Raw genomic sequence first — 56,035 nt, forward strand, 5'->3', positions numbered from 1 at the left:
AACCGTCGGTCCTGATGTCGCCCGTGCTGTCGACGGACTTGGCGCAGTCGCCCTCGGTGTAGGCGTCGCCGCCCGCGGCGACGGCGTTGCCGCACACGCCGACCGGCACGACGACGTCGGCGTCGGCGGTGTTGCCGCGGGTGATGCCCGCGGTCTCGACGCCCTGGACGCGCTCCTGCACGTCCTGGACGCGCTCCTGCACGGCGCGGAGCAGCGGGTTGGCGGGCGCCGCGATGCGGCCCGCCGGGGTGCCCGACACGCTCGGCGTGCCGATCTCGCGGTGCACGGTCGGCAGGTCGCGGTTGCCGACCGGGGTGCCCAGGTTGTTGTGGTCGACGTCGACCGGGACGCGGACCTTCGCGTCGAGGGGGTTCGGGGGAGCGTCGGGGTTGACGTTCTCCTGGGCTGAAGCGATGCCGGTACCGAGCATCAGCAAACCACCAGTGACAAGTGCGGTCTGAAGACCGCGCTTGGCCCAGGTTTGCATGGTTTCTCCTTCTTTCGGTGTCCCTTGCGGGAGGTGAAGGGTGGTCGGACGCGGCGAGCGCGTCGGAGTGGACGACCACCCGGTTCAGGGGGGTGGGGTGCGCGGCGTCTCGACCTGTCGCGGGAGCGCGCACGACTGTGGCGCGACGGTCGATTACCGGGGTCAGCTCGACGGGGGGAGCTGCCGCGGACCGCGCGCTTCGGTCAGTCGGGGGTGATGCCGGGCTGCTTGCCCGGCGTCACGGTGTTCCGCTCGGTGGCGGGGAACAGCGCCCTGGCCACGGCGGGGTCGAGGACGGCGGTGGAGAAGGCCGCGAACGGACCGCTGCCACCACCGGCGGAACCGGCGCCGTCGCCACCGCAGGCGCAGTGCGCCGGCACGCCCGCGGGGGGCGCGAACGGCAGCGACGGGAGGCCGGACGGGTCGCCCGGGAGCGGGGACCCGTTCGTGGCCGGCACGACCGGGGCGGTGTGCCGGAACGCGTCGAGCCACGTGCGGCTCGACTGCGCGAACACCCCGTGCACCACCGGGGTGCCGGCGGTGACCGGCACGGCGGTGGTGGTCGGGGTGGTCTCGGTGACGGGCCGCGGCGCGGCGGCGGGGGCCTCGACCAGGGGGTCGGTCGGCACCGGCCGGGACGGTCGCGGCTCGTGGAACAGGGTGCCCACCTGGCCGACGGCGCCGCGGATCTCCTCCGCGACGCGGCCCAGGTCGGGCGGCTGCGGTTCCCGCACCTGCGGGCTGCGCAGCGCGGCGTCCAGGTCCTGCACGGCCTGGCCGACCCCGGTCTGCTCGACCGGGGTCAGCCCGAACCCGGGCAGGGAGCCGCCGAGCGGGCTCGTCGCCCGCGAGATCCCGGTGACCGCGTCTGCGTGGTCGACCGGGGTCTCGGCGGAGGCGGGCGCCGCGGACAGCACCCAGGCGGCGGCGGTGCCGGCGAGCGCGCCGCCCGCGACCAGCAGGGCGCGGGAGAGCAGCCGCCGAACGCGGCTCGCCCCCGTTCCCGTTCGCTGGTCTGCGGCCGACATCGCTGGTCCTTCCACCGGAAAGCACTGGGGTTTCTGCGGAATCGCGTCGGCGATGCGATCGAGCCGATCAAGCCGACGCCGAGAGACTGCCAGTTGCCGAGCCGGACGCGCACGCCTTCCGGGCCGGGTTCCCCGGATCGTGTGACGGCCACGGTGTGTTGCGCCACGTGACGACGGGTAGTCACCCTCGCTTGAGGACGCGCGTCGCGCCGGCCGCCGCGGTGGACGCGAGGATCCAGCCGACCGCGATCAGCGTGCTGGAGATCCACTGCGAGGCGCCGCTGAACTTCCACTTGCCGTCCTGGCCGAGGTCCACGATCGGGATCAGCAGGTCGATCGCCAGCAGCCAGGCGTTCCAGGTCGGCGACTCGTCGTCGTTGAGCTTCGGCATCTCGTGGCCCAGGAACCACAGCGCGCCGGACAGCCAGAACGCGGCGAGCCAGCCGATCGCGAGCCACGGCCGGTAGCCGTAGCCGACCGTCCAGCGCTGGAGCGCGCCCCAGACCCGGCCGGCCAGGTGCAGCTCCGAGTAGCGCCGGTGCTGCTTCTCCAGCTGCACCCGCTGCGCCAGCTCCTCCTCGCCGCCCTCCCGGTACACCGCGGCGAGCTGCTCGTACGGCCCCGGCGCGAAGTCCGGCTGCACCTCGCGCAGCCACCGCAGGCGGGTGCGCACGTCCACGTGCGGGGTGGACGAGATCGACGAGAACGTGAAGTCCTCGACGTCCACGCCGCCGGTCGCCGCCCACAGGCCCGGCCCGTCGAGCACGGTGGCGGCGGCGACCCTGGTGAGGATCACCCGGCCGACCGGCGCCTGCTCGCCGGGCAGCCGCAGCACGAGCTGCCGCACGGTCAGGCCGTAGGCGTTGAGCGCGATGGCGGACCCGGGCCCGCCGAGCCGGGCGCCCGCGAACGTGGCCATCTTGCCGACCTCGGCCAGCCGGACGCGCACGCCGCCCGCGGCGGTGAAGCCGTGGCTGCACAGGAGGTCCTTGCCGATGGTGGCGACGCGCGCGTCCAGGGAGGGCTTGACCGTGCCGTCGGGGCGGCGGCGCGGCGAGAGCAGGGACGCGCCGGAGCAGTCGAGGGTCGAGCCGATCTCCGCGTTCTGGAGGCGCAGCGAGCCGAGGGCGGACAGGTCGCGCAGGAACAGCGTGCCGCCGACCCGCAGCCGGTCGGCGAACAGCACGTCGATGCCCGGTCCGTGCAGCCGCACGCCGGACAGCGAGGCGCTGCCCCGGATCTGCGCGTCGACCAGCCGCACCTGGCCGTGGGCGCGGAAGGCCGAGCCGCGACCGCCCCGGCCGTCGGCGGAGCCCCTGGCCTCCAGGTCGCCGCGCACCTGGACGCCGTCGGCGTGCAGCGCGACCGGGATGCGCTGGACCGCCTCGCCGGTGTCGGGGTCGGTATCGGGGTCGGTGGTTCCCGCGGTGGTCCCCGAGGTGGCTCCCGCGGGCTCGGCGGGACCGGTGAGGTCGTCCACCGCGTCGCGCCGGCCGATCACCGCGCCGGACAGCCGCAGGTAGCCGCCGATCTGGGCGTTGGGCAGGCGGACCGTGCCGGACGAGGTGAACCCGTCGTCCAGCTCCACGTTGCCGTCGACGCGGGCGCGGTCGGCGACCAGGGTGGCGGCCTCGTCGGCGGTGCCGCGCGGGATGACCAGCACCGGGCGGTCGACGACGCCGGCGTGCAACCGCGCCCCGGAGAACACGACGCTGCCGCCGACCCGGGCCCCGTCGAGCAGGACGCGGCCCTCGGCGGTGAACCGGCCGCCCTCGGCGTCGCAGAACAGGGTGCCCGCGATGGTGATGCCGGTGGCGTCCAGCGCGTTCTGCCCGACGTTGAGCAGCCGCGCGCCGCCCAGGTGCACGTTGCCGCCGACGTTCGCGCCGCGCAGCCGCACCTCGCCGCCCGCGCGCACGGCGATGGCCTGCAACGAGCCGGACAGCCGGATGCGCGCGGCCAGCAGGGCGTGGTCGCCCCTGGCCCGCAGCACCGCGCCGGCCAGCCGGAACGTGCCCTCGACCGAGGCGTCGGTCAGGTCGACCACGCCGTCGCTGGTGAACCCGGCCTCCAGCACCAGGTCGCTGCCGACGCGCAGGTTGCGCCCGCGCAGGCCGGGCACCCCGCAGCCGCGCATCCGCAGCCCGACCAGGCGGGCCATGCGCAGGTCGGGCGGCTGCTCGAAGGTGCAGTCGAGGAAGTCGACGACGTGGTCGACGCGCCTGCCCTCCAGCGCGAACGGGCCGACCACGTGCGCGCCGGTCAGCCGCAGGGCGGCGGTGCGCGGGCCGTCGGCGAGCAGGTCGGTCAGCAGCTCGCCGCGCACGGTCCGCTGCCGCCGGGGCGCCCTCGCGTCGAACGCCAGGCGACGACCGGCGGCGAACGCCTCGCGCACCGCCTCCTCCACGCTTCCGCTCACGGTGCCGATCCGATCACCCGCGGTGCCCGTCCCGCCAGGTTTTGCGTGGTTTGCGTCGCAGGTGCGCGGTCTACCCCCAACCGCCACCTACCGGGGATACGGTGATCGAGTGACGCGCAGCAAGAGGGATGACCGGTCCGAAGACAGCAGGGTTCCGGGGTTGCTGCGCGTGAGCGCGGCGCTGAGCTGGCGGTTCGTGGCCGTCGTGGCCGCCCTCTACGTCGTGTTCCACGTGATCGGCTTCCTGGCGAGCATCGTCATCCCGGTCGGGATCGCACTGCTGCTGGCCGCGCTGCTCTCGCCCGCGGTGACGCAGCTGAACCGCTCGGGCGTGCCGCGCGGCGTGGCCACCGGCCTGGTGCTGGTGGGCGGGCTGGCGCTGGTGGGCGGCGTGCTCACGTTCGTCATCAACGAGTTCTCCAAGGGCCTGCCGGACCTCCAGAAGCAGGTCGGCGCGAGCCTCGACCAGATCCGCGTCTGGCTGCGCGACGGGCCGCTGCACCTGAGCGACGTCCAGTTCCAGGAGTACGTGGACGAGGTCGTCAAGACCATCCAGGACAACCAGGCCGACATCACCTCGGGCGCGCTGACCACCGCGGCGACCCTGGGCGAGATCCTGACCGGCCTGGTCCTGGCGCTGTTCACGCTCATCTTCTTCCTGCACGACGGCGACGGGATCTGGCGGTTCATGGTCCGGATCGTGCCGCGCGACGTGCGGGACCGGGCCGACGTGGCCGGGCGGCGCGGGTTCGCCTCGCTGGTGTCCTACGTGCGGGCGACGGCGCTGGTGGCCGTGGTGGACGCGGTCGGCGTGGGCATCGGCCTGTGGATCGTGGACGTGCCGCTGGTGGTGCCGCTGTCGGCGCTGGTGTTCCTCGGCGCGTTCATCCCGATCGTCGGCGCGGTGATCACCGGCGCGGTGGCGGTCCTGGTGGCGCTGGTGGCGGTGAGCCCGGTGGCGGCGCTGGTGGTGCTGGCCATCCTGATCGGCGTGATGCAGCTGGAGAGCCACGTGCTCCAGCCGCTGCTGCTGGGCCGCGCGGTGAAGCTGCACCCGCTGTCGGTGGTGCTGGCGATCGCGGCCGGGTTGGTGGTCAGCGGCATCGCGGGCGCGCTGCTGGCGGTGCCGCTGCTGGCGGTGCTGAACTCGGGCATCCGGTCGCTGCTGTCGGAGTCGGACCGGGACGTGGAGCCGCGCGAGGTGGACGTGCACGAGCCGCAGGAGAGCGGTTCGGTGGACATGGTGGGCGACCGGGTCGAGGACATCGGGGGCGAGGAGCGCCCGGGTCCCGGCCACAGCGGCCGGCGGTGACCCGGTCACCCGGTCGGCTTCCGGGTCGGGCCGCCCTCGCCGCTCAGGCCATCTCGACGAGGTTGCGGCCGTAGCCCTTGGCGGCGAGCAGCGCGGCGTCGGCGGCCACCAGCAGGTCGGGCAGCTCGTAGCCGAACCGCTGGGTGGTGGCCACGCCGATGCTCACGGTCAGGCCGGTGAGCAGGTGGTCGCGGCCGTGGGTGTCGACCGTCGGCACGGCCAGGTCGGCCACGGCGTGCCGCACGCGCTGGGCGACCGAGCGGGCCACGGCGGGCTCGGCGTCGGGCAGCAGCACGACGAACTCCTCGCCGCCGAACCGGCCGACCAGGTCGCCGCCGCGGACCATGCTGGTCAGCAGCAGCGCGACGGCGCTGAGCGCCGAGTCGCCCGCGAGGTGCCCGACCTCGTCGTTGACCCGCTTGAAGTGGTCGAGGTCGAGCAGCAGCACGGCCATCGGCCGATCGGCCGTGCGGGCCTTGCCCAGCTCGTAGCGGGCCCGGCCGTCCCAGTGCACGGCGTTCGCCAGGCCGGTCTTGAGGTCGCGCTGCGCGGACCGGCGCCAGTGCGGCAGCTGCGCGGCGCGTTCGAGCAGGGCCAGCGGCGGGCCGGCCATCAGGGCGTGCACGGCGGTGGCGACGGCGGCGAACCCCATCAGGCCGCCGATGCTGACCGCGACGACACCGAGCGTGACGTCGATGGGCTCGCCGACGACCTCCTCGCCGGACGCGCGCGGGTTGCGCAGCTTCAGGCCGACGGCGATGAGGCCGGCGCGCAGCACGAGCAGCACGGTCGCGCCGACGACCATCACCAGGAGGTCGGTGGCGGGATCGGCCCAGCCGATGACGAACCGGGTGCCGAACACGGCCAGCGCGGTCGCGGACAGCGTGAACACCCAGCGGTGCGACTCCGGGCGCTGCGACAGCACGCCGTGCAGCGCCGGCCCGAACAGCAGCAGGACGAGCAGGTTGCACGGCAGCGCGACCAGGCCCGCGGTGAGGTAGCACAGGTGGGCGGCCCACGGGTTGCGCTCGGTCTCGCCCATCCGGTGGCTGTGGATCGAGCTGCCGATGATGACCGCGCCCGCGGTGGCCGCGATGGCCGCGAACCGGCCGATCTCGACCGACCCGGGCTGCGGCGTCGCCGCGATGACGTACACGACCACGGCGAACGCGCACAGGTCGACGAGCAGCCAGTAGGCCAGGGCGGGGCGCGGCAGCGTCCACAGTGGCCAGTGGCGCACGATCGACCCTCCCTCGCCACAGGAGCGGCGCCCTCCCGCCCCCTGCGGGGCGGACGCCGGTAGATCACGCTCGGTGATCCCGGCCAGCCTTTCACAGATGACGGTGGTGGAACAGACGGCCACCTGGGGGTTAGCCAGACCACCCCGGCACGGCAAGATTAGGGGTGAAGGGAGCACACCGTGCACACAAAGCCATCCGATCAGGTGCCCTCGGCGCTGGAAGACCCGGTCGGGCACCTCTGGCGGGGAACGGTAGCGCTACGCGTAGTGACATTCCTGTTCGCGTTGGGCAACGCGGTGCGCCACCACTCGGAGTACGAGCGGACGTGGCTCGCCTGGCTGGCGATCGCGGTGATGGCCGGCTGGTCGGTGTTCACCATCCGCGCCTACAGCCGCGAGAGCGGCAGGCGGCCGTGGGTCGTGGTCGCGGACCTCGTCGTCACGTGCGGCCTGATGTCCCTGTCGCCGCTGATCATGACCGACCAGCAGTTCCTGTTCAACGTCCCGCTGATCACCACCATCTGGGCGTGCGGCCCCGCGGTGGCGGCCGGCGCGCTCGGCGGGCAGGTCGCGGGCGCCGCGTCCGGGTTCGCCATCGGCTTCTTCACCTACCTCAACCGCGGCGGGATGAGCGTCGACCTGGTGCGGGACCTGGTGCTGCTCAGCGGCGCGGGCTTCGTGATCGGCATGGCGTCGTCCACGGCGCGGCGCACGTCGGTGCGGCTCGCGCAGGCGCTGCGCACCGAGGCCGCGACCGCCGAGCGCGAACGGCTGGCCCGCTCCATCCACGACGGCGTGCTCCAGGTGCTCGCCCGGGTGCGCAAGCGCGGGCTCGAACTCGGCGGCGAGGCCCGCGAGCTGGCCGAGCTGGCCGGCGAGCAGGAGGTCGCGCTGCGCTCCCTGGTCGCCGCCGCGCCCCGCGAGTCCACAGTGGATGGCGACGCGGACGTGCGGCCCGGGCTCCAGCTCCTGGCGTCGCCCCGCGTGCAGGTGTCCACCCCCGCCACCCGGGTCATGCTGCCCGCCGCCACCGCGCACGAGCTGACCGCCGTGGTGCGCGAGGCGCTGTCCAACGTGGACAAGCACGCCGGGCCGGGCGCGCGGGCGTGGGTGCTGCTGGAGGACCTCGGCGACGAGGTCGTGCTGAGCGTCCGCGACGACGGGCCGGGCATCGCCGAGGGCAGGCTCGCCTCCGCCGAGGCCGAGGGGCGGATGGGTGTCGCCCAGTCCATCCGGGGCCGCGTGGAGGCGTTGCGTGGGACCCTTGAGCTGCAAACGGGGCCGGGGGAGGGCACCGAGTGGGAGGTGCGGGTTTACCGATGAACGTGTCCGTGATGGTGGTGGACGACCACCCGCTGTGGCGCGACGGCGTCGCGCGCGACCTGACCGAGCGCGGTTTCGAGGTGGTCGCGACCGCGGGCGACGCCGCGTCGGCGGTGCGCATCGCCCGCGCCGTGCGCCCCGACGTGGTGCTGATGGACCTCAACCTGGGGGAGACGACCGGCGTCGAGGCCACGACGATGATCACGGGCGCGCTGGCCGGCACCCGGGTGCTGGTGCTGTCGGCGTCCGGCGAGCACAGCGACGTGCTGGAGGCCGTGAAGGCCGGCGCGTCGGGCTACCTGGTGAAGTCGGCGTCCGCCGAGGAGCTGGTGGAGGCCGTCACCCGCACCGCGGCCGGCGACGCGGTGTTCACGGCGGGGCTCGCGGGCCTGGTGCTCGGCGAGTACCGGCGGATGGCCGCGAACCCCGACGAGGAGGACAAGCCGCAGCTCACCGAACGGGAGACCGAGGTGCTGCGGCTGGTGGCGAAGGGCCTGACCGCGCGGCAGATCGCGAACCGGCTCGTCATCTCCCACCGCACCGTGGAGAACCACGTGCAGTCCACCCTGCGCAAGCTCCAGCTGCACAACCGCGTCGAACTGGCGCGGTACGCGATCGAGCACGGGCTCGACGTCGAACCGGAGGGCTGAGCCATGACCGAGGGTGCCGTGACCGGGAGTCCCGACCCGAGGAACTTCCGCGTGTCCGACGCGGAGCGCGAACACGTGATCGGCCTGCTCCAGAAGGCCATCGGCCTGGGGCTGCTCACGCTCGACGAGTTCACCGAGCGCACCGACATCGCGCTGGCGTCGAAGACGAGGGGTGAGCTGAACGCCGTGCTGCTCGACCTGCCGGGCATCGTGCACAACGCGCAGGTGCCGCCGGCCTCGGCGGCCTCGGCGGCCACGCCGGTCGCGCTGGTCGAGCGGCAGGAGCTGAAGGCGACCATGTCCTCGGTCAACCGCAAGGGCAGCTGGACCGTGCCGCGGCGGTTGGTCGTGCACAGCCGGATGGGGTCGACCCAGCTGGACTTCCGGAAGGCGAGCATCCCGCACGCCGTGGTCGACATCGAGCTGGACGTGACGGCGGGGTCGGTGAAGCTGGTGCTGCCGGACGGGGCGACGGTGAACGCGGAGAACGTCGAGCTGGCGGCGAGCAACATGAGGGACAAGGTGGGGACGGGCGCGGACGGGCGGCCGCACTTCGTGGTGCACGGCTCGGTGCGGGCGGGCTCGGTGGAGATCAAGAAGAAGCGGAACTGGCTCAAGCACGCCTGACCCCGCACGAACGAGCGACCGCGCGGGTTGCCGGCCGGTTCGACCGGGCGACGACCGTAGGGTGGGGCGTGGTCCGGGCAGACGCGCCCGGCCCATCCCTGCCCTGCCCACCCCTGCCGGGGATCACCCGATCGAGGCACGAAGATCGGGTATTAATGGTAAGGGGGATGTTGTTGCCGGAAATGTGGAGGCGGCGGCGCACCGGACCTGTGCCCTGTGACGCCTGCTCCACCTGACCGCGCCCCGTGAGGCCGACCACCCAGGTCGCTGTTCTCCGCTTGAGCGCTTCAAGCGCGGAGCACCGAACGCGGTGACCCGCGAGGCAGCCGAGCGGGACCGGGCACCCGGCGCGCGTCCCGGCCCTGCGCCCCCCGTCGTGCGGAACACGGCTGTTCCGCCCAGGATCGGGGTATGCGCTGCCTCGTCACCGGAGCGACCGGCTACCTCGGCGGACGGCTCGTGCCCCGCCTCCTCGCCGAGGGCTACGACGTCCGCTGCCTCGTGCGCTCCCCGGAGAAGTTGCGGGACGTGCCGTGGGCCGACCGGGTCGAGGTGGTGAAGGGGGACGTGCTCGACCCCGCCTCGCTGGACGACGCGATGCGGGACGTGGACGTCGTGCACTACCTGGTGCACTCGCTGAGCGTGGCCGACTTCGCCGACGCCGACCGGCGGGCCGCGGAGAACACGGCGCGCGCCGCCGAGGACGCGGGGGTGCAGCGGATCGTCTACCTGGGCGGGCTGCACCCGCCGGGGGTCGCGCTGTCGCCGCACCTGTCGTCGCGCAAGGAGGTCGGGGACGTCTTCCTGCGCTCCGCCGTGCCCGCGGTGGTGCTCCAGGCCGCCGTGATCATCGGGTCCGGGTCGGCGAGCTTCGAGATGCTGCGCTACCTGACCGAGCGGCTGCCGGTGATGGTCACGCCCCGGTGGGTGCACAACCGCGTCCAGCCGATCGCGGTGCGGGACGTGCTGCGGTACCTGGTGGGCGTGGTGCGCGCGCCCGCGGAGGTGAACCGGACGTTCGACATCGGCGGCCCGGACGTGCTGACCTACCTCGACATGATGCTGCGGTACGCGCGGGTCGCCGGGTTGCGGCCTCGCCGCGTGCTGCCGGTGCCGCTGCTCACGCCGGGCCTGTCGTCGCACTGGGTCAACGTGGTCACGCCGGTGCCGAAGTCGATCGCGAAGCCGCTGATCGAGTCGCTGGTGCACGAGGTGGTGTGCCGGGAGCACGACATCGACGACCTGGTGCCCGGCGAGACGACCGGGTACGACCGGGCCGTGGAGCTGGCGCTGGCCAGGGTCCGCGACGCGGACGTGGAGACCCGCTGGTCGGGCGCGTCGGTGCCGGGCGCGCCGTCGGACCCGTTGCCGAGCGACCCGGACTGGTCGGGCGGCTCGTCGTACTGCGACGTGCGGGAGAAGGAGACGCACGCCTCGCCCGAGCGGCTGTGGGAGGTGGTCGAGGGCATCGGCGGCGAGCACGGCTGGTACTCGTTCCCGCTGGCCTGGGCGGTGCGGGGGTGGTTGGACCGGCTGGTCGGCGGGGTGGGGCTGCGGCGGGGGCGGCGCGACCCGAGGCGGTTGCACGTGGGCGAGGCGCTGGACTGGTGGCGGGTGGAGGCGCTGGACCGGGGCAGGTTGCTGCGGTTGCGGGCGGAGATGCGGGTTCCCGGTCTGGCCTGGTTGGAGCTCCAGGTCGTGCCGCGCGGGACGGGGTCGACGTACCGGCAGCGGGCGGTGTTCGTGCCGCGCGGGTTGGCCGGGCACGTGTACTGGTGGCTGGTGTGGCCGTTCCACGGGCTGGTGTTCGGCGGCATGGTCGGCAACATCGCCTCTGAAGCTGAACTTACGAGTGAATTCAGAAAGTCCTGATGGACTGCACAACCGCCCGGCGGCAGACTGCGCGCCATGAAGGCACTGGTCAAGGCGACCGCCGGGCCGGGACTGTCCCTGACCGACGTCCCCGACCCCACCCCCGGTCCCGGTGACGTCGTCGTCCGCGTGCTGCGCACCGGTATCTGCGGCACCGACCTGCACATCGACTCGTGGGACGAGTGGGCCGCGCAGAACGTCCGCGCGCCGCTGGTCCTGGGTCACGAGTTCGTCGGCGAGGTGGTGGAAACCGGTGCGTCGGTGACGGGTGTGCGGGTCGGCGACCTGGTCAGCGGCGAGGGCCACCTGGTGTGCGGCACGTGCCGCAACTGCAAGGCGGGCCGGCGTCACCTGTGCGCCCGCACCCGAGGTCTCGGCGTGCACAGCGACGGCGCGTTCGCGCAGTACGTGGTGCTGCCCGAGCAGAACGCGTGGGTGCACCGGGCGCCGGTGGACCTGGACGTGGCGGCGATCTTCGACCCGTTCGGGAACGCCGTGCACACGGCGCTGTCGTTCCCCGTGATCGGCGAGGACGTGCTGATCACCGGCGCGGGCCCGATCGGCATCATGGCCGCCGCCGTCGCCAAGCACGCGGGGGCGCGCAACGTCGTCATCACCGACGTCAGCGAGCACCGGTTGGAGCTGGCCCGGGAGGTGGGCGTGGACCTGGCGCTCAACGTCGCCGAGCGGACGATCTCGGAGGCGCAGGCGGAGCTGGGCATGACGGAGGGCTTCGACGTCGGCATGGAGATGTCCGGCAGGCCGGTCGCGCTCCAGGAGATGATCGGCAACATGGCCCACGGCGGCCGGGTGGCGATGCTGGGCCTGCCCGCGGGGGAGTTCGCCGTGGACTGGAGCAGCGTGGTGCTGAAGATGCTCCACATCAAGGGCATCTACGGCCGCGAGATGTTCGAGACGTGGTACTCGATGTCGGTGCTGCTCCAGGGCGGTCTGGACCTGACGCCGGTGATCACGCACCGGTTCGACCACACCGAGTTCGACAAGGCGTTCGCGACGGCCCGCGAGGGCAAGTGCGGCAAGGTCATCCTCGACTGGACGGGAGCTCACTGATGTACGGCGCGATGCGCGACGACCTGCGGGCGGGCCTGGACGAGATCCGCGCGGCGGGTCTCCACAAGGCGGAGCGCGTGATCGGCACGCCGCAGAACGCGGTCGTGCGGGTGGGTTCCGGCGACGAGGTGCTGAACTTCTGCGCGAACAACTACCTGGGCCTGGCCGACCACCCGGTGGTGGTCGGGGCGGCGCGCGACGCGCTGGACCGGTGGGGTTTCGGCATGGCGTCGGTGCGGTTCATCTGCGGCACGCAGGAGCCGCACAAGGAGCTGGAGCGGCGGCTGTCGGAGTTCCTGGGCACGGAGGACACCATCCTCTACAGCTCGTGCTTCGACGCCAACGGCGGCCTGTTCGAGACGCTGCTCGGCGCGGAGGACGCGATCGTCTCGGACGAGCTGAACCACGCGTCGATCATCGACGGCGTGCGGCTGTCGAAGGCGCGGCGGTTCCGCTACAAGAACCGGGACATGGACGACCTGGAGCGGCAGCTCAAGGACGCGGCCGACGCCCGGTACCGGCTGATCGCCACCGACGGCGTGTTCTCGATGGACGGCTACCTGGCCCCGCTGGACGAGATCTGCGACCTGGCGGAGCGGTACGACGCGCTGGTCATGGTGGACGACTCGCACGCGGTGGGCTTCACCGGGCCGAACGGGCGGGGCACGCCCGAGCTGTTCGGCGTGCAGGACCGGGTGGACATCGTCACGGGCACGCTCGGCAAGGCGCTGGGCGGCGCGAGCGGCGGGTACACGTCGGGGCGGGCGGAGATCGTGGAGATGCTGCGGCAGCGGTCGCGGCCGTACCTGTTCTCGAACTCGCTGGCCCCGTCGATCACGGCCGCCGCGATCGCCGCGCTGGACCTGCTCAGCACGTCCGGCGAGCTGCTGACCAGGCTGCGCGAGAACACCGCGCTGTTCCGGTCGCGGATGACCGAGGCGGGCTTCGACCTGCTGCCCGGCGAGCACCCGATCATCCCGGTGATGATCGGGGACGCGGCGGAGGCGGGCCGGATGGCCGACCTGCTGCTGGAGCGGGGCGTCTACGTGATCGGCTTCTCCTACCCGGTGGTGCCGCACGGCAAGGCCCGCATCCGCACGCAGATGTCGGCGGCCCACTCGACCGACGACGTGAACCGCGCGGTGGACGCGTTCGTCTCGGCGCGCGAGGCCATGTGACCGGGCGACGCGGCGCGTGACCTAGGGTTTCTTCGCGCCCCAGATGCCGGCGAACACCAGCAGGATCGCGGGCACGACGATCGACAGCAGCACGACGGTGCCGTTCACCTCGAACGAGCCGGCGCGCAGGCTGGGGACGAGGACGCCGAACACGACCAGGACGAGGAGGCCCAGGGCGGCGATCACCTTGCTCGGGAGGTGGTTCGCCTTGGGCCGGTTCGGTGCGCTCTCTGTGCTCATGTCCTCTTGGTACACCGGCTGACCAGGGCTCGCACGACCAGGTGCCACCGACGAGGATGGTCGCGTGATCGACCCACGACGGCTGCGGGTGCTGCGCGCGCTCGCCGACCACGGCACGGTGACGGCCGCCGCACAGGCGCTGCACCTCACGCCGTCGGCGGTGTCGCAGCAGCTCGCGGCCCTGGAGTCGGAGGTCGGGCACGACCTGCTGCGGCGGCGCGGGCGGCGGGTGTCGCTGACCCCGGCGGGCGAGCTGCTGGTGCGGCACGCCAACGCGGTCGCGGCCGAGCTGGAACGGGCGCAGGCGACGTTGGCGGCGTTCGACGCGGGCGAGACGGGTCGGGTCGAGGTGGGCAGCTTCGCGTCGGCGATCACGCAGGTGGTGGCGCCGGCGCTGGCCGCGCTGCGGGTACGCGCGCCGGGTGTGGCGCTGCGCGTGCGGGACGTGGAGGGGCACGCCAGCGTGCCGCTGCTGCTGGACGGGGAGATCGACCTCGCCATCACCGAGGAGTACCGGCCGCGCACCGGTGACCGGCGGTTGACCAGGTTCCCGCTCTACACCGAGCCGTTCGACGTGGTGCTGCCGCCCGCGCACCCGCTGTCCGGGTCCGCCGGGGTGGACCTGGCGGACCTGGCCGACGAGGACTGGGTCGTGACGCTGCCCGGCAACCCGGTGCGCGACGTGGTCGAGCTGGCCTGCGAGCAGGCGGGGTTCGCGCCGCGCATCGCGCACGCGTCCGACGACTTCTCGGCGATCGGCGCGCTGGTGCGGGCCGGTGCGGGGGTCGCCCTGGTGCCGCGCGGCGCGGTGCGGGGCGTGCCGGTGCGCGGCACGGCCCCGTTGCGGCGGGTGGTGGCGGCCGTGCGGGCGGGCAGCGAGGACCACCCGTTGATCAAGCTGGTCCGGGAGGCCCTGCGTCAGCCCGCCGGGACGTACTCCGACTCGTAGAGCCAGACGACGTCCTCGACGTGGATCGAGTCGTAGGTGTCGAAGTCGCCGTCCTCGTCCGGTTCGACCTGGAACGCCTGGTAGAAACCGTCCGGGAGGGAGCGGTCGCGGAGTTGGGACAGCGCCCACGGGCGCAGGCCCGAGGTCTCGCCGCCGGGCGCGGTCGCCACCGTCTCGCACCACGGCCAGGTCCCGCCGATGCCCCGCATTCGGCACAGCACGTACGTGTTCACAGCGATAAGCCTTACAAACGCAAGCTGAACGATCTAGTCGCTCGATGGGGTGGTCCTGGTCGGCTGGAAGACTGGCCGCGTGCCGGGAACCGATCCGTCCATGCTGAGCCCGACCGTCGGCCGCCGGTGGTTGGCCCAGGAGATCCGCCGCCTGCGCGAGGCGGCCGGGTTGAAGCAAGCCGACGTGGCGAGGCGGTTGCGCTGCAACCCGACCAAGATCACGCACCTGGAGAGCATGCGCACACCGGTCGGCGGGCCGGACCTGGAGGTGCTGCTCCCGTTCCTCGGGGTGCCGGCCGAACGGGTCGACTGGTACCTGCGGGTGTGCGACATCTCGCGGGAGAAGGGCTGGTGGGACGGCGACCGGTCCATCCCGGGCTGGTTCTCGCTGTACGTGGGGCTGGAGGCGGGGGCGAGCGAGATCCGCTCCTGGGAGACGGGCTTCATCTACGGCCTGTTCCAGACCCGGCCCTACGCCCGGCGGCTGCTCGAAGACCCCGACGCGGTCGACGCCCGCATCCGCCGCCAGGAGGCGCTGCACCGGGAGGACCCGCTGGTCGTCCACGCGATCATCGACGAGGCGGTCCTGCTCCGGCGCATGGGCGACGACCAGGTCATGGCCGGGCAGTTGGACCACTTGGTCGCGCTCGGCGAGCTGCCCAACATCACCATCCAGGTGATGCCCTTCGACGCCGGCGCGCACCGGGGGCACCTGGGCTCGTACCACTGGCTCGGTTTTCCGCAGCCGGATGACCCCGGAGCCGTCTACCTGGAGAATCAGCTGGGAGGGTGGTTCCTGGAGAGGGCCGCGGAGTTGGCGGTCTTCCAGGACGATTTCGCCGGTTTGGCCACCCGTGCGCTCTCGGCGGAGGACAGTGCCGCCCTGATCGCCCGTCGAGCGGAGGAAGCGCGATGACCTGGCGCAAGAGCAGCTACAGCGGTCCCAATGGGGGCAACTGCGTCGAAGTCGCGCACACCGGCACCTCGACCGGCGTGCGCGACTCGAAGAACCCGGGGGGCGGCGTGCTGGTGTTCGGCACCGGCGCCTGGACCCGTTTCCTAGTGGGGCGCGCGGGCGGCGAGCTTCGCTGAGGCCGGGTCCGCCGCGGCCAGGGCGCCGCGGGCCGCGAGCTGGCACAGGTCGAAGCTGGTGGTCGCCAGCTTCGCGCCCACCCCGGCGAGCGCGGTGTGGTTCATCGACAGGCTGGTCACGCCCAGGCCCGTCAGGACGCACGCCAGCAGCGGGTCCGCCGCCGCCTCGCCGCAGACGCCCACCGGCTTGCCGAGCGCGGTGCCCGCGTCGCCGACGAGCTTGACCAGGCGCAGCAGCGCGGGCTGCCACGGGTCGTTCAGCGCCGCCACCGCGCCGACCTGGCGGTCGGCCGCGAACACGTACTGGGCGAGGTCGTTGGTGCCGATCGAGACGAAGTCGACCACGGCCAGGATCTCCCGGGCGACCAGCGCGGCGGCCGGGACCTCGATCATCACGCCCGCACGCCGGATGCCGGCGGCGCGGGCGCGTTCGACGAACCACGCCGCCTCGGCGGCGGTCGCGACCATCGGGGCCATCACGGACACGTCGGCGCCGGTGTCGGCGGCGGCCAGGGCGATGGCGTCGAGCTGGCGCGCGAGCACGTCCGGGCGGTCGAGCGCGACGCGCAGGCCGCGCACGCCCAGCGCCGGGTTGGGCTCGGGGTCGGGGGCGAGGAACGCGAGGGGCTTGTCCGCGCCCGCGTCCAGGGTCCGCACGACGACGGGCTTGCCGTCGAACGGCGCGAGCACCGCCGCGTACGCCTCGCGCTGCTCCTCGACGGACGGCTCGGTGCCGGCCGACAGGAAGCAGAACTCGGTGCGGAACAGGCCGACGCCCTCCGCGCCGGCCTCGGCGGCGGCGACCGCGTCGGCGGGCGAGCCGACGTTGCCGAGGACCTTGACCCGGTGGCCGTCGCGCAGGACGCCGACGCCGTTCCACTCGGCCCGGCCCTGGACGTGGGCGGCGCGGACCGTGCCGTCGGACAGCTGCACGACGCCCGTGTCGCCGTCCACGAGCAGCGAGCCGGCCTCCAGGTCGAGCACGCCGCGGCACGCGACGACGGCCGGGATGCCGAGCGAGCGGGCCAGGATGGCGGTGTGCGAGGTGGGGCCGCCCTCCTCGGTGACCAGGGCGAGCACCTTCGACGGGTCGAGGCCGGCGGTGTCGGCGGGGGCGAGGTCGCGGGCCACCAGGACGGACGGCGAGGCAAGGTCGGGCACGCCGGGCGCGGGCACGCCGAGCAGTTCGGCGACCAGGCGGTCGCGGACGTCGCGCACGTCGCGGGCGCGTTCGGCCATGTACCCGCCGGCGGCTTCGAGGGCGGCGATGAACCCGGCGGCGGCCTGGTGCACGGCGCGGGCGGCGGGCACGTCCTCGCCGGTCACGACCTTCTCGGCCTGGGCGAGCAGGGCGGGGTCGGCGGCCATCGCGGCGGTGGTCTCCAGCACGGCCTTCGCGTCGCCGGTCGCGGTGGCGGCCCTCTCCTCCAGCCGGGCGACCACGCGGTCGGCGGCGGGCCGGATGCGGGCGGCCTCGGCCGCCGGGTCGGTGGGCGCGGGTCCGGCGGGCGGTTCGCCGAGCGGCTCGGCCACCCGCACCACGGGGCCGGAGGCCCGTCCGGAACTGACCCCGACACCGTGCAGGCGCGCGCTCGACATGGTCTAGACCATACCCTTCGGGTTGACGGGACGTAAGGACGAGCCAACGCGACGCGACGGCCGGCCGCTACCCGAACCGCCGCCGTTTACCCGGTGTTGACAGCTACGGGCGGGTTCGCGGGAGAACGGCCTTGCGGAAGAACAGGTACGCCTGCGGCCCGCCCTCCGAGGGGGCGGGTTCGCGCACCAGCCGGGCGTGCTCGTGCAGGCCGACGCCCGCCGCCAGCGCGACGACGTCGTCCGGCCGCTGCCAGTAGACCCGGAGGTCCAGGCCGTCGTGGCCGTAGCCGCTGGTCAGGTGGCGGAGCCGGTCGCCCGCCTTGAACGCCACCAGCAGGTGGCCGCCGGGCGCGAGCACGCGGGCGAACTCGGCGAACACCACCGGCAGCACCTCCGGCGGCGTGTGCACGATCGAGTACCAGGACACGACCCCGGCCAGGCCGTCGTCGGGCAGGTCGAGCGCGGTCATCGTGCCCACGCCGAACCGCAGGTCGGGGTGCTCCCGCCGGGCCACCTCGACCATGCCGGGCGACAGGTCGACCCCGAACGCCGACAGGCCCAGCCCGGTCAGGTGCGCGGTGACGTGCCCCGGCCCGCACCCCAGGTCGGCCACCTCGCCGGGCGGCACGACCTCGGCGAACGCGCCCAGCACCGCCCGGTCGAACGGCATGGTGGCCAGCGCGCCGCCGACCAGCTCGTGGTAGTCCTCGGCCACCACGTCGTACGAGGAGCGCGTCGAGGCCAGGTAGGCGGAGGTCGGGGTGGGGTTCACCCGGCGAACCGTATCGGGGACCGCTCCAGCCGCTGCCGCGACCACCGCACCGCCGGACCGGCCTGCGCCGCCTGGAACGCCCGCAGCGCCGGCAGGCCGGGCAGCGGCGGGAGGAGGGCGCTGTGCGCGAAGAACCCGGCGACGGCCGTGACCACCGCCGTCACCGCGTCCGGGTCGGCGTCGCGGGACAGCGGCGACGACGCCCACGCGTCCCACGGCTCGGGCCCGCCCTGGAGGGCGACGCTCGGCAGCAGCAGCACGAGGTCGACCCAGGGCGCGCCGCGCGCGGCGTGCGGCCAGTCGACGAACACCACGCCGTCGCCGGTGAGCAGCGCGTTGTCGGCCCGCAGGTCGCCGTGCACCAGGGAGTCGCCCTCGGCGGCCTCGGCCCAGCCCGACTCCCACGAGGCGAGCAGGTCGAGCCGCCCGGCCGCCCACTCGTCCACGCCCGGCAGCGGCGAGCCCGCCAACCGCCGCCACCCGGAGAGCACCGAGGACGTCGCCCCGACCGCCGGGAACCCGTCCGGCGCGGCGACCCGCGACAGCCCCACCACGGCCGCGTGCACCCGGTCCCACTCGTCGGCCCGCCACGGCACCGCGGGCGTGCGGCCGGGCACGTCCTCGAAGACCAGCGCCACCCAGTCGCCGTCGTCGTACGACCACAGCAGCTCCGGCCCCGGTACCAGCGGCGCGACCAGCGCCTCCCGGCGGTGCAGGGTGGGGCTGACCGGGTTGGGCGCGGCCCCCACCGCCTTCGCGAACACCCGCCGCCCGTCGGTCAGCTCCAACCGCGCCGCCACCCCGGGCGAGAACCCGCCCACCTGGCCGACCGCCCGCACGACGCGCGCCCCGATCCCGTCCTCGACCGCCGCCCGCACCGCCGCGGGCAGGTCCCCCCACGCCGGCCTGTTCCCACCGATCCCGTCCACGGCACCAGGGTCGCGGGGGACCCGGCGGTCGTCACCGGGTTTTCCACCGCCCGCCCGCGCCGGGCCCGTCGTCGGTCGGTGACCTGCGACGGGCCCGGCAGCGGATCAGCTCGCGCCGCGGGGACGCGGCGTTCGAACCGCCAAGGGCTTCTTGATGAAGAGCGAGCGGTAGCCGATGGCGACCTTCCCCTCGTCGCGGAGCCGGTTGAGGACCTTGGCCACGGAAGGCGCCGAGGCGCCGATCGCGGCGGCGAGGTCCGCCTGGGCGAGCCCGAGGTCGAGGTGGACCTCGTCGGACGCGGAACGGGTGCCGTACAGCCTGCTGTACCGCTCCAGGAACGCGATCAGCCGGTCCTCGACCGGCATCGGCGCGTACGCGAGCGAGCGGTCGCGCAGCTGCAGCTCGCGCGCCAGGACCGCGGCCAGGACGTTCGCCGCGGCGGAACGCTCCTCGAAGAAGCTCTTGAACGCCTGTCGCGGTATCGCCAGGGCGGTTGTCGCCTTGGTGGCGATGTAGGTGACGTGCCCCGGAGCGTTCAGCACCGCGTCCGCGGTGCCGGGGGCATCACCCGACAGGAAAAGGTTCAACAACATGGGCGGACTGTCCGGTTGCGCGGTGCGGCACCCTTTCACCACCCCTCCCAGGAGCAGGAACACGGGTGGCCGGCGACTGCCCTGCTCGGAGAGGATGGCCCCCGCCGGGTAGGAGAGCACCCGCCCGAGCGCGAACAACTGGGTGCGCACCTGTTCGGGCAGCCGGTCGGCCATGCTGCCGCGACGCCACCGCTCTCCCGCATTGGCGGGGGCCTGCGCCGTGGGCATCATGCGAGCACCTTTGCCAGGACCGCGAGAATGGTCGGCAAACCGCTGACGAGCACGCCCACGGCGATCAAGGTCCGAGTCATCGCGCTCGGGACCCTGCGGGCCAGTATCCACACCACTGAAGTGGTGAACACCAGATATGCGATGATCACCACCGCATAAACGATCAACGCTGTGTCACTGATGGGTACGAGTGCCCCTCCGTCCCTCTTTGCCGAGTCCGGGGTCTCCGTCCGCTGGTCGATCGCGCCTGGTAGTTGGCGCCAACACGAGCGAACCTGTTGAGCCTATTCGCGTGAAGCCCGCGCAAGGAAGAGGTGAACCGACAGTGACGCCACGGGAAGCGCATAAGAGTCGTCGGGCAGGCAAACATCGTTACAGAACGTAGCCCGTTCGGATGTCGTCAGCTTCGACTTGCATCAGAGCGAAAGATGTGCGTGGGGGACAGGAATTCATGGCAACCGCTGCCAATGTCATCAAAATACGTAAACCAGGACGCCCATATGGGGGAGGCTTCGCTCGGCGACTCCATACGCCTCTTTGCCGAGTCCGGGGTCGCCGCAGGTAGAAGTGGTGGTGGGTGCGGAGTTGGTAGCCCGGACCCACCACCACCCGCCGAACTGCGGTCGTCATTGCTTAGCGAAGCAAAGCTCGCGACTGAGGGTGACGCACGGATTGCCGTGACGTGACACAAACCACTTTACGGCTTTGGGCTGTTCAGCAAAGCGGACCAGCCGTGGAAGCGCTCTACCAGCGCATGGCGGTCGTCAGCCCAGCCGCTCGACGGCCTCGCGGGTCGGGTACGACGGTTGCGCGCCCGCCGACGTGACCGAGAGCGCGGCCACCCGCGCGGCGAACGCGGCGGCCTCCACCAGCGGCGCGCCGGCGGCCAGGTCGGCGGCCAGCGCGCCCGCGAACGCGTCGCCCGCGCCCGTCGTGTCGACCGGCGTCACGGGTGGGGCGGGGACCTCGACCACGCCGTCCCGCGTCACGACCGCCGCGCCGCGCGCGCCGAGGGTGACGACGGCGGACCTGGGGCCCAGGTCGAGCAGGGCCTCGTGGGTCGGGGCCAGGGAGGCGGCCTCGTGCTCGTTGACGACCAGCGGGTCGAGCAGGGCCAGGACGTCCGGCGGGACGGGCACCACGGGGGAGAGGTTGAGCAGCGGCCTCGCCCCGCGTGAGGCCGCTGCCCGCACCGCGTGCGCCACCACGGGCACCGGCACCTCCAGCGAGCAGGCGAGGACCGTGACGCCGTCCCAGGTCAGGGCGTCGACGTCGGTGTCGGACACGTCCGAGTTGGCCCCCGGCGCGACGACGATCGAGTTCTCGCCGTCCGGCGTCACGGTGATGTACGCGATGCCGGTGGGACGTGCGGACGTGCGGAGGTGCCCGGTTCGCACCCCCGAGGAGGCGAGCGACCCGCGCAGCAGCTCCCCGTACTGGTCCGCGCCGACGGCCCCGGCGAACGACACGTCCGCGCCGAGGCGGGCGGCGGCGACGGCGGTGTTCGCGCCCTTGCCGCCGGGCAGCACGGCGGTGTCGCCGCCCAGGACCGTTTCACCGGCGGCCGGGCGGCGCGGGACCTGGACCACGAGGTCGGCGTTCGCCGAACCGAGCACGAGGACAGTCACGCCGAGCACCCTCTCACCCCCGGGACCCGGCGGCGTGACCACTTCGGTACGCGGGTTCGAGCACTTGAGTAGAGGTACGGATGTCGGGTGCGCCCGGTCCGGGCGAGTCTGGTCACATGACCGGGACTGGGCAGGAACCCCTGATGCGGCTGGCGGACGAACTCGCGCACCTCGGTCGCCGCCTCGAAGCGGTGGGCGAGGAGCTGCACCGGGTGGGTGACGGCCGGGCGGTGGCCACCCTCGCGCCGCCCGCACCGGCCGCGTCGCCCGCAGCGTCCGCACCGTCCGCGTCGCCAGTGCCGCCCGCGCGGACGGCAGCCCGGACGACGGCAGCCCCGGCGGCCGCAGAGGCTGCCGTCGAGACGACCGCGGAGTCGGCCGCTAAGTCGGCCGTCGAGGCGGCTGCGGCGTCGGAAGCGCCCGGCGAGCCCGACGCGCCGGAGAAGCCCGCCGCAGCCGCCGCCCCCTCCCCGCAGGCCGGCCCACCGCAGACCAACGCGCCGCAGGCCAACGCGCCACGGACCAACGCGCCGCAGGCCGGCGGACCGTGGTGGAGCGGGCCGCCGGTCCCGCCGCAGGTGCGGGCCGTGCCGCCGATGCCCCACCCCGCGCCCATGCCCCACCCGGGCCAAGGCCAAAGCCAGGGCTGGGGTCCGCCGCCGCCCCGGTGGAACCCGCCGCAGTGGACCCCGCCACCCCCGCGCCGCTCGCTGTTCGACCGGCTCGGCCAGGACGGCGCGGGCAGCAGGCTGCTCGCCTGGGTCGGCGGCGCGGTCACGCTGCTCGGCGTCGTGATGCTGCTGGTGCTCGCCGTCCAGCGCGGCTACCTGGGACCGCTGCCCCGCGTCCTCGGCGGGGCAGCGCTCGGCGCGGCGCTGGTCGGCGCCGGCCTGTGGCTGCACCGCACGCCGGCGGGACGGACCGGCGCGTTCGCCCTGGCCGCCACCGGTATCGCGGTGCTCTACCTGGACGTCGTCGCGGCCACCTCGATCTACGCCTACCTGCCGGAGGGCGGCGGGCTGGTGGCCGGGCTGGTCATCGCGGGCGGCGGGCTCCTGCTGGCGCTGAGGTGGGACTCGTCGGTCCTGGCGATCGGCGTGGTGGCGGCGTGCGCCGCGTGCGCGCCGGTCCTCACGGCGGGCTTCACGCCGCTGCTCGTCGGGTTCCTGCTGGTGCTGAAGGCCGCCGCGACGCCCGTGCACCTGCGGCGCGACTGGCCGTGGCTCGCGGTCACCGCCGGTGTGCCGCCGCTGCTCGCGACGCTCCTGGCCGTGGGCCGGGTGGGTGACCAGCGGGTGCTGGCGGCGATCGCCCTGCTGACCGCCGTGGTCGGGGTGGCGGGCGCGGTGCTGACCGCGCGGGTCCGGCCCGGCGACGTGACCGCGCTCGGCCTGGCGGTCGGCTCGCCGGTCCCGGCACTGGTCACGACGGCGGTCCTCGACCGGTACCTCGGCGCGGCGGTCGCGGGCGCGGTGGCGCTGGTGATGCTCGGCCTGTGGGCGGGCGGCCGGGGGCACCTGCCGCGCGCCTTCGCGGCGGGTGTCGGCGCGGTCGGCGTGTTCGCCGCGTTCCAGGCGACGGCCGTGGCGCTGGACGGCAGCACGCGCGCCGCCGCCGTGCTGGCCGAGGCGCTGGTGCTGGCGGTCCTGGCCAGGCTCGTCGCCTCGCGCGGCCCGCTGGTCGGGTCCGCGGCGTTCGCCGCCGTCGGGACCCTGCTCGCGCTGGCGCACGCCGTGCCGCCGGACCTGCTGCTCGACGCGCCCCGCCGGGCGGTGACGGTCGGGTTCCTGGTGTCCGGCGCGCTGACCGCGCTGGTGCTCGGCGCGGTGGCGGTCGTGCTGCCGTGGGTCGCGTCGACCCTCGGCGCGCTCGGCAGGCAGCCGCTCCCGTGGGTCGTCGCCGGCGTGGTGCTGCTGTACGCGGCGGCGGGCGCGGTGCTGTGCGGCGCGCTGCTGGTGTCACAGGACGTCACCGGGTTCGTGTTCGGCCACTCGATCGTGACCGTGTCGTGGACGGTCGCCGCCCTGGTCCTGCTGGTCCGGGGCATCGACCGCCGGGCGCTGCGGGTGGCCGGGTTGGTGCTGGTCGGGGCCGCGGTGGCGAAGCTGCTGCTGTTCGACCTGGCCGCGCTGGACGGCATCGCGCGGGTGCTGGCGTTCATCGGGGCGGGCCTCGTCCTCCTGACGGCGGGCACGCGTTACGCCAAGCTGGTGGCAACGCGACGAATTTCGGCTGATTCGTAGCTCTCGGGAGCCAAAACGCCCCGCGCTGCGTCAACCTGGTGGTAGTTCTACGTCGTCGGGGTTGGGCCACCGGTGCGAGAGCACCGGCTGGAGCCCGGCGTCGGTCGTTTCGCCCCCCGAGCGACCGGCGCCGGGCGCCCCCGGTTCGCACACCGACGATCACCCGGTCCGGCAAGAATGCCACCCGTCCGTAGCACCGAGGTGGATCTCGACCGAGTCCGGGTGTTCCCCTCGCAGCATGTGGGGACGACGCACCGCCGCCGCCGCGGGGACCACCGCCCTGCTCCTCGCCGCCGCGCTCTCCGCCACCGGCCGCCCCGTCTCCCCGGTCGCCACGACGGCGGACGCACCCGCGCCCAGGGCGTACTTCGTGGCGCACGGGGGCGCGCTCCAGGTCCTCGACACCGGGGACGGCGCGGTGGTGGCCCGCGCGCGGACCGGGTCGTGGGCGACGGGCGCCGCGGTCGACCCGGACGGGCGGCGCGCGTACGTGGTCAACGGGTGGGCGGGCGTCGTGACCGCCGTGGACCCGGCCGGCGGCAGGGTGACCGGCCGCATCGACGCGGGCGCGCAGCTCGCCGAGGCGGTGGCCCACCCGGGCGGCGGGCGGCTCTACGTGACCGGCGGCGACTCGGTCGCGGTGATCGACACCGAGAGGTTCCGGCTGGTCGCCGCGATCCCCGTGGGCGGCCGGCCGCAGGGCATCGCGATCAGCCCCGACGGCGCGCGGCTCTACGTGGCCAACGCCCAGGACGGCACCGTGGTGGTGCTCGACACGGGGGCCGCGAGCACGGTGGCGACGATCCCCGTGGGCGGCCTGCCGCAGCACGTGACGGTCAGCCCGGACGGCTCCGCGGTCTACGTCAGCTCGCTGGACGTGGGGGAGCGCACCGGCACGGTGTCCGAGCTGGACCCGGTCGACCACCGCGTCCGCTGGACCACGCCGGTCGGCGAGGGCGCGGGCAGCGTCGCGGTCACCCCGGACGGGCGGCGGGTCTACGTGGCGCTCGACCGGGGCGTGGCGGTGGTGGACGCGGGCACGCGCGCCACCCGGACGCTGCCGTTCACCGCCGGGACGCTGGCCGTCGCGCCCGGCGACGCGCGCGTGTTCCTGGCCACCGGCGACACCGCCACCGTGCTGGACGGCGCGGACGGCCGGGTGCTGGCGACCTACCCGCTCGGCGGGCTGGACGACGACGGCCGCGACTCCGAGGTCGCGGCCATCGCCTTCGAGCGGCCGGACCGGGGCTAGGCGGGTTGCGGCACCTTCTCGTCCTCCACCGGGACCTCGTCGTGCAGCGCCACGCGCCGCTGGACGCGCCGCAGCGGGCCGGGCGCCCACCACGCGGCGTCGCCGAGCAGCCTCATCACGGCGGGCACGAGCAGCATCCGCACCACGGTGGCGTCGAGGGCCAGCGCGAGGATCATGCCGACGCCGACGAACCGCATCATCGTGATCTGGGAGAACGCGAACGCGCCGGTCACCACGATCAGCAGCAGCGCCGCCGCGGTGATCACCCGGCCGGTCTTGGCCAGGCCCGCCGTCACCGCCTCCTCGGTCGACGCGCCACGTCCGCGCGCCTCGACCATGCGGGACAGCAGGAACACCTCGTAGTCGGTGGACAGGCCGAACACCACGGCCGCCATCAGCACGACGATGCCGGACTCCAGCGGCGCGGGCGTGACGTTGAGCAGCGACGCGCCGTGGCCCTCCTGGAACACCCACACGAGCACGCCGAACGTGGCGGACAGGCTGAGCGCGCTCATCACCACGGCCTTGATCGGCAGCAGCACCGAGCCGAACGCGAGGAACATCAGCACGAACGTGGCGCCGGCCAGGAGGAGGACCATCCACGGCAGCTTCTCGGCGATGGCGTCGAGGCTGTCGGACACCACGGCCGTGCTGCCGCCGACGAGCACCTCGTCGCCGGGGCCGTCGAGGGCGCGCACGTCCCGCAGCGCCTGCTTGGACGCGTCGCCCAGCGCGTCCTGGTCGAGGCCCGCGGTGGCCGACCACACGCCCCCGACCGGTTCCGCGGCGACCCGCGCCTCGCCGACGCCGGGCACCGCGCCGACCCGGCCGAGGAACTCCTGCACCTCGGCGGGCCGGGGGTCACCGGTGATGACGATCCTGAAGCCGGAGTTGGACAGCTCGGCGAAGTCGTCATTGATGGTCTCGGCGGCGACCCGCACCTCGTTGCCCTCGGGCAGCACCTTCTCGGTGACCTCGCCGAACTTCACGCCGAGGAACGGCGCGCCGAGCCCGAGCAGCAGCAGCACGATGGGCAGCGCGACCAGCACCGGGCGCTTCATGACCCGGCCGGCGAGCCGGCGCCAGCCCGCCTCGGACGGGGCCTTGTCCTTGCGCCACGGCACGGCGAGCTTGTCGACGCGGTGGCCGAGGACGCCCAGCAGCGCGGGCAGCAGGGTCAGCGACACCAGCGCGGCGATGGCGACCGCCGCCATGCCGCCGTAGCTGAGGGACTTCAGGAAGCCCTGCGGGAACAGCAGGAGGCCGGCCAGCGCGATGACCAGCAGGGTCGCCGAGAACACCACGGTGCGGCCGGCGGACATGACGGTGCGGCGGACGGCGTCGGGCACCTCGCGGCCCGCGGCCAGCTCCTCGCGGAACCGGCCGACCATGAACAGGCCGTAGTCGATCGCCATGCCGAGGCCGAGCAGGCTGGCCACGTTGACCGCGAACGAGTTCACGTCCGCGCCGTAGGAGACGGCGTGCAGCACGCCGAGGGAGCCCAGGATCGAGAGGCCGCCGACGAGCACCGGCAGCGACGCGGCGACCAGGCCGCCGAAGATGACGACCAGCAGGAGCAGCACGATCGGCAGCGACACGGCCTCGGCCTTGGTGAGGTCGGAGGCGGACATGTCGCTGATGGCCTTCTGCGTCGGCACGAAGCCGCCGACGAGCGGGTCCAGGCCGCCGACCGCCAGCCGGTCGGCGATCTGCTCGTACTGCTTGATCTGCGTGTTCGAGTCGCCGGAGGCGAGCGTGATCACGACGAGCGACTTGTCGCCCGACGGCGACGGCACCGGCGGCAGGACGGTCTGCACGGCGTCGCGCGGCAGGTCGGCGAGCTGCTCGGAGACCTGCTGGAGCTTCGCCGGGTCGGTCGTGCCGTAGACGGCGAGGACGTCACCGCCCTGGCGGCCGAACGCCTCCTGGGCGACCTCGGTGGCGCGGGCGGCCTCGCTGTCGGGCGCCTCGTAGCCGCCCTGGCTCAGCTTGTCGAACACGCCGAGGCCCCAGACGCCGCCCGCCACCGCCAGGACGACGGTCGCGATCAGCACCACCCAGCGGCGTCGGTGGGCCAACGCCCCCCACTTCGCGAACACGTGTCCTCCCAGGTTGATGGGCTACCGTTGCGCGGATGGCGGCATCTCGGTAAACACCGTTCACCAAACCAGTTCGGAAGTTATACCCGGACGAGCACCGCTACAACCTGATTGGGTGACATATGACCGAGGCCACGCGACGGGAACGGATGCGTGCCGACACCGAGCGCGAGATCCGACGCCAGGCGCGGGCCCTGCTCGTGGAACAGGGACGCGACGCCGTCACGCTGCGCGCCATCGCGCGGGAGGTCGGCATCACCGCGCCGGCCCTCTACCGCTACTACGACTCGCGCGAGGACCTGCTCCGCAGGCTCGCCGAGGACATCTGCACCGACCTCGCCGCCGAGCTGGACCGCGGCCTGGCCGGCGTCGACGAGCACGACGTCGCGGCGCAGGTCTTCGCGGTGTGCCGGGGGTTCCGGCGGTGGGCCCTGGCGCACCCGCAGGAGTTCACCCTCGTCTTCGCCTCCACCGAGGACCACCTGGCGCGGTGCGGCCCGGACGCGGGCGCGGGCGTGGTCGGCGACCAGTTCGGCCGGGTGTTCCTCCGGGTCGCCGGGCGGCTGATCGTCGCGCACCCGATGCCCGAGGGCACCGACGAGGACGTGCCCGCCGAGCTGCACGCCGACCTCGCCGCGTTCCGGCAGGTGCTGCTGACCGCGGTGAACTCCCGGGCCGCCGACCCCGGTGCCGCCGACTCCGGGGCTGCGGGCCCCGGGGACGGGGGAGGGCCGGCGGTGGACGAGACCGTGCTGACGCTCGGCGCGGTGCACCACATCACCCAGTGCTGGGTCCGCATCTACGGGCACGTGGCGCTGGAGGTGTTCGGCCGGTTCCCGTTCGCGGTGTCCAACCCGGAACCGCTGTTCGACTCGATGCTGCGCCGGATGCTGGCCGAGACGGGTTTCGCTCCGCAACCGTGAGCTGCGACTTCCGGTGAGACCCGCTGGGCCGTTCGAGGGCTTTTCGCGGTTCGGGCGCATCCGGACCGCACTCGTCGGGGTTGCATGGTGCGGGGACCGCACGGGGGTCGACTGAGGCGGGGGCGGTGGCGAAGAAGGATTCGGGTGGCGGCGGCGTGGCGCTCGTGGCCGCGGTGCTCGTCGTGCTCGCGGGAGCGGGCGGCGCGGGCGGCGCGGCGCTGAACTCCGGCGCGAGCGGTGGCGGCGGCGCGGCGCCCGTCGAGAGCATCGGCGTGCGCAAGTGGGACGCCAAGCGCAGCGCGCGCGGCGGCGACACCGAGGGCGCGGTCGCCAACCTCGGCGTGCGGATCACCAAGCAGGCCGTCAAGCAGGAGCTGGACTGCGGCGCCAACTCGTTCGGCCAGGTCCAGCAGTTCTTCGCGAGCACCCCGTGCACCGCGCTGGACCGGCTGCTGCTCGCCGTCGTGGACAACACCGGCGGCGCGGCCGTCGTCTCGGTCGCCTGGGTGACCTTCCCCGGCCGCAGGCAGGCCCGGCAGTTCGAGGACGTCGTCGACGTGCACGGCTCGGGCGACGTGCGACCGCTCAGCCCGACCGTCCTCGGCATGGCCGACATCCCGTTCACCGCCGCGCACTACTGGTCGGAGACCAGGGACACGACCATCACGATCGCCGAGTCCGAACCCGCGGGCGGCACCCCCGACCCCGAGCTGCTCGACGCGCTCGCCGAGGTCGCCGCCCAGCTCCCACGCCCGTAACAGCGGCTCCCGCGCCGGTAAAAGCCCAGTTCAGCGCATTATTGCGGGACGCGGCTGCGCCGTTCGGGCGGTACCCGCCGCAGTGCCGTCGCGGTGCGCGCCGGACGCGGTTGCATGTCCCCCTCATCGCCGGACGAGGGGGACGACGTGGCGGATCGGCGGATCGGCGGCAAGGGCGGCGGATCGGACAAGGGGAAGAAGAAGAGCGGTGGCGGCGCGGTGCTCGCGGCGGCCGTGGTCGGCATCGCCGCGGCGGGCGTCGGCGGCGGGGCCACGCTGTCCGCGGGGCCGCAGGCGGGCACCTCGTCGCCCGGCCTGAACGCCCGCAAGGCCGAGAGCAGGAAGTCGGCCCGCGACGGCGACCTGGACGGCGCGCTGAACCGCCTGGGCGCGCGACTGCGGCGCGACCCGGTGCGGCAGCCCGCCGCCGAGTGCCTGACCCACTCGTTCGGGCAGGTCCGGCAGTTCTTCGCCACCACCCCGTGCCGCGCGCTCGACCGGGCGATCTTCGCCGCCGACCTGGACACCGGCGGCGTGGTCGTCGTGTCGGTGGCCTGGGTGGCGTTCGCCGACCGCACCGCGACGACCCGCTTCGAACGGCTCGTCGACGTCCACGGCACCGGCGACGTCCGCCCGCTGGGCAGCACCCTGCTGGGCCTGGCCGACATCCGCTTCACCGCCGCCCACTACTGGTCGGAGCGCCGCGGCGACACCGTCGCCGTGGCCGAGTCCGAACCCGCGGGAGGGGCGGTCGACCCCGCTCTGCTCGACGCGCTCGCCGAGGTCGCCGCCCACCTCCCGCCCCCGTGAGGGCGACTACAGCACCACGTTGACCAGCCGGCCCGGGACGACGATGACCTTGCGCGGCTCCTTGCCGCCCACCAGTTCGGCCACCTTCTCCTCGGCCAGGGCCGCCGCCTTCACCTCGTCCTGGGACGCCGACGCGGCGACGACGACGCGCGCCCGCACCTTGCCGTTGACCTGGATCGGGTACTCGACGGTGTCCTCCACCAGGTACTTCTCGTCGGCCTTCGGGAACGGGCCGTGCGCCAGCGACGCGGTGTTGCCCAGCTTCGCCCACAGCTCCTCGGCGACGTGCGGGCTCAGCGGGGCCAGCATCAGCACCAGGGGCTCGGCCAGGGCGCGCGGGGCGCCGCCCGGGAAGTGCTTGGTGACGTGGTTGTTCAGCTCGATCAGCTTCGCGCCCGCCGTGTTGTAGCGCAGGTTCGCGTAGTCGTCGTGCACGCCCGCGATGGTCTTGTGCAGCAGCCGCAGGGCCTCCTCGCCCGGCTCCTCCGAGGTCACCCGCAGCTCGCCGGTGGTCTCGTCGACCAGGTTGCGCCACAGCCGCTGCAGGAACCGCTGCGCGCCGACGACGTCCTTCGTCGCCCACGGCCGCGACACGTCCATCGGGCCCATCGACATCTCGTACAGCCGGAACGTGTCCGCGCCGTACTTCGCGCACATCTCGTCGGGCGTGACGACGTTCTTCAGGCTCTTGCCCATCTTGCCGTACTCGCGCCGCACCTCCTCGCCCTCGAAGAAGTACTTGCCGTCGCGCTCCTCCACCTGCTCGGCGGGCACGTACGTGCCCCGCGCGTCGGTGTAGGCGTACGCCTCGACGTAGCCCTGGTTGAACAGCCGCCGGTACGGCTCGTCGCCCGTCACGTGGCCCAGGTCGAACAGCACCTTCTGCCAGAACCGCGAGTACAGCAGGTGCAGCACGGCGTGCTCGACGCCGCCGATGTACAGGTCGACGCCGCCCGGGTCGGTCGCGCCGTGCTCGGCCGTGCGCGGGCCCAGCCAGTAGCGCTCGTTCTCGGGGTCGACGAACCGCTCGGTCTCGGTCGGGTCCACGTACCGCAGCTGGTACCAGCACGAACCGGCCCAGTTGGGCATGGTGTTGGTCTCGCGCCGGTACCTCTTCGGGCCGTCGCCCAGGTCCAGCTCGACGGTCACCCAGTCCTCGGCGCGCGACAGCGGCGGCGACGGCTCGGAGTTCGCGTCGTCGGCGTCGAAGGTGCGCGGCGAGTAGTCGTCCACCTCGGGCAGCTCGATCGGCAGCATCGACTCGGGCACCGCGACGGGCGTGCCGTCCTCGTCGTAGACGATCGGGAACGGCTCGCCCCAGTACCGCTGCCGGGAGAACAGCCAGTCGCGCAGCTTGAACTGCACGGTGCCCTCGCCGCGGCCGTTGTCCTCCAGCCAGGCGATGACCTTCTTCTTCGCCTCGGCGACGTCCAGCCCGTCCAGGCTCAGGCTGCTCTCGTGGCTGGAGTTGATCGCCGGCCCGGTGCCCGTGTACGCCTCGCCGTCGAAGCCCTCGGCCGGCTGCACGGTGCGGATGATCGGCAGGTCGAACTTCGTCGCGAAGTCCCAGTCGCGCTGGTCCTGGCCGGGCACGGCCATGATCGCGCCGGTGCCGTAGCCCATCAGCACGTAGTCGGCGACGTAGACCGGGACCTGCGCGCCGTTGACCGGGTTGGTCGCGTGGGCGCCGGTGAAGACGCCGGTCTTGTCCTTGTTCTCCTGCCGGTCCAGGTCGGACTTGCGCGCCACCTCGCGCCGGTAGGCGGCGATGTCGTCCGCCCGCTCGGGCGCGGTGATCACGTCGACCAGCGGGTGCTCGGGCGCCAGCACCACGTAGGTGGCGCCGAACAGCGTGTCCGGGCGGGTGGTGAACACCTCGATGTCGGCGGTGTCGCCCACCGCGAACCGGACCCGCGCGCCGTTCGAGCGGCCGATCCAGTTGCGCTGCATCGACTTGACCTTCTCCGGCCAGTCCAGCCGGTCCAGGTCGTCGACCAGGCGGTCGGAGTAGGCCGTGATCCGCATCATCCACTGGCGCAGGGAGCGGCGGAACACCGGGAAGTTGCCGCGCTCGCTGCGGCCGTCCGAGGTGACCTCCTCGTTGGCCAGCACGGTGCCCAGGCCGGGGCACCAGTTCACCGGCGCCTCGGACAGGTAGGCCAGGCGGTACTGCCCCAGCAGCTTCTCCCGCTCGGCGCCGGTCATCGCCGCCCACGGCTCGTCGGGGGTGGCGCGCTCGCCCGACTCGAACTCGGCGACCAGGTCGGCGATCGGGCGCGCCTTGGCGACCCGCGTGTCGTACCAGGAGTTGAAGACCTGCAGGAAGATCCACTGGGTCCACTTGTAGTAGCCCGGGTCGATCGTGGAGATCCGGCGGCGCTCGTCGTGGCCCAGGCCCAGCCTGCGGATCTGCCGCAGGTAGGTCTGGATGTTGTCCTCGGTGGTCTTGCGCGGGTGCTGGCCGGTCTGCACGGCGTACTGCTCGGCGGGCAGGCCGAACGCGTCGAAGCCCATCGTGTGCAGGACGTTGCGGCCGTTCATCCGGTGGTACCGGGCGTAGACGTCCGTGCCGATGAAGCCCAGCGGGTGCCCCACGTGCAGGCCGGAGCCCGACGGGTACGGGAACATGTCCTGCACGAACAGCTTGTCCGCGGGCACGTCGCCCTTGAGCGGGCCGACCGGGTTCGGCGCGTGGAAGGTGCCGCGCTCCTCCCAGTGCTGCTGCCACCGCTTCTCGATCTCGCCCGCCAGCTCGGCGGTGTAGCGGAAGGCGGGCTTCTCGTCCGCCGCGTCGGTGCTCATCGGGATGTCCCTCTCCATCGGTACCTGCCCCTGACATGACGAAACCCCCCAGCCCGAGGGGCATGAGGGGTTGCCGCGCCGACCTGGCCTGACGAGGTCTGCGCGGCTAGCTAAGGAGCAGGCGGGCCGTGCTCATGCCGTCAACGGTATCAGCGCAGCGCAAGCGCGGTGAACCGGCGGGACGCCCGCGGGTGCAGCGGACGTCACCCGGGGCTGGTTCGACCGGGGTCGAAGGACGCGCCTACCCTCGTCGGGGTGAACATCGTGCTGCCTGTGGTACTGGGTCTGATCGGCGTCGCCCTCGGAGCGGTCGGCTTCCTGGGCGTGCGCGGCGCGCTGCACCGCAACCGGTTCTTCGGCGTGCGCACCAAGGCCACGCTCCGCGACGACGAGGCGTTCGCCCTGGCCAACCGCATCGCGGGCGTGCCCAACCTGGCGGCGGGCGCGATCGCGCTGGTCGCGGGCGCGGCGAGCGCGGTCAACCCGGCCGCCTCGCTGGTCATCGGCCTCCTCGGGCTCGTCGGCAGCCTCGTGGTGGCGGGCGCGGGCGGCGTGCTGGGGCACCGGGCGGCCGAGGCCATGCCCGAGCCGGCCCCGGCGGGCTGCGGCGGGTGCGCCTGCGCCGGCGGCGGCTGCGGCGTCCTCACCCGCGCCTGACCGGCGTCCCCACCCGCGCCCGACCGACCGGCCTCACCCGCGCCCGACCGACCGGCCTCACCCGCGCCCGACCGGCGCGGCCCTCAGTTGCGGCGGATGTCCGACGGGAACGTGGCCAGCAGCGCCGTCGGCACGCCCTGGCGGCGCAGCACCCGCCCCCACAGGTCGACGCCCGGCGGCGTGAGCACGTCGTCGGGCAGCCCCTTGACCACGATCCAGTCGCCGCGCCCCACCTCGCCCGCCAGCTGGCCCTCGCCCCACCCCGAGTAGCCGGCGAACACGCGCATCCCGCGCACCCTCGGCACCAGGGCGCCCGGGTCGGCGTCCAGGTCGACCAGCGCCACCGGACCGTGCACGCCGACCACACCTTCGAGTGACGTCAGGTCCTCCCCGGTGCGCATCGTGGCCAGGCACAGGGCGGTCTTCTGCTCCACCGGGCCGCCGATGTAGACCGCCTGCGGGCGGGTCACGTGCGGACCCCACGCGGGCAGCACGTCGTGCACCGCCACCTCGCTCGGCCTGTTCAGGACCACCCCGAGGGAGCCCTCGCCGCGGTGGTCGATGACGTAGACCACGGTCCGGCGGAAGTTGGGGTCGACCAGGGTCGGTGCCGCGACCAGCAGCGAACCCGGTTCGACATCGGCATCAGGGCGCACACCCCGCATGATCCCAGAAGACGTGGATCACACCGGGAGGGGAACATCCGGGGCACCGCCGCCGTTGTACGGACCGTCAGGCGTCTTCGTGTCCCCCGGGCTCACTAGAAACCGCCTTCGCGGAATACCGTTCGGCTGGAGCCGCGCTGCGCAAGCCGCCGTGAGGCGACCGGGCGCCTGGCACCCGGGAAGGCCGGGCCCCCAGGGGTCCGGCCTTCCCGGTACCCACCCGCCCCGGTCGGGGGTCCGCACTTCGTCGTCCTCCCCGCGGGAGGCATAGGCTCGTCCCCGTGACCACCGCCGGGACCACCACGGCACAGCACCACCTCGGTGCCCGGAAGCTCCTCGCCGCTGCGGACTTCCGCAGGCTGCTGGCCTCCCGGCTGGCGGCCCAGTGGGGCGACGGCCTGTTCCAGGCCGGTCTGGCGGGCGCGGTGCTGTTCAACCCGGAGCGCCACGCCGACCCGCTCGCGGTGGCCGCCGGGTTCGCCGTGCTCCTCCTGCCGTACTCCGTGGTCGGGCCGTTCGCGGGCGCCCTGCTCGACCGGTGGGACCGCCGCCGCGTGCTCGTCGTGGCGAACCTCACGCGCGGCCTGTTCGTCCTGCTCACCGCCGGCGCGGTCGGGCTGGGGCTGGCCGGTGTGCCGCTGTACGCCGCGGCCCTCGTCGTGACGGGCGTGAGCCGGTTCGTCGGCTCGGGGCTGTCCGCGTCGCTGCCGCACGTCGTCCCGGGGGACCACCTGGTCGAGGCCAACGCGTTCGCCACCACGGCGGGCTCGCTCACGGCCGTGCTCGGCGCGGGCTGCGCGGTCGGGCTGCGGGAGCTGTTCGGCGCCGGTGACGGCGGGTCGGGGTCCACCACGGCGGTCGCCGTCGTCGGGTCGCTGACCGCCGCGTTCCTGGCGTCCCGGTTCGCGCGCGGCGCGCTCGGGCCGGACGAGGTGGACGAGCCGAGCCGCACGGCCACCGCCGTCGCCCGGGGCCTGCTGGACGGCGCGCGCGCCGCGTGGCGCACCCCCACCGTGGCGGCGGCGCTGCTGGCGCTGCTCGCGCACCGGGCCGCGTTCGGCGCGTCGCTGCTGCTCACGCTGCTGCTGATGCGCCACTCGCTGGAGGACTTCGGGCCGCTGAAGGCGGGCCTGGCGGGGCTCGGCGAGGTGGCCGTCGCCGGGGGCGCGGGCATCCTGCTCGCGGGCCTGGTGACCGACCGGGTCGTGGACGTGCTCGGCCGGCGCGGCGCGGTGTGCGGCGCCCTCGTGCTGGCCGCGGCCACCCAGCTCGGGCTGGGCCTGCCGATGCTGCTGCCGACGATCCTCGCCGCGTCGTTCCTGCTCACGTTCGCCGGGCAGGTCGTGAAGCTGTGCGTGGACGCGGCCGTGCAGGGCGACATCGGCGACGAGGTGCGCGGCCGGGTGTTCGCCCTGTACGACACGCTGTTCAACGCCACGCAGGTGGCGGCCGTCACCGCCGCGGCGGCCGTGGTGCCCCTGGACGGCCGGTCACCCGGCCTGGTGGTCGCCGCGACGGTGGCGTACCTGCTCGGACTGCTCGGCTACCTGCTGATGACCAGGAGTGCCGCCGCGGGGCGGCGCCGGTAGGTCACCGCGGCAGCGGCAGCCTGATGACGCCCGTCTCGTGGGCGTACACCACCGCCGCCATCCGGTCCCGCAGGTTCAGCGCTCCCAGGATCTCCGACACCACCACCCCCACCTGGCGCTGGCTGATGGCCAGCACCCTCGCGATCTCGTGATCGGCCAACCCCCTGGCCAGGCAGCGGAGCACCGCCCGTTGTCGGTCGGTCAGCGATTCCAGGCCGTGCGCCCGGGTGCCCCCCTCGGACAACCCCCAAGCGTTCATGCGAACCACCCCCAGTGCGCGTCCTGCGCACACAGTCATGGTCCCGCAACGGGCTGTCACTGGCCAACCCGTTTGACCGGAATTGGTCACTTGGTGTGGCAGATTCCTCAGTCGCCGGGGGGTCGCACACCCTCCGCACGCGCCCACGCGAGCAGCTCGGCGACCGCCTCGTCGTGGTCCAGGGGGCCGCGGTCGAGGCGCAGCTCCTTGAGGAACTTCCAGGCCCGGCCGACCAGCGGGCCCGGCGGCAGGCCGAGCAGCCGCATGATCTCGTTGCCGTCGAGGTCGGGCCGGACCCGCTTCAGGTCCTCCTCGGCGGCGATCCGCTCGATGCGGCGCTCCAGGTCGTCGTAGGTGCGCTGGAGCGCGTTGGCCTTGCGCTTGTTGCGGGTGGTGCAGTCGGCGCGCACGAGCTTGTGCAGGCGCGACAGGAGGTGGTCCGCGTCCGTCACGTACCGGCGCACCGCCGAGTCGGTCCACTCGCCGCCGCCGTAGCCGTGGAAGCGCAGGTGGAGGTACACGAGCTGGGCGACGTCCTCGGTGACGTCCTTCGGGTACTTCAGGGCGCGCAAACGCTTGCGGACCATCTTGGCGCCGACCACCTCGTGGTGGTGGAACGACACCCCGCCGCCCTCCTCGAACCGGCGGGTGCCCGGCTTGCCGATGTCGTGCAGCAGCGCGGCGAGCCGCAGCACGAGGTCCGGCTCCGGGCCGTCCTCCAGGTCGACGGCCTGGTCGAGGACGGTCAGCGAGTGCGTGTAGACGTCCTTGTGCTGGTGGTGCTCGTCGATCTCCAGCTTCATCGCGGGCAGCTCGGGCAGCACCACGTCGGCGAGCTTCGTGTCGACCACCAGCTCCACGCCCACGCGCGGGTGCGCGCCGGTCAGCAGCTTCGACAGCTCCACCTGCACGCGCTCGGCCGTGATGCGGGCCAGCTCGCCGGCCATGGCGGTCATCGCCTCGCGGACGCGGGGCGCGACGGCGAAGCCGAGCTGCGAGGCGAACCGGGCGGCGCGCAGCATCCGCAGCGGGTCGTCGGAGAACGACTCCTGCGGCGTGGCGGGCGTGTCCAGCACCCGGTCGCGCAGCGCCCGGCGACCGCCGGTGGGGTCGATCAGCTCGCGGTTCACCAGGTCGTACGCCATCGCGTTGGCGGTGAAGTCGCGGCGGACCAGGTCGCCTTCGAGGGAGTCGCCGAAGGTCACCTCGGGGTTGCGCGACACGCCGTCGTAGGCCTCCGCGCGGAACGTGGTGATCTCCACCGTCCGCCCGTGCTTGGTCGCGCCCAGCGTGCCGAACGCGATGCCGGTGTCCCAGATCGCGTCGGCCCACCCCTTGAGCAGGTCCAGGACCTGCGGCGGCCGGGCGTCGGTGGTGAAGTCGAGGTCCCCGGAGAGCCTGTCGAGCAGGGCGTCCCGCACGCTGCCGCCGACCAGGTAGAGCCGGTGGCCGGCCGCGTGGAAGCGGGCGGCCAGCTCGTCGGCCACGGGGAAGCTGGCACCGCTCAGCAGGTCCACCACGGCATTGTCCTGCACGGCGGGGGCGTTGGGTCCGGACACGGGGAGCCAGGGTACTGGTCGCGCGACGCGGTCCAGAACGAGTTGTCCACAGGCGGCCCGCCCCGCGCCCCGCGCCGCCCGACTCCCTGGTTGGCTGGAAATCAGGGGGACCCCCGGGCGGGGGGACGCCTGCGTGCGAGCGCCCCCCGGTCGCCCTCCGTGAAGATGATCACGTGTCGCTACAGGACGGTCACGTCCCGTAATGGCTGGTCGCCACTACCATCAGGGGCATGCCCCAGTCGTCCGGTCGCTCCGGCGGTCCCAAGCCGAGGCGCCGGAACCGGCGCCGCGGTCGCCGGCTGAAAACCGTCGACGAGACGTCGGCGGGCGGGCTGGTGCTCGACTTCGAGCAGCGCGCCGCCGCGGTGATCGGGCGGTTGGACCGGCGGGGGCGGCTGCTGTGGTCCCTGCCGAAGGGTCACATCGAGGCCGGTGAGACCGCGGAGCAGACCGCGGTGCGCGAGGTCGCGGAGGAGACCGGTATTCATAGCAGGGTGCTCCGGCCGCTCGGCTCGATCGACTACTGGTTCGTGGCCGAGGACCGGCGGGTGCACAAGACCGTCCACCACTTCCTCCTGGAGGCGTTGGGCGGCGAGCTTTCGGACGAAGACGTGGAGGTCACCGAGGTGGCGTGGGTCCCCCTCGGCGAACTGGACGAGCGGCTCGCCTACGCGGACGAGCGCCGACTGGTGCGCCGCGCCGCCGAACTGCTCTCCGAGTACGAGACGAGCGGGTACCGCGCGAACGGGTACCGGACGGACGGAGCGGAGTCGGCGTGAAACGGCTGCTGTCCGCGCTTGCGGCGGCGGGCTTCCTGGTCGTGACCTCGGGAGCAGCCGCGCACGCGGCCCCCGACGGCGGCAGGCTGCCCGTGCGCCCGGCGCCGGCGACCCAGGTGTGGGCGACCAGGGCGCTGTCGAGCCAACCCGGCCAGCAGGCCCAGGTGCTGCTGCGCCTCGACGTGGAGGACATGTCCCCGCGCGTCGTCACCGGGTCGACCGACTCGGTGCGGATCTCCGGCAAGGTCGTGAACGTCGGCGACCGGCGGATCGACGACATCGAGCTGCGCCTGGAGCGCGGCGACCCGCTGACCAGCGAGGAAGACGTCCGCAAGGCGTTGCGCGAGCCCACCGACGCCGAGGTGGTGCAGCCGGGCTTCACGCGGATCGCGGACCGGCTGGAGCAGAACGAGTCGAAGCCGTTCGAGCTGACCGTCCCGCTGCGCGGCAACGGGGCGACGTCGCTGGACATCGACGAACCCGGCGTCTACCCGGTCCTGGCGAACATCAACGGCGTCCCCGACTTCGGCGGGCGCGCCCGGCTGGCCGCGCTGAGCACGCTGCTGCCGGTGGTGGCGGTGCCCGGCGGCGAGGGGCGCGGCACGCCCGCGAACCCGGCGAAGATCACGCTGCTGTGGCCGCTGGCCGACCGGCCGCGCCTGGTCACGCAGGCCCCGGCGGTGCTCACGGACGACGAGCTGGCCGGGTCGCTGGCCATGGGCGGGCGGCTGTGGGGCCTGCTCAAGGCGTACGGGTCGGCGCTGGAGGGGCCGCTGGGGCCGGGCGTGTGCCTGGCGGTGGACCCGGACCTGCTGCGCACGGTGTCCGCGATGGCGCAGGGCTACGAGGTGCGCGGCCAGGGGGCCGGCAAGGGCGAGGGCGAGGCCGAGCTGTGGCTGGCCCAGCTGCGCCTGCTGGCGGGCGGGCGGTGCGTGGTCGCGCTGCCCGACTCCGACGCCGACCTGGTGGCGCTGTCCCGCGCCCGGCTGACCGAGCTGGGCGGGCTGGCGCTGGGCGGCGCGGAGGTGGTCCGCGAGGTGCTGGACGTGCAGCCGACGCCGGGCCTGGTGTGGCCCGAGGACGGGGTGCTGGACCAGCAGACCTTCGACGACCTGCGGGCCGCGGGGACCACGTCGCTGGTGCTGGACCAGGCCGCGGTGGCGGGCACGCCGGGCGCCGGGCCGGTGCGGTTCGAGCAGGCCGGGGGCGAGCCGGTGACCGCCGTGCGGGTGGACGGCATGGTGTCCGACGCGCTCCGGGGCGCGGCGGCGGCCAGGCCCACCGCGGGGGTGAGCACGCCGGCCGAGGCGAAGCCCGTGTCGGTGCAGAACGCGCTGGCCGCGCTGGCGTTCCGCGCCGCGTTCCAGGACACCGGCCAGAACGTGGTCATCGCGCCGCCGCGCCGGTGGAACGCGCCGACGGGCGAGGTCAACACGCTGCTGGAGACGACGAAGTCGCTGATCGGCAGCGGGTACGCGACGGCGGTGGGCCTCGGCTCGCTGCTGGCGACCCCGCCGGAGCAGACGGCGGCGCTGAGCTACCCGGTCGAGGCGGGCGCGAGCGAGGTGCCGCCGGCGGTCACCGCGGCGGTCGGCGAGTCGTGGCGGGACCTGGGGCGGCTGGCCGCGGCGATGCGCCAGCCGGACGCCGCGTCGACCGACCCCGCCGACCTGGTGGACCCGCTGCGGCTGGGCCTGCTGCACGCGGTGTCGGGGGCGTGGCGGGGCAACGAGAGCGGCGCGCGGACGGCGCTCGCCCTCGGCCGCGAGCAGGTCGACGCCCTGCTGGGCCAGGTGACGGTGACCGAGCCGAACAGCCCGATCCTGCTCGGGTCGGCCGAGAGCCCGCTGCTGGTGTCGATCAAGAACCGGCTCGACGTGCGGATCACGGTGCGGGTCGTCATCGAGGACACGCCCAGCCTCCAGGCCAAGGCGCTGCCGGCCCAGGAGCTGCCCGCGCGCGGCGACCTGCTGGTGCAGGTGCCGGTCGAGGTGCTGCGGTCCGGCCGGTTCCCGGTGCACATCAGGATCACCACGCCGGACGGCGTCGAGCTGGGCGAACGGGCCCGGCTGGAGGTGTCGTCGTCCGCGTACGGGACCATCACGGTGGTCATCACCGCGCTGGCGGGCGCGGCGCTGGTGCTGCTGTCCGCCCGGCGGATCTACCGGCGGGTGCGCGCCACGCGCGAGGCCGCCGCGAGTGTCCCGGACGACGCCGGCGGGGTAACCCCGGAGAGGTCGAGCACGAGTTGAGGCGAACAACCACGGGCGGGACGACGGTGGTCCACAACGCAGGGGGGCCGGGAGCGGCGGCCCGGGAGACGGCGGCCCAGGAGACGGCGGTGATCGCGGCGGTGGGCGGCGCGCAGCCGGCGCCCTCGCTGGCGCGGGCGGGCGGGTCGATGGCGATCGCCACGGTCGTCAGCCGCGCGTCGGGCCTGCTCTCGAAGCTGCTGCTGATCACGATCGTCGGCGTCGACGTGCTGAACGACTCCTACCAGGTCGCCACCACGCTGCCGACGATGATCAACGAGCTGCTCCTCGGCGGCGTGCTGACCAGCGTCGCGATCCCGCTGCTGGTCAGGGCGGAGACCGAGGACGAGGACCGCGGCGAGTCGTACGCGCAGTGGATGGTCACGATGGCGGCCGTGCTGCTCGGCGTGGGCACGGTCGTGGCCATCGCCTGCGCGCCGCTGCTGACCGCCCTGTTCGTCAGCTCGGACACCGACGCCAACCCGGAGCTGGTCACCGCGTTCGCGTACCTGGTGCTGCCGGGCATCGTGTTCTACGGCCTGTCCGCGCTGCTCGGCGCCATCCTGAACACCCGCAACGTGTTCGGGCTGCCCACCTGGGCGCCGGTGCTGAACAACGTCGTGGTGATCGCGACGCTCGGCGTGTACTGGCTGATGCCGGGCGAGGTCTCGCTGGACCCGGTGCGGATGGGCGAGCCGAAGCTGCTGGTCCTGGGCCTGGGCACGATGCTCGGCGTGGCGCTCCAGGCGGCCGTGCTGCTGCCCGCGATGAAGCGCACCGGGTTCCGGTTCCGCTGGCGGTGGGGCTGGGACCGCAGGCTCGCCGAGTTCGGCGGCCTCGCGTTCTGGGTGCTGCTGTACGTGGGCCTGGGCTTCGCCAGCATGGTGGTGCTGACCCGCGTCGCCACGCACGACCCGGGCGCGATCACCGCCTACAACATGCAGTGGCTGATCGCGCAGGTGCCGTACGGCGTGCTGGGCGTGTCGCTGCTGACCGCGCTGATGCCGAAGATGAGCCGCGCGGCGGCGGCGGACGACACCGGCGCGCTGGTCGGCGACCTGTCGTTCGGCAACCGCATGTCGTCGATCCTGCTCATGCCGTTCAGCGCGCTGCTGACCGTGGCGGGCGTGTCGATCGGCCTCGCGGTGTTCGCGCACGGCGCGTCCGGCTACGAGGGCGGCGAGGCGATCGGCACGGCGCTGGCGCTGTCGGCGTTCGGCCTGGTGCCGTACGCGATCACGCTGCTCCAGCTGCGCGTGTTCTACGCGATGAAGGACGCCCGGACGCCGACGCTGATCCAGGCGGTCATCGTCGTGGTCCGGATCGGGCTGCTGTACGCGTTCCTGGCGATCTCGCCGCCGGACAAGCTCGCGGTCGGCGTGTCGATCGCGATGTCGCTGAGCTTCGTGGTCGGGGCGCTGGTGGGGCAGGTGTGGCTGCGGGTGCGCCTCGGCCGGCTGCGCACCGGCTACACTGCGTGGACGATATGCCTGACCGTCGTGGCGTCCGCGATCGCGTTCGGCGCGGCCACCGGGCTCGCCTGGCTGGCCGTCCGCATGTTGGGATTCGACTCCCGCGTGGCGAACGCCTGGGTGGAGGTCGTGATCCAGACCGTCGTCGGGCTCCCGCTCAGCTTCCTGCTGCTCGCCCTGTTCCGGGTGCCCGAGGTGAAGCCGGCGATCGACAAGATCAGTCGTTTGGTGGGTCGCCGATGAGCCCTCTGGCACCCCCCGTTCACGTACCCTCGGCCCCGTGAGCAGCGGCCCGATCCAGAACACCTCGCTGGTGCCCGGCGGGGTGATCGGCGACGGCCGCTACCGGTTGCTGGCCCAGGCCGGCGCCGACCGGCGGTGCGACGCGCAGCTGTGGCGCGCCCGGGACGGGCAGCTCAACCGGGACGTGGCGCTGACCATCCTGGTGGGCAACCCGGCGGACCACACCGCGGCGGCCCGCGCGAAGCGGACCGCGGAACGCGCCATGCACGCGTCCAGCTTCACCCACCCCGGCGTCGCCCGGGTCATCGACGTGTTGACCCCCGGGGCGGGGATCAAGCTCGACGAGGGCATCCTCGGCATGGTCGTGGCCGAGTGGACCCGGGGCACCGACCTGATGGAGCTGGTCGCCGCGGGCCCGCTGGCCGCGGGCGCGGCGACCCGGCTGCTGGAGCCGCTGGGCGCGGCGATCGAGGGCGCGCACCACGCCGGCCTGGTGCTGGGCGCGGACCACCCGCAGCGCATCCGGGTCACCCCCGACGGCCGGTTGCGGCTCGCGTTCCCCGGCCCCCGGCCGGACGCCATCGCCCGCGACGACGTCAAGGGCCTCGGCGCGGTCCTCTACCTGCTGCTCACCGGCCGGTGGGCGCTGCCGGGCGGCCCGGAGAACGTGCCCGTGGCCCCCACCGGGCCGGACGGCGCCGTGGTCGCCCCGAGCGCGCTGCACCCGTACGTGCCGCACGAGCTGTCGTCGGTGGCCGTGCGCAGCCTGGAGGACACCAGCGTCGGCGGCATCCGGACCAGCGCGGCGATCCTCCAGGTGCTCGACCAGATCTCGCGCTCCGAGGCGGAGACCGCGCTGATCCAGCCGGTGAACGACGCCGCGGACGACGGCGCGGTGTGGACCACGCAGCGGCCGGCGCGCGGCAAGGAGCACAACCGCAAGCTGATGATCAGCGTGGCCCTGCTGGCCGTGGCGACGCTCGCGGTGATCGCGTGGCTGGGCGTGCAGATCGTGAGCTTCTTCAGCGACGAGCCGTCCGGCACCGGCGGCCCGACCGTGGTCATCGGCCAGTCCAACACGCCGGGCGCGAGCGGCCAGCCCGCCCCGCCGGCGCCGCAGCCGGCCGGTCCGGTGCAGCCCGCGTCGGTCGGCGTCTACGACGTGACGAACCAGCCCGACAACGCCAACCGGGCGAACCGGGCCGTGGACAACAACCCGACCACGGTGTGGCAGACGGAGAACTACTTCCAGCCGTTCCCGGCGCTCAAGCCGGGCATCGGCCTGATGGCCGGGTTCGCCGAACCGGTGAAGCTGGCCTCGGTCACGGTCACCTCGCCCAGCGAGGGCACGGTCGTGGAGATCCGGGTGGCGGGCGCCGACGGCGTGCCGCTGGAGGAGACCAAGGTCATCGCGACCGCGACGCTGTCGGCGGGGCAGACGCAGATCCAGCTCAACGACCACGAGCCGACCCAGCACCTGCTGGTGTGGGTGACGAAGCTGGCGGGCAGCGGCAAGAACAACCGGTCGGAGGTCGCGGAGCTCGTCTACACCCGCGCCCAGTGACCCGTCCGCGCCCGTCCGCGGTGACCCGTTCGCGGTGACCGCCGACACCCCCGGTGACGTCGCGGTGCCCGGAACGGGTGATCGGACCGGCACCGGGCAGGACCGATAAGCTCCGCGCGTGACCGCCGCAGCCAGCTCGGACGCAGACCTCATCGCGGCGCACGCCGCGGGTGACCCGCATGCCTTCTCCGAGCTGGTGCGCAGGCACCGGGACCGGATGTGGGCGGTGGCGTTGCGCACGCTCCGGGACCCGGAGGAAGCGGCCGACGCGCTCCAGGAGGCGTTCATCTCCGCGTTCCGCGCGGCGGCGAGCTTCCGGGCCGAGTCGCAGGTCACGACGTGGCTGCACCGAATAGTCGTGAACGCCTGCCTGGACCGGATGCGCCGGAGACAGACCAGGCCGACCGTGCCGCTGCCGGAGGCCGGCCCCGGCGAGCCGGTCTCGCCGCGGGACGCCATGGCCGAGCGGGAGACCCGCCTGGTCGTGCAGGAGGCCCTGAACGAGCTGCCCGAGGAGCAGCGCGCGCCGATCCTCCTGGTCGACGTCGAGGGCTACTCGGTGGCGGAGACCGCGCAGATGCTCGGCATCGCGGAGGGAACCGTGAAGTCGCGGTGCGCGCGCGGACGCGCGAAGCTCGCCAAAGTTCTGGGTCACCTCCGGAACCGGGGTGCAGATGCGAACGTCCCAGGGAGCGATGTGCAGGTGCAACAGGGACGTCAGTTGGAGGAACGATGAGCGGCAATGTGCGGCGTTCCGGGCCGCCGTGGTCCGTCGACCTGCTGGCTGACCTGCACGCGGGCGCGTTGGACCCGCGGACCGAGGCCGAGCTGCGGCCACTGGTCGAGAACGACCCCGAGGCGCGCGAGGTCCTGGCCGCCCTGGACGCCACCCTGGCCGACCTGCGCGACCTGCCGCCCATCCCGATGCCGCGCGCGGTGGCCGACCGGATCGACGCGGCCCTGGCCGCCGAGGCACGCCCGACCGCTCGCGAGAGCGCTCCCGTCGCCCCCGTGGTCGACCTCGCCGCCGCCAGGGCCAAGCGCGCCAAGCGCCTCGGCTGGGGCGCGGGCGTCGTCGTGGCCGCCGCGGCGGCCGTCGGCATCGCCGTGCTGACCGTCCCCCGGGACAACTCCGCCGACGACGGCGGCGGCAACCAGGCGCAGCCGGGCGACACGCCGAACTCGCAGGTCTCGGCACCGCTCGCGGTCAAGGGCCAGGAGTTCGGCCCGGTCTTCGGCGACGTGCTCAAGGCGCAGAACTACGGCCCGCTGGAGAACCAGGACAAGCTGAGCGGCTGCCTCCGGGGCGCGAACATCACGGCGGGCAAGCCGATCGGGGTCAGCCCCATCACGCTGGACGAACGACCGGCCGTGATGGCGATCCTGCCGGGCGGCAAGCCGGGCGCGTACCGGATCGTCGTGGTCGACCCCGGCACGTGCGGACCGGACAACCCGGACGGCGTCCTGGCGAACAGCACGATCGAGCCGTAGCCCACCTCACCCCGGCGGGCAGGAATTACCTGGCCCTACGATCCGTTGGACGAAGAGCCCGCCGGGAACCCCGGCGGGACGACTAACGGAGGTCGTGTGGTGTCGGACGTTCGGAACCTGATCGTCGTGGGATCGGGGCCCGCCGGGTACACCGCGGGCGTCTACGCGGCGCGCGCGCAGCTCGAACCGCTCGTGTTCGAGGGTTCGCAGTACGGCGGCGCGCTGATGACCACCACCGAGGTCGAGAACTACCCCGGCTTCCGCGACGGCATCATGGGCCCCGACCTCATGGAGCAGATGCGCGAGCAGGCCAAGCGCTTCGGCGCCGAGCTGCGGGCCGAGGACGTCGAGGAGCTGGAGCTCGACGGGCCGGTGAAGTACGTCACCGCCAACGGCACGCGGTACGCGGCGCGCGCGGTCGTGCTCGCCATGGGCGCGGCGGCCCGCTACCTGCACGTCCCCGGTGAGCAGGAGCTGCTCGGCCGCGGCGTGTCGGCCTGCGCCACCTGCGACGGCTTCTTCTTCCGCGACCAGGACATCGCGGTCATCGGCGGCGGCGACTCGGCGATGGAGGAGGCCACCTTCCTCACCAAGTTCGCCCGGTCGGTGACGATCGTCCACCGCCGCGAGGAGTTCCGCGCCTCGAAGATCATGCTGGAGCGGGCGCGCGCCAACGAGAAGATCAAGTGGCTGCTCAACGCCGAGGTCGTCGAGGTGCTGGGCGAGGGCTCGGTGTCGGGCGTGAAGACCCGCGACACGCGGACCGGCGAGGAGACCACCCACCCGTTCACCGGCTTCTTCGTCGCGATCGGCCACGACCCGCGCAGCTCCCTGGTCAAGGGCCAGGTCGAGCTGGACGGCGAGGGCTACGTGCTGACCAAGGGCCGCAGCAGCCACACCGGCGTCGACGGCGTGTTCGCCGCGGGTGACCTCGTCGACCGCACGTACCGCCAGGCCATCACCGCCGCCGGGTCGGGCTGCTCCGCCGCGATCGACGCGGAGCGCTGGCTCGCCGAGCACGGCGTCGCCCAGGCCGAGGTGTCCGCCGAGCACGTGGGCGGCGGCTACGGCGAGCCCGTCACCACCAGCTGACCCCACCCCCCAAGAGGAGATACGCAATGGCAGGCTCCACCGTGGTCACGTCCGCCCAGACGTTCGCCGACGACGTTCTGACCAGCGAGAAGCCCGTCCTGGTCGACTTCTGGGCGACCTGGTGCGGCCCGTGCAAGATGGTCGCCCCCGTCCTGGAGGAGATCGCCGCCGAGCACGCCGAGAAGATCACCGTCGCGAAGCTCGACATCGACGCCAACCCGTCGATCGCCCGCGACTACCAGATCATGTCGGTGCCGACCATGATCCTGTTCCAGGGCGGTCGCCCGGTGAAGCAGATCGTGGGCGCCAAGCCGAAGGCCGCGCTGCTGAACGACCTCGCCGACGTGCTCTGACGTGCAACCCGTAAGGGTGAGCCGTCCGTCTTCCCGGAAGACGGACGGCTCACTCGTACGGGGAGTCGCGCGCACTGCCAGTAGCCCTGCGAGTGGCATCCGCGTGAGCAAGGCACAATGGGGCGTCAAGTTCAACGTCGACGCGTGTCGGCGCCTAAGTGAGCGAGGGGTGCATGCTGCTACTCCGCCGCGGGGACTTCGGTCCGGACGTCGCCGAGGTCAGGGCGACCCTGACGAAACTCGGTCTGCTGTCCGACCCGCAGCCGTCGCAGGTCTTCGACCTACCGGTCGAGCACGCCGTGCGAGCGTTCCAGCAGCAGCGGGGTCTCATCACCGACGGCCTGGTCGGCCCCGCCACCTACCGCGCGCTGCGCGACGCGACCTACCGCCTCGGTGACCGGCCGCTGGCGTTCCTGATGGCGCAGCCGGTGACCGGCGACGACGTGTCCGCCCTCCAGGAGCGGCTGCTGGAGCTGGGCTACGACGCGGGCCGCGCCAACGGCGAGTTCGGTCAGCAGACCGAGCAGGCGCTGCGCAGCTTCCAGCGCGACTACGGCCTGATCGTCGACGGCATGTGCGGTCCCGACACGGTGCGCGCGCTGCGCCAGCTCCAGCCGAAGGTCCGGGGCGGGCGACCGGTGTTCCTGCGCGAGCAGGAGCGCGTGCGCCGGGCCGGTCCGCGGCTGTCCGGCAAGCGGATCATCATCGACCCCGGGCACGGCGGCGACGACCGGGGCGTGGTCGTCGACGGCGTGTCCGAGGCCGACGTGATGCTGGACCTGGCCCGCCTGCTGGAGGGCAAGATGGCGGCCACCGGCATGGAGGCCCTGCTCACCCGGGGCCCGAACAACAACCCGGACGAGGGCGAGCGGGCCCGGTTCGCCAACGAGGCGGGCGCGGACCTGATCCTGTCGCTGCACAGCGACGCCAACCGCTCCCCGCTGGCCTCGGGCGTGGCCAGCTTCCACTTCGGCACGGGCAACGGCACGTCGTCCACGGTCGGCGAGGCGCTGGCGGGCTACATCCAGCGCGAGATCGTCGCCCGCACGGGCCTGAAGGACTGCGGCACCCACCCCAAGACGTGGGACATGCTGCGGATGACCCGCTGCACGGCCGTGCGCGTCGAGGTGGGCTACCTGACCAACCCGGGGGACCGGCAGCGACTGGCGAACCCGTCGTTCCGGGACGTCGTCGCCGAGGGCGTCCTGGTGGCCGTGAAGCGCCTCTACCTGCTCGGCAAGGACGACCAGCCCACCGGCACGTTCACCCTGGACGACCTCATGCGGCACGAGGTCGCCACCGGCCAGGCCCGCTAGCCCCTCACCAGCCGACCAGCGCGTCCAGCACCTCGGCGACGGCGTCCTCGTCGTCCCCGCGGTTCTGGGCGCGCAGGTCGAGCATCAGGTCGGTCAGCTCGTCGACCAGCAGGTCGGTCCCCATGCCCCGCTCCCGCCAGTGCGCCAGCACGGCCCTGATGCGCCCGAAGTCCCGCCTGCCCTCGATCTCGGCGAGCACGGCCCGCTGGATCTCCGTCCCCGTGTCCACGGACCGCATCTTATTGATCTTGGCCCGTGCTGTCCGCAGGCCCTAGACGGGCATCTCCCACGGGATGCCGGACAGCACGCGGCCGGTCTCCAGCAGGGACTTCAGGTTGGACAGCACCGCGGGCCAGCCCTGGGCGACCTGGGCGCGCCCGGTGTCGTCCAGCCCGGCGTGCGTCACGGTGAGCCGCACGATGTCCTGGTAGGGCTGCACCAGGAACGTCACGGTCGAGGTGGACTCCTCGTCGGCCGGGTCCACCCACGACGCGACCAGGCGGCGCGGCGGGTCGGCCTCCAGGACCACGCCCACGACGTCGTCCACGCCCGAGCCGTCGGCGCGGCGGTGCGCCCAGGTGGACCCCACCCGCCAGTCGGAGACGTTGTGGTGCCCCCAGTAGGTCGCGGTCAGGTCCGCGTCCGTGAGTGCCTCCCAGACCCGTTCCGGGGTGCTCTCGATGTAGGTGACGTACACGAAATCCGGCTTCACCGGTTCCTCCGCTCGTCGTTTCACGTCCGCGAGCAGCCGCAGGCGCGGCCGCTCGAACTTGTCGATCCACCGCTCCTGCACCTCGTGCAGCGGCACGGGGTTGAGGTAGTGCAGCTTCTCCCGGCCGCGGCGGACCGTCGTGACGAGGTTCGCGGCCTCCAGCACGGCCAGGTGCTGCGTGACCGACTGCCTGGCCATGCCGAGCCGTGCGCACAGCTCGCCCAGCGTCTGCCCGTTCTCCGCGTGCAACCGGTCGAGCAGGTGGCGGCGGGTCCGGTCCGCCAGCGCCTTGAACACCTCGTCCACGGGGCGGAACAATATGCAGGCATTTACCTGCATGTCAACGTGCGGTGGGAGAACCGCAGGTCAGGGCGGGAATCAGGTGGGACGGGGACCATCCCGGACCGGGCTGGGCCGGGATGGAGCGGGGCCGGGATCAGGCGGGGCGGAAGCTCGGTTCGGCCATCGTGTTCGTCACCGTGACCGAGCTGAGCAGCCGCTCCAGCGCCGCCTCCACGTCTTCCTGCCAGGAGGACGCGCTGCGCAGCTCCAGCCGGAGCCGGGGCCAGCGGGGGTGGGGGCGCACGGTCTTGAAGCCGAGCTGGAGCAGGAAGTCGGCGGGCGTCACGCAGCGCCGGTCGTCGCCGTTGTCGGGCTGGTTGTCGCCGAACGCCTCGACGGCCTTCACGCCGCGCCGGGTGAGGTCCTTCGCCACGTTCTGCACCAGCACCCGGCCGAGGCCGCCGCCGCGGAACTCCGGCAGCACCTCCAGGCCGGTCATCAGCACGGCGTCGGCGCTGACGGGGGAGGTGGGGAAGGCGAGCGAGCGGGGCACGGCGGCCGGCGGCGCGTAGAACACGGAACCAGCGGGGATGCCGTCGCAGTAGATGATCCGACCGCAGGAACCCCACTCCAGCAGCACGCTGGAGACCCAGGCTTCCTTCTCGAACTCGGTGTCGCCGAACTCCTCGGCCTGTTCCTTCAGGTGCGGCGCCAGCTCCCAGTACACGCAGGTGCGGCTGTGCTTGGAGAGGTGCTCCAGGTTGTCCAAGGTGACGCCTACCACGCGACGCGACACCCGTACCTCCAAGCCCCCGGACGTTACCCCTACGAGGATAGGCGGAGTGGACCCCGGCCCGGAAGCCGGATGCCCCGAACGGGACGGCGGTTACACTCGTGCGGGAACCAACCCGCCGGTAACAGCCACCTACGGAGTTCCCCGTGAACCTACCCGGACAGCCCCCCAAGCAGGGCCCGCGAAGCCTCGACCCCCACCTGCGCCGGTACGCGGCGCGGACGGCGGGCATGACGGCATCCGAGATCCGGGCGCTCTTCGCGGTGGCGAGCCGACCCGAGGTGGTGTCCCTGGCGGGGGGGATGCCGCACCTCGCGGCACTGCCGCTCGACTCGCTCTCGGCCGAGGTCGGCCGGCTCATCGCCCAGGACGGCCTGGTCGCGCTCCAGTACGGCAGCGCGCAGGGCATCCCGGAGCTGCGCGAGCAGATCTGCGACGTGATGGCGCTGGAGGGCATCAACGCCCACCCGGACGACGTGGTCGTCACCGTCGGCTCGCAGATGGGCCTGGACATGGTGACCCGGATCTTCTGCGACCCGGGCGACGTGGTGCTCGCCGAGGGCCCGTCCTACGTCGGCGCCCTGGGGTCCTTCTCGGCCTACCAGGCGCAGGTCGTGCACGTGGGCATGGACGCGGACGGCCTGGTGCCGGAGAACCTGCGCGAGGCCATCGCGTCCGTCGAGCGCACGGGCCGCCGGATCAAGTTCCTCTACACGATCCCCAACTTCCACAACCCCGCCGGCGTGACGCTCGCCGTGGCCCGGCGCGCCGAGGTGCTGGAGATCTGCCGGCGGCACGGCATCCTCGTGGTCGAGGACAACCCGTACGGCCTGCTGGGCTTCGACGGCACGACGTACCCGGCGCTGCGGTCGACCGACCCGGACAACGTGGTGTACCTCGGTTCGTTCTCCAAGACGTTCGCCGCGGGCCTGCGGGTCGGCTGGGTGCTCGCGCCGCACGCGGTGCGGGAGAAGCTGGTGCTGGCCGCCGAGTCGGCCACGCTGTGCCCGCCCACGCTCAACCAGATGGTCGTGTCGCGGTACCTGGCGACGCACGACTGGAAGGGCCAGGTCAAGACCTACCGCGAGGCGTACCGGGAGCGGCGCGACGCCGCCGTCTCGGCGCTGGAGCAGCACATGCCGCTTGGTTCCACGTGGAACAAGCCCAACGGCGGGTTCTACGTGTGGGTCACCGTGCCCGAGGGCGTCGACACCAAGGCGATGCTGCCCCGGGCCATCACCCAGCGCGTCGCGTACGCGTCGGGCACCGGTTTCTACGCCGACGGCCTGGGCAGCCGCCAGCTGCGCATCTCGTACTGCTACCCGACGCCCGACCGCATCCGCGAGGGCGTGCGGCGGCTGGCGAACGTCATCAAGGACGAGATGGAGCTGCACGAGACGTTCGGCCCCACCGGGCCGGGCCGCGCCGTGCAGGGACCGCAGAACCCGTCGCCCGACACCGCCTGAGCCCCGGCCCCTTCCGAGGCCGACACCACCCGAGCCGGCCCGTGAGGTCCGGCACCGCCTGAGCAGGAGTAGTGAGTTGACCGACCGCTGGGTCGCAGTGCTGTCCGGTGGCCTTTCGCACGAGCGGGAGGTGTCCCTGCGGTCCGGTCGCAGGTTGTCGGCCGCCCTGCGCTCGGCGGGCCTGGTCGTGGAGGAGTGGGACGCCGACGCCCAGCTCCTCGCCCGGCTGAAGGAGCACCGGCCGGACGCCGTCGTGGTGGCGCTGCACGGCGGCGAGGGCGAGAACGGGTCCGTGCAGACCCTCCTGGAGATGCTCGGCGTGCCGTTCGTCGGCACGGACTCGCGCGCGTGCCGCCGGGCGTGGGACAAGCCGACCGCGAAGGGCGAGCTGGCCCGCGCCGGGCTCACCACGCCGGAGTGGGCCGTGCTGCCGCACGCGACGTTCCGGGAGCTGGGCGCGCAGCCGGTGCTGGACGCGCTGGTCGACCGGCTCGGGCTGCCGCTGATGCTCAAGCCCGACCAGGGCGGTTCGGCGCTGGGTGCCCGGGTGGTCCGGGACGCGGCCGACCTGCCCACCGCGATGGTCGCCTGCCTGGCGTACGGGGACACCGTGCTCGCCGAGCGGTACGTGGAGGGCGTCGAGGTGGCCGTGGCGGTCGTCGACGGGCCGGACGGTGCGTACGCGCTGCCGCCGGTGGAGATCGTGCCGGAGAACGGCGTGTACGACTACACCGCCCGCTACACGGCGGGGCTGACCGACTTCCACGCGCCGGCGCGGCTGGACGAGAAGGCGGCGCGGGCGGTGGGGGAGCTGGCGGTGTCGGCGCACCGGCTGCTGGGTCTGCGCGACGTGTCGCGGACCGACGCGGTCGTGGCGGCCGACGGCTCGGTCCACTTCCTCGAAGTGAACGTGTCGCCGGGGCTGACCGAGACCTCGCTGCTGCCGATGGCGGTGGAGGCGGCCGGGAAGTCGCTCGGCGAGATCTACGCGGGGCTGGTCGAGCGAGCCATGAGCCGCTGAGAAGCCCTACCTACGAGGTGACGGCCCGTGTCCTTCTGGACGCGGGCCGTCATCGTCACCGTGACATAAGTGCCTGGGGTGATCCCTAGTCGCCCACTCGTGTCCGATTTGTCGTTTCCGGCGACATGAGCTGGATGATGCGTTCCAGGTCGTCGACCGAGCCGAACTCGACGACGATCCGGCCCTTCCGCTGCCCCAGTTCGACCTTCACGCGGGTGTCGAAGTTGTCCGACAGCCGCTCGGCCAACTCCTGGAGGCCCGGCGCCTGCATCGGCTTGCGCCGCGCCTGCTTCGCCTTCGCGGGCTCGGCGCCCTTGGCGAGGGTGACCGCCTCCTCGGTCGCGCGGACCGACATGCCCTCCGCGACGATCCGGGTCGCCAGGTCCTCCTGCACGCCCGCGTCCTCCAGACCGAGCAGCGCGCGGGCGTGCCCGGCGGACAGGACGCCCGCCGCGACCCGCCGCTGCACGGGGAGGGGGAGCTTCAGCAGCCGGATCGTGTTGGTGACGACCGGGCGGCTGCGGCCGATCCGGTCGGCCAGCTCCTCGTGCGTGACGCCGAACTCCTGGAGCAGCTGCTGGTAGGCCGCCGCCTCCTCCAGCGGGTTCAGCTGGACGCGGTGGATGTTCTCCAGCAGCGCGTCGCGCAGCATCACGTCGTCGGCGGTGTGCCGCACGATCGCCGGGATCGTCTTCAGCCCGGCGAGCTGGGTCGCGCGCCACCGCCGCTCGCCCATGACGAGCTCGTACGCGCCGGCGCTGATCTCGCGCACGACGATCGGCTGCATGAGGCCGAACTCGCGGATCGAGTGCTCCAGCTCGCGGAGCGCCTCCTCGTCGAAGACCTGCCGCGGCTGCTTCGGGTTGGTGCGGATCGAGGTGACCGGCAGCTCCTGGTACACCGCGCCCGCCACGTCCCCGGCGGGGGAGAGGTCCGGCGCGGGGGAGGAGGCCCTGCCGTTGGGGACGGCGCGGATCGGCGTGGGAGCCGGCGCACCCGGCGGGGGACCGCTCGGGATCAGGGCCGCGAGCCCGCGACCGAGGCCGCCCTTGCGCTGTTCCGTCATACCGACCCCATCCTCGCGCCGAACTCGGCGATCTCGCGTGCCGCGTCGAGGTAGCTCATCGCGCCCCGTGAGCCGGGATCGTAGGCGAGCACCGTCTGCCCGTACCCCGGCGCCTCGGAGACCTTCACGCTGCGGGGGATGACCGTCTTGAGCACCGTGTCGCCGAAGTGGCCGCGCACCTCGCTGGTCACCTGGTCGGCCAGCTTCGTGCGGCCGTCGTACATGGTGAGCAGGATGGTGGACACGCTGAGCGTCGGGTTCAGGTGCGCCTGCACCAGCTCGATGTTGCGGAGGAGCTGCCCGAGGCCCTCCAGGGCGTAGTACTCGCACTGGATCGGGATCAGCACCTCCTGCGCGGCGACCATCGCGTTGACGGTCAGCAGGCCGAGCGACGGCGGGCAGTCGATGAACACGTAGTCCGGCCTGATCGAGTCGAGCGCCTCCGGGCTCAGCGCCTCCTTGAGCCGGGACTCCCGGGCCACCATCGAGACCAGTTCGATCTCGGCGCCCGCGAGGTCGATCGTGGCGGGCACGCAGTAGAGGTTGGGGGAGGCGGTGCTCACCTGGGCGGCCTCGGCGACCGACATCTCACCGATCAGCACCTCGTAGACGGAGGGGGTGCCGGAGCGGTGCTCGACGGACAGCGCGGTGCTCGCGTTGCCCTGGGGGTCGAGGTCGATGACGAGGACCTTGAGCCCGTGGATCGCGAGGGCGGCGGCCAGGTTCACCGTGCTCGTCGTCTTGCCGACGCCGCCCTTCTGGTTCGCGACGACCATGACGCGGGGGCGGTCCGGGCGGGGGAGTTGGAGGGTGTCGGGGTGGAGGACGCGAGTAGCGCGTGCCGCTTCTTCCGCGATGGGGGTCCACACGGTGCTGTCTCCTGCCGGGTCCACGGTGTTGGCCAGACCTGCGCCGTGCTGCGCAGGGCGGAGGTCGTTGTTCGGAGGGAGGTCGTTCTCGGGGCGCGAGCGGTGCCGAGGGGGCGAGTCGTGCCGGGGGCGCGGATCGCGTTCGGGACCTGTTCCACGTGAAACAGCGGCCTCGCGGAACACCGGTTGCAGCGGGTCGGGGTTCACTTCACCGATCCTTCCTTCTGCGACGCGCGCCGTCACGGCGGCTCGCCTGCTCGTCGCGCTCCAGGAGCACGACGGTCGTCGGCACTTCGAGTACATCGCCGCCGCAGGAGGTGACGCGGGCCCGGGTGCCCCCGGCCCTGCGCACCGCCTCGGCGTCGCGTTCCACTTCTTCGGCGGCGCTCTCGCCCTTGAGGGCGACCAGGAGCCCGCCCGGCCTGAGCAGCGGCAGGCACCACCGCGCGAGGCGGTCGAGCGGGGCCACGGCGCGTGCCGTCACGACGTCGCTGTCGCCCAGCGCGTCGATCACCGGCTTCTCCTCGGCACGACCGCGGAGCACGGTGACGTCCAGGCCGAGCGCGTCGACGCACTCGGTCAGCCACGCCACGCGGCGCGCCATCGGCTCCAGGAGCGTCAGGTCGAGGTCCGGGCGCGCGATCGCCAGGGGGAGTCCCGGCAGTCCCGCGCCCGAGCCCACGTCCACGACCCGGCTCCCCTGGGGGAGCAGTTCCGCGACGACGGCCGAGTTGAGGACGTGGCGCTCCCAGAGGCGGTCGACCTCGCGCGGACCGATGAGACCGCGTTCGACGCCGTGCTCGGTGAGGAGTGCGGTGAAGGCGACCGCCTTGTCGTAGTGCTCACCGAACACGAGCCTCGCGCGGTCTTCCACCTCTTGAACCATGTCTCCGTCCGGGGCGTTTCACGTGAAACCACACATGCGACCGGTGTGGGTGATGGGGTTGGGCGTCTCGTCAGGGGGCGGCGCGCCCCGCGAGAAGTGCCGGTGCCCACTATGACGGATCACCCCGGCGACACGCCAAATCCCCGCCCGCGTTTCACGTGAAACTTGGGACACGGCCGTCCCGGGGCGCGGTGCGGAGGAGTTCGAGCGCGTAGTCGACCGACTCGACGCGGTCGAGCCCGGTCACCTCGTCGAGCGGGAACCACGCCGCCCGGTCCGTCGAACCGCCCACCTCGAAGGTGAGTTCGCCGCCGACCACGCGCGCCTCGTACATGATCCTGATGCGGTGGTAGTCGACCTCGACGCCGTCGCGCACCATCGGCCCGTGCGCGTTCTGGATGCCGAGCAGCCGGTCCACCTCCGCCCGGTAGCCGGTCTCCTCGAACACCTCGCGCACCACGGCGTCGTACGGGTCCTCGCCGTGGTCGAGCCCGCCGCCGGGGAGGATCCACCTCGGCCCGTCCGGACCGAGCCAGCGGGACAGGAGCAGTCGTCCGTCGTCGATGATGACGGCGTAGGCGGCGACGCGGAGGTTCCGCACGATCTCAGACATGCGGCGACCGTTTCACGTGAAACAGGTCGAGGGGAAGAGGACCGTGGTCAACGCGAACGGCCCCGGTCCCACAGGGGACCGGGGCCGTTCGGTGTTGCGAACCTCAGGGCTTGGGCAGCACCACGACGCGGCGCTGCGGCTCCTCGCCCTCGCTCTCGCTGTGCACGCCCGCCACGGCGGCGACGGCGTCGTGCACGACCTTGCGCTCGAACGGGGTCATCGGGTGCAGCCGCACCTTCTCACCGCTCGACAGCACCTTCTCCGCCGTCGTCCGCCCCAGCTCGGCCAGCTCGGCCCGCCGGCCCGCGCGCCACCCGGCGATGTCCAGCATGAGCCGGCTGCGGACGCCGGTCTCCTGCTGCACGGCGAGCCGGGTCAGCTCCTGGAGCGATTCCAGGACGGTACCCCGGGGACCGACCAGCTTCTCCAGGTCGTCACCACCGTCGATGCTCACGATCGCCCGGCCCGCCTCGACGTCGAGGTCGATGTCCCCGTCGTAGTCGAGCAGGTCGAGCAGCCGCTCCAGGTAGTCCCCCGCGATGTCGCCCTCCTGGACGAGCAGGTCCTCCGAGTTGCCCGACCGCACCGGCGGGGCCGCTTCGGCCTCCGGCGCGTCCACGTCGGCCGCCTGCAACGTCTCCGACACGATGTCTCCTCTCCAGGATCAGCGGCGCT

Annotated in this window: 54 protein-coding genes (2 of these 54 running past the window's edge); 28 read left to right on the top strand and 26 right to left on the bottom strand. The window is 73.4% G+C overall.

The genetic code is table 11. The features are described 5' to 3' along the window. The 3 genes from ACRAKJ_RS41645 to ACRAKJ_RS41655 form a co-directional block, all read right to left on the bottom strand. A protein-coding gene (locus tag ACRAKJ_RS41645; protein ID WP_447008841.1) for a beta strand repeat-containing protein crosses the window boundary here: on the bottom strand, positions 1-430 show its beginning. 2,690 nt of this gene lie to the left of the window's left edge; the window shows 430 of its 3,120 coding nt (coding positions 1-430); it begins with the start codon at positions 428-430; its stop codon lies beyond the left edge, outside the window. A 260-nt stretch (positions 431-690) separates the two neighbouring features. Continuing rightward, positions 691-1,515 carry a hypothetical protein gene (locus ACRAKJ_RS41650; protein ID WP_438921129.1) on the bottom strand — a complete coding sequence of 275 codons (825 nt, stop codon included), beginning with the start codon at positions 1,513-1,515 and terminating at the stop codon, positions 691-693. Between the two features lie 181 nt (positions 1,516-1,696). After that, the gene (locus ACRAKJ_RS41655; protein WP_438921128.1) at positions 1,697-3,934 is read right to left on the bottom strand and encodes a hypothetical protein; all 2,238 of its coding nucleotides are present in this window, start codon (positions 3,932-3,934) and stop codon (positions 1,697-1,699) included. Between the two features lie 109 nt (positions 3,935-4,043). Between ACRAKJ_RS41655 and ACRAKJ_RS41660 the strand changes: the two genes are divergently transcribed. After that, a complete protein-coding gene (locus ACRAKJ_RS41660; protein ID WP_438921127.1) occupies positions 4,044-5,246 on the top strand; it encodes an AI-2E family transporter in 1,203 nt (400 codons plus the stop codon). A gap of 43 nt (positions 5,247-5,289) precedes the next feature. Here ACRAKJ_RS41660 and ACRAKJ_RS41665 read toward each other — a convergent pair whose 3' ends face one another. Then, positions 5,290-6,486 carry a diguanylate cyclase gene (locus ACRAKJ_RS41665; RefSeq protein ID WP_438921126.1) on the bottom strand — a complete coding sequence of 399 codons (1,197 nt, stop codon included), beginning with the start codon at positions 6,484-6,486 and terminating at the stop codon, positions 5,290-5,292. Positions 6,487-6,690: 204 nt separating this feature from the next. On the opposite strand from ACRAKJ_RS41665, the gene macS reads away from it, so the two are divergent. The 6 genes from macS (at position 6,691) to ACRAKJ_RS41695 (ending at position 13,207) form a co-directional block, all read left to right on the top strand. Then, on the top strand, positions 6,691-7,809 hold the full coding sequence (gene macS / locus ACRAKJ_RS41670; protein WP_438921133.1) for a MacS family sensor histidine kinase: 1,119 nt from the start codon (positions 6,691-6,693) through the stop codon (positions 7,807-7,809). Then, positions 7,806-8,459, top strand: a complete 654-nt coding sequence (locus ACRAKJ_RS41675) for a response regulator (RefSeq protein WP_438921125.1) — start codon at positions 7,806-7,808, stop codon at positions 8,457-8,459. Before macS ends, ACRAKJ_RS41675 begins: the two co-directional genes overlap by 4 nt. Positions 8,460-8,462: 3 nt before the next feature. Then, on the top strand, positions 8,463-9,086 hold the full coding sequence (locus ACRAKJ_RS41680) for a DUF1707 SHOCT-like domain-containing protein (protein ID WP_438921124.1): 624 nt from the start codon (positions 8,463-8,465) through the stop codon (positions 9,084-9,086). 411 nt (positions 9,087-9,497) lie between these two features. Continuing rightward, a complete protein-coding gene (locus tag ACRAKJ_RS41685) occupies positions 9,498-10,958 on the top strand; it encodes an SDR family oxidoreductase (protein ID WP_438921123.1) in 1,461 nt (486 codons plus the stop codon). A 36-nt stretch (positions 10,959-10,994) separates the two neighbouring features. Continuing rightward, a complete protein-coding gene (gene tdh / locus ACRAKJ_RS41690) occupies positions 10,995-12,029 on the top strand; it encodes an L-threonine 3-dehydrogenase (protein WP_438921122.1) in 1,035 nt (344 codons plus the stop codon). Beyond that, the gene (locus ACRAKJ_RS41695; RefSeq protein ID WP_438921121.1) at positions 12,029-13,207 is read left to right on the top strand and encodes a glycine C-acetyltransferase; all 1,179 of its coding nucleotides are present in this window, start codon (positions 12,029-12,031) and stop codon (positions 13,205-13,207) included. The genes tdh and ACRAKJ_RS41695 overlap by 1 nt, the downstream gene beginning before the upstream one ends. Positions 13,208-13,228: 21 nt before the next feature. Here the strand turns inward: ACRAKJ_RS41695 and ACRAKJ_RS41700 are convergent, their stop codons facing one another. Further along, positions 13,229-13,447, bottom strand: coding sequence for a hypothetical protein (locus ACRAKJ_RS41700; RefSeq protein WP_438921120.1), 219 nt, complete (start codon positions 13,445-13,447; stop codon positions 13,229-13,231). 64 nt (positions 13,448-13,511) lie between these two features. On the opposite strand from ACRAKJ_RS41700, the gene ACRAKJ_RS41705 reads away from it, so the two are divergent. Then, positions 13,512-14,396, top strand: a complete 885-nt coding sequence (locus ACRAKJ_RS41705; RefSeq protein WP_438921119.1) for a LysR substrate-binding domain-containing protein — start codon at positions 13,512-13,514, stop codon at positions 14,394-14,396. Here the strand turns inward: ACRAKJ_RS41705 and ACRAKJ_RS41710 are convergent. After that, positions 14,366-14,629, bottom strand: a complete 264-nt coding sequence (locus tag ACRAKJ_RS41710; RefSeq protein WP_438921118.1) for a hypothetical protein — start codon at positions 14,627-14,629, stop codon at positions 14,366-14,368. The two genes, ACRAKJ_RS41705 and ACRAKJ_RS41710, sit on opposite strands and share 31 nt — an antisense overlap. A gap of 100 nt (positions 14,630-14,729) precedes the next feature. Between ACRAKJ_RS41710 and ACRAKJ_RS41715 the strand changes: the two genes are divergently transcribed. Together ACRAKJ_RS41715 and ACRAKJ_RS41720 are read left to right on the top strand one after the other, a co-directional pair. Beyond that, on the top strand, positions 14,730-15,545 hold the full coding sequence (locus ACRAKJ_RS41715; RefSeq protein ID WP_438921117.1) for a Scr1 family TA system antitoxin-like transcriptional regulator: 816 nt from the start codon (positions 14,730-14,732) through the stop codon (positions 15,543-15,545). Beyond that, positions 15,542-15,721: a DUF397 domain-containing protein gene (locus ACRAKJ_RS41720; RefSeq protein WP_438921116.1), complete on the top strand. Its 180-nt coding sequence runs from the start codon at positions 15,542-15,544 to the stop codon at positions 15,719-15,721. Before ACRAKJ_RS41715 ends, ACRAKJ_RS41720 begins: the two co-directional genes overlap by 4 nt. Here the strand turns inward: ACRAKJ_RS41720 and ptsP are convergent. The 6 genes from ptsP to ACRAKJ_RS41750 all read right to left on the bottom strand — a co-directional run bounded on the left by ptsP (position 15,689) and on the right by ACRAKJ_RS41750 (position 21,474). Then, positions 15,689-17,320: a phosphoenolpyruvate--protein phosphotransferase gene (gene ptsP, locus ACRAKJ_RS41725; protein ID WP_438921115.1), complete on the bottom strand. Its 1,632-nt coding sequence runs from the start codon at positions 17,318-17,320 to the stop codon at positions 15,689-15,691. The two genes, ACRAKJ_RS41720 and ptsP, sit on opposite strands and share 33 nt — an antisense overlap. Before the next feature lie 103 nt (positions 17,321-17,423). Beyond that, positions 17,424-18,092, bottom strand: a complete 669-nt coding sequence (locus ACRAKJ_RS41730; protein WP_438921114.1) for a methyltransferase domain-containing protein — start codon at positions 18,090-18,092, stop codon at positions 17,424-17,426. After that, entirely contained in the window at positions 18,089-19,021 is a 933-nt protein-coding gene (locus ACRAKJ_RS41735; RefSeq protein WP_438921113.1) for a phosphotransferase, read from the bottom strand. The genes ACRAKJ_RS41730 and ACRAKJ_RS41735 overlap by 4 nt, the downstream gene beginning before the upstream one ends. A gap of 105 nt (positions 19,022-19,126) precedes the next feature. Next, positions 19,127-19,846 (bottom strand): helix-turn-helix domain-containing protein, encoded by a 720-nt coding sequence (locus tag ACRAKJ_RS41740; RefSeq protein ID WP_438921112.1) that lies wholly within the window; start codon positions 19,844-19,846, stop codon positions 19,127-19,129. Beyond that, positions 19,843-19,998: a hypothetical protein gene (locus tag ACRAKJ_RS41745; RefSeq protein WP_438921111.1), complete on the bottom strand. Its 156-nt coding sequence runs from the start codon at positions 19,996-19,998 to the stop codon at positions 19,843-19,845. The genes ACRAKJ_RS41740 and ACRAKJ_RS41745 overlap by 4 nt, the downstream gene beginning before the upstream one ends. A gap of 612 nt (positions 19,999-20,610) precedes the next feature. Beyond that, positions 20,611-21,474, bottom strand: coding sequence for a PfkB family carbohydrate kinase (locus ACRAKJ_RS41750; protein WP_438921110.1), 864 nt, complete (start codon positions 21,472-21,474; stop codon positions 20,611-20,613). 116 nt (positions 21,475-21,590) lie between these two features. Between ACRAKJ_RS41750 and ACRAKJ_RS41755 the strand changes: the two genes are divergently transcribed. Together ACRAKJ_RS41755 and ACRAKJ_RS41760 are read left to right on the top strand one after the other, a co-directional pair. Beyond that, the gene (locus tag ACRAKJ_RS41755) at positions 21,591-23,717 is read left to right on the top strand and encodes a DUF2339 domain-containing protein (RefSeq protein WP_438921109.1); all 2,127 of its coding nucleotides are present in this window, start codon (positions 21,591-21,593) and stop codon (positions 23,715-23,717) included. A gap of 238 nt (positions 23,718-23,955) precedes the next feature. Further along, positions 23,956-24,969 (top strand): outer membrane protein assembly factor BamB family protein, encoded by a 1,014-nt coding sequence (locus ACRAKJ_RS41760; RefSeq protein WP_438921108.1) that lies wholly within the window; start codon positions 23,956-23,958, stop codon positions 24,967-24,969. Here the strand turns inward: ACRAKJ_RS41760 and ACRAKJ_RS41765 are convergent. Then, the gene (locus ACRAKJ_RS41765) at positions 24,966-27,068 is read right to left on the bottom strand and encodes an MMPL family transporter (protein WP_438921107.1); all 2,103 of its coding nucleotides are present in this window, start codon (positions 27,066-27,068) and stop codon (positions 24,966-24,968) included. The genes ACRAKJ_RS41760 and ACRAKJ_RS41765 overlap by 4 nt on opposite strands. A 149-nt stretch (positions 27,069-27,217) precedes the next feature. Here ACRAKJ_RS41765 and ACRAKJ_RS41770 point away from each other — a divergent pair, with 149 nt between their 5' ends. From ACRAKJ_RS41770 to ACRAKJ_RS41780, 3 genes are all read left to right on the top strand, one after another. After that, positions 27,218-27,991 (top strand): WHG domain-containing protein, encoded by a 774-nt coding sequence (locus ACRAKJ_RS41770; protein WP_438921106.1) that lies wholly within the window; start codon positions 27,218-27,220, stop codon positions 27,989-27,991. Between the two features lie 125 nt (positions 27,992-28,116). Then, complete coding sequence (locus ACRAKJ_RS41775; RefSeq protein ID WP_438921105.1) at positions 28,117-28,749, top strand: hypothetical protein; 633 nt, start codon at positions 28,117-28,119, stop codon at positions 28,747-28,749. A 114-nt stretch (positions 28,750-28,863) separates the two neighbouring features. Beyond that, positions 28,864-29,559, top strand: coding sequence for a hypothetical protein (locus ACRAKJ_RS41780; RefSeq protein ID WP_438921104.1), 696 nt, complete (start codon positions 28,864-28,866; stop codon positions 29,557-29,559). Positions 29,560-29,565: 6 nt separating this feature from the next. Here the strand turns inward: ACRAKJ_RS41780 and leuS are convergent, their stop codons facing one another. After that, the gene (gene leuS, locus ACRAKJ_RS41785) at positions 29,566-32,361 is read right to left on the bottom strand and encodes a leucine--tRNA ligase (RefSeq protein WP_438921132.1); all 2,796 of its coding nucleotides are present in this window, start codon (positions 32,359-32,361) and stop codon (positions 29,566-29,568) included. Between the two features lie 255 nt (positions 32,362-32,616). Here leuS and ACRAKJ_RS41790 point away from each other — a divergent pair, with 255 nt between their 5' ends. Further along, positions 32,617-33,018 (top strand): SdpI family protein, encoded by a 402-nt coding sequence (locus ACRAKJ_RS41790; protein ID WP_438921103.1) that lies wholly within the window; start codon positions 32,617-32,619, stop codon positions 33,016-33,018. Between the two features lie 83 nt (positions 33,019-33,101). On the opposite strand, the gene ACRAKJ_RS41795 is transcribed toward ACRAKJ_RS41790, so the two are convergent. Further along, complete coding sequence (locus tag ACRAKJ_RS41795) at positions 33,102-33,683, bottom strand: YqgE/AlgH family protein (protein WP_438921102.1); 582 nt, start codon at positions 33,681-33,683, stop codon at positions 33,102-33,104. Positions 33,684-33,964: 281 nt separating this feature from the next. Here ACRAKJ_RS41795 and ACRAKJ_RS41800 point away from each other — a divergent pair, with 281 nt between their 5' ends. Continuing rightward, positions 33,965-35,272, top strand: a complete 1,308-nt coding sequence (locus ACRAKJ_RS41800; RefSeq protein ID WP_438921101.1) for an MFS transporter — start codon at positions 33,965-33,967, stop codon at positions 35,270-35,272. Position 35,273: 1 nt separating this feature from the next. Here the strand turns inward: ACRAKJ_RS41800 and ACRAKJ_RS41805 are convergent, their stop codons facing one another. Together ACRAKJ_RS41805 and ACRAKJ_RS41810 are read right to left on the bottom strand one after the other, a co-directional pair. Then, complete coding sequence (locus tag ACRAKJ_RS41805) at positions 35,274-35,531, bottom strand: LuxR C-terminal-related transcriptional regulator (RefSeq protein WP_438921100.1); 258 nt, start codon at positions 35,529-35,531, stop codon at positions 35,274-35,276. 107 nt (positions 35,532-35,638) lie between these two features. Next, the gene (locus tag ACRAKJ_RS41810) at positions 35,639-37,090 is read right to left on the bottom strand and encodes a CCA tRNA nucleotidyltransferase (RefSeq protein WP_438921099.1); all 1,452 of its coding nucleotides are present in this window, start codon (positions 37,088-37,090) and stop codon (positions 35,639-35,641) included. 230 nt (positions 37,091-37,320) lie between these two features. Here ACRAKJ_RS41810 and ACRAKJ_RS41815 point away from each other — a divergent pair, with 230 nt between their 5' ends. The 9 genes from ACRAKJ_RS41815 to ACRAKJ_RS41855 all read left to right on the top strand — a co-directional run bounded on the left by ACRAKJ_RS41815 (position 37,321) and on the right by ACRAKJ_RS41855 (position 47,652). Then, a complete protein-coding gene (locus tag ACRAKJ_RS41815; RefSeq protein WP_438921098.1) occupies positions 37,321-37,869 on the top strand; it encodes an NUDIX domain-containing protein in 549 nt (182 codons plus the stop codon). Beyond that, positions 37,866-40,121: a DUF6049 family protein gene (locus ACRAKJ_RS41820; RefSeq protein ID WP_438921097.1), complete on the top strand. Its 2,256-nt coding sequence runs from the start codon at positions 37,866-37,868 to the stop codon at positions 40,119-40,121. Before ACRAKJ_RS41815 ends, ACRAKJ_RS41820 begins: the two co-directional genes overlap by 4 nt. An 89-nt stretch (positions 40,122-40,210) precedes the next feature. Then, complete coding sequence (locus tag ACRAKJ_RS41825; protein ID WP_438921096.1) at positions 40,211-41,836, top strand: lipid II flippase MurJ; 1,626 nt, start codon at positions 40,211-40,213, stop codon at positions 41,834-41,836. Between the two features lie 37 nt (positions 41,837-41,873). Further along, positions 41,874-43,400 carry a protein kinase family protein gene (locus ACRAKJ_RS41830; RefSeq protein ID WP_438921095.1) on the top strand — a complete coding sequence of 509 codons (1,527 nt, stop codon included), beginning with the start codon at positions 41,874-41,876 and terminating at the stop codon, positions 43,398-43,400. Between the two features lie 118 nt (positions 43,401-43,518). Then, on the top strand, positions 43,519-44,136 hold the full coding sequence (gene sigM / locus ACRAKJ_RS41835; RefSeq protein WP_438921094.1) for an RNA polymerase sigma factor SigM: 618 nt from the start codon (positions 43,519-43,521) through the stop codon (positions 44,134-44,136). Further along, entirely contained in the window at positions 44,133-44,891 is a 759-nt protein-coding gene (locus ACRAKJ_RS41840; RefSeq protein WP_438921093.1) for an anti-sigma factor family protein, read from the top strand. The genes sigM and ACRAKJ_RS41840 overlap by 4 nt, the downstream gene beginning before the upstream one ends. 96 nt (positions 44,892-44,987) lie before the next feature. Further along, positions 44,988-45,983, top strand: coding sequence for a thioredoxin-disulfide reductase (gene trxB, locus ACRAKJ_RS41845; protein WP_438921092.1), 996 nt, complete (start codon positions 44,988-44,990; stop codon positions 45,981-45,983). A gap of 26 nt (positions 45,984-46,009) precedes the next feature. Next, positions 46,010-46,336 (top strand): thioredoxin, encoded by a 327-nt coding sequence (gene trxA / locus ACRAKJ_RS41850; RefSeq protein ID WP_306744122.1) that lies wholly within the window; start codon positions 46,010-46,012, stop codon positions 46,334-46,336. Positions 46,337-46,509: 173 nt separating this feature from the next. After that, positions 46,510-47,652 carry an N-acetylmuramoyl-L-alanine amidase gene (locus ACRAKJ_RS41855; RefSeq protein WP_438921091.1) on the top strand — a complete coding sequence of 381 codons (1,143 nt, stop codon included), beginning with the start codon at positions 46,510-46,512 and terminating at the stop codon, positions 47,650-47,652. A 4-nt stretch (positions 47,653-47,656) separates the two neighbouring features. On the opposite strand, the gene ACRAKJ_RS41860 is transcribed toward ACRAKJ_RS41855, so the two are convergent. The 3 genes from ACRAKJ_RS41860 to ACRAKJ_RS41870 form a co-directional block, all read right to left on the bottom strand. Next, a complete protein-coding gene (locus ACRAKJ_RS41860; RefSeq protein WP_438921090.1) occupies positions 47,657-47,881 on the bottom strand; it encodes a hypothetical protein in 225 nt (74 codons plus the stop codon). 42 nt (positions 47,882-47,923) lie between these two features. Beyond that, positions 47,924-48,670 carry a metalloregulator ArsR/SmtB family transcription factor gene (locus ACRAKJ_RS41865; protein ID WP_438921089.1) on the bottom strand — a complete coding sequence of 249 codons (747 nt, stop codon included), beginning with the start codon at positions 48,668-48,670 and terminating at the stop codon, positions 47,924-47,926. A 130-nt stretch (positions 48,671-48,800) separates the two neighbouring features. Beyond that, positions 48,801-49,442 (bottom strand): GNAT family N-acetyltransferase, encoded by a 642-nt coding sequence (locus tag ACRAKJ_RS41870; protein ID WP_438921088.1) that lies wholly within the window; start codon positions 49,440-49,442, stop codon positions 48,801-48,803. A 143-nt stretch (positions 49,443-49,585) separates the two neighbouring features. Between ACRAKJ_RS41870 and ACRAKJ_RS41875 the strand changes: the two genes are divergently transcribed. Together ACRAKJ_RS41875 and ACRAKJ_RS41880 are read left to right on the top strand one after the other, a co-directional pair. Continuing rightward, complete coding sequence (locus tag ACRAKJ_RS41875) at positions 49,586-50,905, top strand: aminotransferase class I/II-fold pyridoxal phosphate-dependent enzyme (RefSeq protein WP_438921087.1); 1,320 nt, start codon at positions 49,586-49,588, stop codon at positions 50,903-50,905. A 76-nt stretch (positions 50,906-50,981) separates the two neighbouring features. Further along, positions 50,982-51,926, top strand: coding sequence for a D-alanine--D-alanine ligase (locus tag ACRAKJ_RS41880; protein WP_438921086.1), 945 nt, complete (start codon positions 50,982-50,984; stop codon positions 51,924-51,926). Positions 51,927-52,011: 85 nt separating this feature from the next. Here the strand turns inward: ACRAKJ_RS41880 and ACRAKJ_RS41885 are convergent, their stop codons facing one another. The 6 genes from ACRAKJ_RS41885 to yidC form a co-directional block, all read right to left on the bottom strand. Continuing rightward, complete coding sequence (locus ACRAKJ_RS41885; RefSeq protein WP_438921085.1) at positions 52,012-52,992, bottom strand: ParB/RepB/Spo0J family partition protein; 981 nt, start codon at positions 52,990-52,992, stop codon at positions 52,012-52,014. Beyond that, positions 52,989-53,897 carry an AAA family ATPase gene (locus tag ACRAKJ_RS41890; protein ID WP_438921131.1) on the bottom strand — a complete coding sequence of 303 codons (909 nt, stop codon included), beginning with the start codon at positions 53,895-53,897 and terminating at the stop codon, positions 52,989-52,991. The genes ACRAKJ_RS41885 and ACRAKJ_RS41890 overlap by 4 nt, the downstream gene beginning before the upstream one ends. Positions 53,898-54,069: 172 nt before the next feature. After that, positions 54,070-54,747 (bottom strand): 16S rRNA (guanine(527)-N(7))-methyltransferase RsmG, encoded by a 678-nt coding sequence (rsmG, locus tag ACRAKJ_RS41895; RefSeq protein WP_438921084.1) that lies wholly within the window; start codon positions 54,745-54,747, stop codon positions 54,070-54,072. A 154-nt stretch (positions 54,748-54,901) separates the two neighbouring features. Beyond that, positions 54,902-55,360 (bottom strand): NUDIX domain-containing protein, encoded by a 459-nt coding sequence (locus ACRAKJ_RS41900; protein ID WP_438921083.1) that lies wholly within the window; start codon positions 55,358-55,360, stop codon positions 54,902-54,904. A gap of 103 nt (positions 55,361-55,463) precedes the next feature. Next, entirely contained in the window at positions 55,464-56,006 is a 543-nt protein-coding gene (locus tag ACRAKJ_RS41905) for a R3H domain-containing nucleic acid-binding protein (protein WP_438921082.1), read from the bottom strand. An 18-nt stretch (positions 56,007-56,024) separates the two neighbouring features. After that, positions 56,025-56,035 carry the end of a membrane protein insertase YidC gene (gene yidC, locus ACRAKJ_RS41910; RefSeq protein WP_438921081.1) on the bottom strand. 1,108 nt of this gene lie beyond the right edge of the window, so only the last 11 of its 1,119 coding nucleotides appear in the window; the start codon falls outside the window, past its right edge — the gene reads right to left on this strand; the stop codon is at positions 56,025-56,027.

It is taken from the genome of Saccharothrix sp. DSM 118769 (assembly GCF_052936295.1).

Excerpts from the sequence above, each read along its gene's own strand:
- ACRAKJ_RS41650 (WP_438921129.1), bottom strand. The coding sequence starts at position 1,515 with ATGTCGGCCGCAGACCAGCGAACGGGAACGGGGGCGAGCCGCGTTCGG.
- ACRAKJ_RS41675 (WP_438921125.1), top strand. The coding sequence starts at position 7,806 with ATGAACGTGTCCGTGATGGTGGTGGACGACCACCCGCTGTGGCGCGAC.
- ACRAKJ_RS41680 (WP_438921124.1), top strand. The coding sequence starts at position 8,463 with ATGACCGAGGGTGCCGTGACCGGGAGTCCCGACCCGAGGAACTTCCGC.
- ACRAKJ_RS41685 (WP_438921123.1), top strand. The coding sequence starts at position 9,498 with ATGCGCTGCCTCGTCACCGGAGCGACCGGCTACCTCGGCGGACGGCTC.
- tdh (WP_438921122.1), top strand. The coding sequence starts at position 10,995 with ATGAAGGCACTGGTCAAGGCGACCGCCGGGCCGGGACTGTCCCTGACC.
- ACRAKJ_RS41695 (WP_438921121.1), top strand. The coding sequence starts at position 12,029 with ATGTACGGCGCGATGCGCGACGACCTGCGGGCGGGCCTGGACGAGATC.
- ACRAKJ_RS41700 (WP_438921120.1), bottom strand. The coding sequence starts at position 13,447 with ATGAGCACAGAGAGCGCACCGAACCGGCCCAAGGCGAACCACCTCCCG.
- ACRAKJ_RS41715 (WP_438921117.1), top strand. The coding sequence starts at position 14,730 with ATGCTGAGCCCGACCGTCGGCCGCCGGTGGTTGGCCCAGGAGATCCGC.
- ACRAKJ_RS41720 (WP_438921116.1), top strand. The coding sequence starts at position 15,542 with ATGACCTGGCGCAAGAGCAGCTACAGCGGTCCCAATGGGGGCAACTGC.
- ptsP (WP_438921115.1), bottom strand. The coding sequence starts at position 17,320 with ATGTCGAGCGCGCGCCTGCACGGTGTCGGGGTCAGTTCCGGACGGGCC.
- ACRAKJ_RS41740 (WP_438921112.1), bottom strand. The coding sequence starts at position 19,846 with ATGATGCCCACGGCGCAGGCCCCCGCCAATGCGGGAGAGCGGTGGCGT.
- ACRAKJ_RS41755 (WP_438921109.1), top strand. The coding sequence starts at position 21,591 with ATGACCGGGACTGGGCAGGAACCCCTGATGCGGCTGGCGGACGAACTC.
- ACRAKJ_RS41760 (WP_438921108.1), top strand. The coding sequence starts at position 23,956 with ATGTGGGGACGACGCACCGCCGCCGCCGCGGGGACCACCGCCCTGCTC.
- ACRAKJ_RS41770 (WP_438921106.1), top strand. The coding sequence starts at position 27,218 with ATGCGTGCCGACACCGAGCGCGAGATCCGACGCCAGGCGCGGGCCCTG.
- ACRAKJ_RS41780 (WP_438921104.1), top strand. The coding sequence starts at position 28,864 with ATGTCCCCCTCATCGCCGGACGAGGGGGACGACGTGGCGGATCGGCGG.
- leuS (WP_438921132.1), bottom strand. The coding sequence starts at position 32,361 with ATGAGCACCGACGCGGCGGACGAGAAGCCCGCCTTCCGCTACACCGCC.
- ACRAKJ_RS41795 (WP_438921102.1), bottom strand. The coding sequence starts at position 33,683 with ATGCGGGGTGTGCGCCCTGATGCCGATGTCGAACCGGGTTCGCTGCTG.
- ACRAKJ_RS41805 (WP_438921100.1), bottom strand. The coding sequence starts at position 35,531 with ATGAACGCTTGGGGGTTGTCCGAGGGGGGCACCCGGGCGCACGGCCTG.
- ACRAKJ_RS41815 (WP_438921098.1), top strand. The coding sequence starts at position 37,321 with ATGCCCCAGTCGTCCGGTCGCTCCGGCGGTCCCAAGCCGAGGCGCCGG.
- ACRAKJ_RS41840 (WP_438921093.1), top strand. The coding sequence starts at position 44,133 with ATGAGCGGCAATGTGCGGCGTTCCGGGCCGCCGTGGTCCGTCGACCTG.
- trxA (WP_306744122.1), top strand. The coding sequence starts at position 46,010 with ATGGCAGGCTCCACCGTGGTCACGTCCGCCCAGACGTTCGCCGACGAC.
- ACRAKJ_RS41855 (WP_438921091.1), top strand. The coding sequence starts at position 46,510 with ATGCTGCTACTCCGCCGCGGGGACTTCGGTCCGGACGTCGCCGAGGTC.
- ACRAKJ_RS41885 (WP_438921085.1), bottom strand. The coding sequence starts at position 52,992 with ATGACGGAACAGCGCAAGGGCGGCCTCGGTCGCGGGCTCGCGGCCCTG.
- rsmG (WP_438921084.1), bottom strand. The coding sequence starts at position 54,747 with ATGGTTCAAGAGGTGGAAGACCGCGCGAGGCTCGTGTTCGGTGAGCAC.
- ACRAKJ_RS41900 (WP_438921083.1), bottom strand. The coding sequence starts at position 55,360 with ATGTCTGAGATCGTGCGGAACCTCCGCGTCGCCGCCTACGCCGTCATC.